Here is a 57,671-nt window from a genome sequence, read left to right as displayed (position 1 = left end):
GGCGACGGACGCCTGCGCCAGATTGGCCTGGAGGATGGAGTTGAGCAGCTCGTCGAAGCCGAGGACCTGCTCCTGGACGCGGGCCAGGTGGTCGGCGACGTCCCGGAAGTACTTCTGGATGTCGGGGTCGACCAGCCGCATCGGCCGCTCGCTCAGCAGCTGCATGGGCCGCAGCAGCGGTGACACGGCCCGCTTGAACTCCAGCACCTCGCGCTTGAGTTGGTAGATCCGGCCGGCGTCCGAACCGCGCGGCGAGCCCTTGCGCCCCGGGGAGAACACCTCGGTCTCCACCTCGTCGATGTCGTCCTGCACCGCGTCGGCGACGGCGATGTACCCGTCGACGACGTGGTCCGCGATGGCGTGCAGCACGGCCGACGGGCCTTTGGCGAGCAGCTCGGGGTCGTCCTGGAGGCGGTGCCGCAGAGCCCGCAGGGAGCCCTGACCGCCGTGCCGGACGGTGATGAAGAAGTCCCGTCCGGTGAAGCACATGACCTCGCCGGACTCGACGACCTCGCTGTTGGCGTCGAGCTGGTCGTGCTCGACGTAGTGGATGGTCTTGAACACCGTGAACAGGGAGTCGTCGTAGCGCTCCAGCTTGGGCCGCTGGTGCGCCTGGACGGCGTCCTCCACGGCCAGCGGGTGCAGCCCGAACTCACCGGCGATACCGGAGAATTCGGCCTCGGTCGGCTCGTGCAGGCCGATCCACACGAAACCACCGTCGCGGCGCGCCAGGCGCACCGCCTCGTGCGGGGTCAGGGCGGCCTCGGTCTCGACGCGGCGGCCGTCCCGGTAGACGGCGCAGTCGACGACGGCCGTGGCCGCGGCGGGGCTGCGGGTGGCGTCGTAGGTCCCGCTCTCCTTGCGCAGCGACACACGGGAGGGACGGACAACGGCGCGCAGGTCGCGGATCATCGACATGGCGGGCTCCTTCGCGGGCGGGCGACGAACGGCGCCGGCGACGGGTGGAACTACCCGGAATGAGGACGTTGTGACGACGGATGTTTCGCACGTCCACAAAGCGGGGAGCACCGCATCGTCGCGGTGGCCGGTTTCGTCACTGATTCAGCTACTGAGGCAGATCAGGCAAAGCGAAACGAAGCGCTCTTCCGCGGTGAAGCGAGTGCGAGAGGTGGCAGCCAGAGACAGAAGCGGCTACATCGGCGGCGCGAAGAGCGTGGTGCTACTGCACGGTCGACTTCGATCCATTGCAGCCCCACCTCCTCCGGCCGGTCCCTCGTAAGGGAGTTCCTTCGGCGTCGGGGCTTGATCGCGACGCTTCTGCGTGCTGCCCCGAACCACCGGGCAAGAGTAGCAGCCGACACAACTGTCAAGGTGCTGCTTTGCCCGCTACTGACGAGTTCTATGCTCGCCGCATGGCAGATGTTCTCCCTCTGGTCGAAGCCCGGTTGCGCAGCGCGCTGGGTGAACCGGACGCGCGCGCGGCGGTCACCTTCCTCGGCACGGACCGCATCGAGGTGCTCCGCTTCCAGGAGGGCGGCATCGTCCGCTACGCCTCGCTCGGCATGTCCGCGCACCCCATGACGGACCCCACGGCGGTGGTCGCCGACCCGGTCAAGGGGCCGCGTGCCGAGCTGGTCCTGTCGGTCCGTGCCGGTCTGGCCGACACTGACAAGGTGCTCCGGCCGCTCGCCGTGCTCGCCGCGTCTCCGCAGGTGGAGGGCCTGGTCGTGGCCCCCGGAGCGTCCCTCGACGTCGGTGAGCCGCTGTGGCCGGGCGCCCCCTTCACCTCGGTCCTGGTCGCCGAGCCGGGCGGTCTGGTCGAGGACCTGGAGCTCGACGAGCCCCTCGACCCCGTGCGGTTCCTGCCGCTGCTGCCGATGACCCCGAACGAGGCCGCCTGGAAGCGCGTGCACGGCGCGCAGGCACTCCAGGAGAGGTGGCTGAACCAGGGGACGGACCTCCGGGATCCGTCCCGGAAGTCCGTCCCGCTGGAGTGAGGAAGCTCACCAAACTCCGGCTGCGTGGCCTCAGTTGGCGAAGACGGCGACGCCGTCCTCGGTCGCGTGCCGCGGCTCCAGCTCCTCGGCCTCGGCTGTGAGGGCCTTGCGCCGTACGACGACCACCGCCGCGCCCACGACCGCGGTGACCGCCGCGACCACGAAGGGGATGTGGACGTCGGTCCACTCCTCGATCTTCGGCGCGAAGTAGGGGGCAGCGGCCGCCGCGAACCAGCGCACGAAGTTGTAGCCCGCGCTCGCCACCGGCCGGGGCGCGTCCGAGACGCCGAGGGCCAGTTCGGTGTAGACGGTGTTGTTCACGCCGATGAAGGCGCCGGACAGGATCGTGCAGACGACCGCGGTGGTGTGCGAGCCGTAGCCGAGCACGAGGACGTCGGCCGCGAGCAGCACCAGCGAACCGCCGAGCACCTTCAGTGAGCCGAACCGCTTCTGGAGTCGCGGGGCGACGATCACCGAGAAGACGGCGAGCAGCACGCCCCAGGCGAAGAACACCGCCCCGGACCGGTAGGGGCTCATGTTCAGCACGAACGGCGTGAAGGCCAGCACGGTGAAGAACGTGTAGTTGTAGAAGAACGCCGAGGCCGCCGCGGAGGCGAGACCGCCGTGGCCGAGGGCCTTGAGCGGGTCCAGCGGCGAGGTCTTGCGGGCCGGCTTGGGCTGTTCCTTCAGGAACACCGTGATGCACAGGAAGCCGACGGCCATCAGGAACGCGGTGCCGAAGAACGGGTAGCGCCAGCTGGCGTCACCGAGCAGGGCGCCCAGCAGGGGGCCGCAGGCCATGCCGAGGCCGAGGGCCGATTCGTAGAGCAGGATGGCCGCGCCGCTGCCGCCGGCCGCCGCGCCGACGATGACGGCGAGGGCCGTGGAGACGAACAGCGCGTTGCCGAGGCCCCATCCGGCCCGGAAGCCCACCAGCTCGCCCACGGATCCGGAGGTGCCGGCGAGCCCGGCGAACACCACGACGAACGCGAGGCCGAGCAGCAGGGTCTTCTTCCCGCCGATCCGGCTGGAGACGAATCCGGTCACCAGCATCGCGACGGCGGTGATGAGGAAGTACGAGGTGAAGAGCAGGGAGACCTGGCCGGCCGTGGCGTCGAGACCCTGGGCGATGGACGGCAGGATCGGGTCGACGAGCCCGATGCCCATGAAGGCGACGACCGAGGCCCCGGCGGTCGCCCACACGGACTTGGGCTGCTTCAGGAGGCCGCGCGCTCCGGCGTCGAAGGGGTCCATTGCTTGCTCCCTTTCCCGAGACGGGGTAGTTGGTATATACACACACTAAGTTAGCCAAGCTAATTAATGCAAGTTACATCTAGTGTGGGTGGTGAAGGCTTCCGTCCGGATGGGTGATCGTCCTTGACGCGGCGGGGCGCGGGTAGGACCGTGGGGCCCTATGAGGGGCGAACCCAGTTGCCCGAAGTGCGGTGGCCGGGTCAGGGCTCCCGGCCTCTTCTCCGACTCGTGGCAGTGCGATGTGCACGGCACCGTTCACCCGGTGCAGCCCGTGATACCGCCCAGCGTCGACGCCCTCAACGTCGTGGTGCACCGCACCCGGGTGCCGCTGTGGATGCCCTGGCCGCTGCCGGTGGGGTGGCTGTTCACGGGGGTGGCCTGCGCGGGGGACGACCGCACCGGCGGCCGCGCGACCGCCGTGGCCTGCACGGGCCCCGGGCCGCTCGGCGGCATGGGCGAGCTGATCCTGGTGGCCGAGGAGCTCGGCGTCGGCCTCGGGGCGCGCTACGCGGGTATGGACGGTCCCGACCCGGGGCCGCACATGGACGTCGGGAAGCCGCCGCAGGCCAAGGTGCTGGCAGCCGGGCGCCCCACACCGCTCTGGCATGTGGCCGGGGCGCCGGGCGACCGGGCGGTGTTCGCGGGCGAGGCCCTCGGGATGTGGCTGTGGGCCGTGGTCTGGCCCGAGCAGTCCGGTCTGCTGATGTACGACGAACTGGTGTTGGCGGATCTCCGGGAGGCGGGGGCCGAGGTGGAGCTGGTGCCGTGCGGGGCGTTGTCACCGCGCTTGCTTCAGCCGTAGCGCCTGGGGGGGGGCGTTGGCGGCTGCCGGCTGGCTGTGGCTGGTCGCGCAGTTCCCCGCGCCCCTTCGGGGTGCGTTCATGTAGGGGGTGCTTGGCGGGTTCAGGTGTGACACCGGGTGTTGAAAATGCGGTTATCCTTGAGCAGCCCCGTTCGTGTCGCTGTGTCTGGAGTCCGTGTCGTGCGTATCGATCTGCACACCCACTCCACCGCTTCCGACGGCACGGACTCGCCCGCCGAGCTGGTGCGGAAAGCCGCTGTGGCCGGGCTCGACATCGTCGCGCTCACCGATCACGACACCACGCGCGGGCACGCCGAGGCCATCGCCGCGCTGCCCGAGGGCCTCACGCTGGTGACCGGGGCCGAGCTCTCCTGCCGGATCGACGGCATCAGCATGCACATGCTGGCCTACCTCTTCGATGCCGAGGAGCCGGCGCTGCTCGCCGAGCGGGAGCTGGTCCGGGACGACCGGGTACCGCGTGCCCGGGGCATGATCGCCAAGCTTCAGGAGCTGGGCGTGCCGGTGACCTGGGAGCAGGTGGCACGGATCGCCGGCGACGGGTCCGTCGGGCGCCCGCACGTGGCGAGCGCGCTCGTAGAGCTCGGTGTCGTGCCGACCGTGAACGACGCCTTCACGCAGGACTGGCTGGCCGACGGCGGCCGGGTCTACGTGGAGAAGCACGAGACCGACCCCTTCGAGGCCATCCGCCTGATCAAGGGCGCGGGCGGGGTCGCGGTCTTCGCGCACCCCGGGGCGAGCAAGCGGGGGCGCACGGTGCCGGAGGCCGCCATCGCCGAGATGGCCGCGGCCGGGCTGGACGGCGTCGAGGTCGACCACATGGACCACGACGCGGACACGAGGGCACGGCTGCGCGGTCTGGCCAAGGAGCTCGGGCTGCTGGTGACCGGGTCCTCGGACTATCACGGCAGCCGTAAGACCTGCGTGCTCGGGGAGTACACGACGGATCCCGAGGTGTACGGGGAGATCACACGGCGGGCCTTCGGGGCGTTTCCCGTGCCGGGGGCCGGCGGGGCCGTCTGAGATTCCCCTCCCGTAAGCCGGTTTCCTTCTCCCCGTCTTCTTCTCTCACCCGGCGCTGCCCGCTGCGCCCAGGCGTTCCGCCCTGCGCACCGCCTGCCCGCGGCGGCAGCCCCCTGCGCAAGGCTCACTCATGTTCGACCTCGCCGTCTTCGGCTCCCTGTTCCTGACCCTCTTCGTCATCATGGATCCCCCGGGGATCACACCGATCTTCCTCGCCCTCACCGCGGGCCGGCCCGGCAAGGTGCAGAAGCGGATGGCCTTCCAGGCCGTCTGCGTCGCCGCCGGCGTGATCACCGTGTTCGGGCTGCTCGGCCACCAGATCCTCGACTACCTGCACGTGTCCGTGCCCGCGCTGATGATCGCGGGCGGCCTGCTGCTCCTCCTGATCGCGCTGGACCTGCTCACCGGCAAGACGGACGAGCCCAAGCAGACCAAGGACGTCAACGTCGCCCTGGTGCCGCTCGGCATGCCGCTGCTGGCCGGACCCGGGGCGATCGTGTCGGTCATCCTCGCCGTGCAGAAGGCCCACAGCGTCGCCACGCAGGTGTCCGTGTGGGCGGCGATCCTCGCCATCCACGTCGTGCTGTGGCTGGTGATGCGCTACTCGCTGGTGATCATCCGGATCATCAAGGACGGCGGTGTGGTCCTGGTGACCCGCCTGGCCGGCATGATGCTCTCCGCGATCGCCGTGCAGCAGATCATCAACGGCGTCACGCAGGTCATCCAGGGGAGCTGAGGCCCGCTTCCGGGCTACTGGGGCAGTACGCTGCGGATCTCCCGGGCGGGGCCGGGGTGGCCGAGGTACTCCTCGATCTTGTGCGCACGCTCGCGGCCGTTGGGGACGGCCAGTTGGTCGAGCTTTCCCCACCGTTCGTCCTCCAGGGGGCAGCCGATGGCCACCGCGTCGGTGGGGCACCAGACGTTCACCCAGTTGCGCACCCTGGGCGGCTGGTGCGGGCCGCGGGTGAGGAGCCGTTCGTTGACGCCGTCCAGACCGAGCGGGCTTCCCGCGGTGACCAGCAGCACGGGGTCCAGGCTCTCGGGGATCCGGGTCAGCAGGTCCATGCCCACGACCGTGCCCAGGCTGTGTGTGACCAGCACCAGCTCGCCGCTGGTCGGCATCGTCTCCATCACGCTGTCCAGCACCGCCTGCCGCACGGCGCTGTCGCCGAGGTACAGGTCGACGTCCCGCAGGAACGTGGCGATCGTCCACTCGTCCAGGTCCGACCGGGCGGCGAGCCAGCTCAGCGGCCGGTGCAGTGCCCCCGCCAGGCCCGCACCGAAGCCCTCGGTGGTCGCCGGACCGTTCTGCGGCATGCCGGCCCGGGCGGCCGCCTCGTGGAGCAGCCGCTCGTAGGAGCCCGTGGGGGATTCCGCGGCGAAGACCTCGGCGGCAGCGGCGGCGCTCACCCGGTCGAGACCGATGGGCTCGGCCGTGCTCTCCCGGCCGCTCACGAGGTCGTGCAGTCTCGTGCCGTAGAACGGGAACCACACGTCCTGCGGGTCGAGCGTGGGCATGGACGCGAGGGTGAGACCGCGGTTCAGGCCGGCCGTCCAGGACAGGCGGAGTTCGTCGGGGTACTTCTCGTGCTGGTCCCGGCCGTGCAGGAAGACCAGGTGCCGACTGCCGCCGAAGGCGCTGCTGCGGGCCCGGAGCCCGACCCTGGGCCGCTCGGTCCCGGTCTCGCTCTCGGTCATGGGGACCGTCGCCGGACGGCCGGGGACCGGCGGGGTCGTGACGCCCGGTACCGCGGTCGCCCTCTCGGGCGGTGCCGCCGGGGCCGCTGCGGAGAGGGCCGATGCCGTGGTCAAGGTCTGGTCCAGGCCGGCGTCCGGGCCCATCTCGGCCAGCAGGGCGCGCCGCCCCGGGCCGAGGTCCAGCCCGGCCAGGTGCCTGAGGATCGAACTGATCCGGACGCCTTCGTTGGCGATCCACTCGATGGCGTCGTCGCCGTCGCCCTGCTGCCAGGGCCGGCCGTCCTTGCGCAGGACCCGGCCCTGGTCGTCCTTCTTCGGGACGCCGCTGTGGTGCAGCGCCACGACCTCCCACTGGTCGTTGAAGACGGGGGAGCCGGAGTTCCCCGGTTCGGTGTCGGTCGTGTAGTGCACGAAGTCGTCGAGGCGGACCAGCACCGCGTTGTCGCGCAGCGCGATCTCCTTCAGCCGCCCCGAGGGGTGGCCGATGATGTTCACCTTCTCGCCGAGCACCAGCTTGCCGGTCTGCACGCTCAGCCGGTTCCAGCCGAAGACCTCGCCCGGCGCGGGGCCGTCCGCGGTGGGCGCCAGCGCCACGAGGGCGAAGTCGAGCCGCCGGTCCGCGGCGAAGAAGGTCTGCGGGTCGAGCTCCATCCGGACGACGGTGTCGGGCAGGTTGTCCGCCGTGACCTGGGCGTTGAACTCCGCGAAGCAGGTCCGCGCGAAGCTCTCGTCGGGCAGGACGTGGTGGTTGGTCATCAGCAGCCGCGGCGAGACCAGGAAGCCGGTGCCGTGCGGCAGCTCGCGGCCGTCGCGCCGCCGGGTGATCCGGGCGACCGTGGCCCCGGCCCGTACCCCGCGCGGCAGGAAGCTCCAGGCCTGGAGCTCGTTGGACAGGTCGATGATCCGCTCGTTGGCGTCGGGCAGGTCCATGGCCTCGCGGTGGATGTCGGCCACCACCGCCGAGGGTGACAGGCCGCCCCGGTCGAGGATCCGGTCCGCGCGGACTGCCAGTGCGTCGGGGGAGTCCGGGTAGCGCACCCCGGCCGCCATCCGGCCCTCGACCCGCTCGCGCTCCGCGGTGGAGTCCTCGTAGCGCCGCGCCGCCTCGGCGGCGGCCTGCTGGTGCAGTTCCCTGTGCGCCCGGTCCGTCACCGACATGTCCCACCGTCCTGTTCTGGTTCGCACTGTCCTCTCAGCCAGTACGCCCCCGACCAGGGATGTCCGCAACAGCGGAGCCCCCGCCCGGCCGATGCCGGGCGGGGGCTCCGCTGTGCGGGAGAGCCGCGCGCGTTATGAGGCCGTGGTCTCGGCCGGGCGGATCCACAGGCGCTGCCCGATGGCGGCGGCCTGCTGAACGATGCGGTTGACGGAGGCGGCGTCCACAACGGTCGAGTCCACAGGCGTGCCGTCGACGTCGTCGAGTCGCATGATTTCGAAGCGCAAGGGCTTCTCCCTTCGTCTGGTCATCCTCCTGAGGAGAACTACTCGGTGTTCCGTATGAGTCAACGGGGATGCGTGGGTGAAACATTCCCTACGCTAAGGAAATTTTTCGAACGACTAATTACTGAGTCGTAAGAGTGTTGTTACGGGACCGACCGGGACCGGTTGTGTTCGCAGCGTGACCGCCGGGACAATGGAGGTGATGAACGACGACCTCGCGGCCCTCAGCGCCCGCATCGACCGCACCAACGAGCTGCTCCAGCGCATGCTCGCCGAGGTGGCGAAGACGCCCTCGACCCACGCGATCTTCGTCGATGCCGGGTATCTGTACGCCGCCGCCGGCCGCCTCGTCGCCGGGACGGAGGACCGCCGTGCCTTCGACGTGGACGCCGAGGGCCTGATCGACGCGCTCATCGACAAGGCCCGCACGATCTTCGCGGACAGCAGGCTGCTGCGGGTCTACTGGTACGACGGCGCCCGGCGCCGCATCCACACGGCCGAACAGCAGACCATCGCGGAACTGCCGGACGTCAAGGTGCGGCTCGGCAACCTCAACGCCAACAACCAGCAGAAGGGCGTCGACTCGCTCATCCGCTCCGACCTGGAGTCCCTCGCCCGGCACCGGGCGATCAGCGACGCGGCCCTGCTCGGCGGCGACGAGGACCTGGTCTCGGCCGTCGAGGCGGCCCAGGGGTACGGTGCCCGGGTCCACCTCTGGGGCATCGAGGCGCCGGAGGGCCGCAACCAGGCCGAGCCGCTGCTGTGGGAGGTCGACAGCCAGCGCACCCTCGACCTCGACTTCTTCAAGCCCTACGTCTCCCGCCGCACGGCCGCCGCCCAGGAGACGACGGGGGAGCGGCCCACCCGCGAGAACGTGCGGTTCGTGGGCGCGCAGATCGCGGCGAAGTGGCTGGCGGCACGCGGCCGGGACGCGCTGGTCGAGCTGCTGCCCGGGCACCCCTACCTGCCGGGCTCGGTCGACCAGGACCTGCTCGTGGAGGCGGAGGGCCTCCTGCAGTACTCGCTGCGCGGCCAGGCGGATCTGCGACGGGCGCTGCGGGACGGGTTCTGGGAGCACCTGCGGTCGCAGTACTAGGCCGTCCCGGGATCTGCCCGGAACCCGCCCTGTCCGAGGCCGTCCCAGAAGTCCGCGAGAGCGTGGGCCGTCGGCAGCGGCCGGTCGGCGTTGGGGGAGTGCTCGGCTCCCGTGATGACCGTGCGGTGTGCGTCCAGCCGAAGGGCCATGTCGTCGAGGATCGCCACCGGCCAGGTGTCGTCGTGCGCCCCCGACAGCACGTGGAACGGCAGGGGAACCGCGGCGAGTTCGGCCACGCGGTCCGGCTCGGTGCACAACTGACGCCCCGTCGCGAGCAGTTGGGCCGGGCTGTGGCCCAGCCAGCGGCGGCGCAACTGGTCCTGGTCACCGAGGCCCCGGGCAGGCCCGCCGACCTCCTCCGGCGGCCCCATCGCCTGGATGGCCTCCCACACCTCCGCCATCGACATGACGGCGAGCGCGTCCCGCAGCAGCTTCACGCGCTGCTGCTGGGAGACGGAGATCTCCGCCGGACCGGACGAGACCAGGGTGAACGAGACGAAGGGCGAGTGGTCGAGCAGCACGGCCGCACGGGCGATCTGCCCGCCGAGCGAGTGGCCCACGAGGTGCACGGGGCCGCCCAGCGCCTCGGCCTGTGCGAGCACGTCCCGCGCCAGTTCCCGCTGGGCGTAGGCCGACTCGTCGTCCAGGGGCCCCTCCGACTCGTGCTGCCCCCGCCCGTCCACGGCGACGAGCCGGTACCCGCGCTCCGCGAGCGGCTCGTGGAGCAGCCTGAAGTCCTCCTTGCTCCCGGTGAATCCGGGCAGCATCAGGACGACTCCCCTGACCTGTGCACCCGGCTTCGGCGAGGAGTCGACGACGGCGAACTCGCCGCGTGAGGTGCGCAGGGGGTAGGCGCGGGCGCCCGGGGGCGGGGGAAAGGCGGGGTGGTGGCTGGTCACGGGGCGAGGGTAGCGGGTGCGGCCGGCCGTGTGACCCGGCTGCGACACCTCGTCATGGGCTCCGGGTGGCGGTGGCTTCGGGGGCGGGGCCGGACGCGCCACCAGGTCGAACGCCGACGGCCCGGTTGTCTGCCGGGTCCGGCCGGGGGTGGCCGACATGACCTCGGGGAACCGTGCCGCGAGGGCCGGGCGCACGGCCGTCATGGAGAGGTGTGTCAGGTCTTCGCGGGGCGGGGGGTGGCGGTGGCTTCGGGCATGGGCCGGACGTGTCGCCTGGCCGAACGCCGACGGCCCGGCTCCCTGTTCGGGAGCCGGGCCGTCTGGGAGGAGCGGGTCAGCCCTCCGTGGGTTCCGCGGCGGCGGTGGCCTTGCGGGTGCGGCGCGCCCTGGGCTTCGGCTCCGTCGCGTCCTCGGCAGCGGCAGCCGGGGCCGCTGCTGCCGTCTTGCGCGTGCGGCGCGGCTTGGCCGCGGCGGCCTCCGGCTCCTGATCCGCCTGCGCGGGGATCTCGGCCGGTTCGGCGGCCTTGCGGGTGCGGCGGCGCGGCTTGGCCTCCGTGCCCTCGGCCGTGTCGACGGCGGCCTCGGCCGCCGCTGCCGTCTTCCGGGTCCGGCGCGGCTTGACCTCGGCGGTCTCCGCCTCGGGGGCTGCGGCAGCCGTCTTGCGCGTCCGGCGCGGCTTCGCCTCGGCGGTCTCCGTCTCCGCCTCCGCGACGGCAGCGGCGGTCTTGCGCGTGCGGCGCGGCTTGGCCTCGGCGGCCTCCGGCTCCTGGGCCGCCTGGGCCGGGATCCCCGCTACGGCCGGGGCCGGTTCGGCGGCCTTACGGGTCCGGCGGCGCGGCTTGGCCTCCGCGCCCTCGGCCGTGTCGACGGCTTCCTCCGCCGGAGCGGCGGCCTTGCGGGTGCGGCGCGGCTTGGTCTCCGCGCCCTCGGCAGACTCGGCCGTGGCCGTGGCCGCGCTCTCGGCGGTCTTGCGGGTGCGGCGGCGCGGCTTGGCCTCGGCGGCCTCCGCCGTGTCGACGGCGGTCTCGGCCGCAGCCGCCGCCTTGCGCGTACGCCTGGGCTTGGCCTCGGCCGCCTCGACGGCGTCCTCCGCGCCCGGCGCCGCCGTGGCCGTCTTGCGGGTGCGGCGCGGCTTGGTCGCGGCCGGTTCCGGGGCGGACTCGGTGGTCCCTTCGGCCGTGTCGACGCTCGCTTCGGCCTTCGTGGCCGCCTTGCGGGTGCGGCGCGGCTTGGTCTCCGCCGGCTCCGACGCGGGCTCGGCGGTCCCGGCGGCCGTGTCGAGCGCCGACTCGGCCGCGGACGCCGTCGTGGCCTTGCGGGTGCGACGGCGCGGCTTGGCAGCGGTCTCGGCCTGTGCGGTGTCCGCGGCCGGAGTCTCGGCGACGACCGCCGACTCCGCGGCCGACGGCGTCAGCGCGGCCTCGGTCTCCGCCACAGTCGTCTCCGAACGGCGCGTACGGCGCCGTCGCGGCTTCGCGGCCGTCTCGGAGGCCTCCGTGGCCGTGCCCTCCGCCGTCGCGACGGCGCTCTCCGCCTGCTCGGACGCGGCGGACTCGACCGCCGCGGCCGGAGCCGGCTGGGACTGGGCCCCGCCGCGGGTGCGGCGACGGCGGCGCGGAGTGCGCGGAGCCGTCACGGCGTCCGCCTCGGCGGCGTCGTCGGCGGCCGTCGTGCCCGGCGCGGTGGTGCCGGTGGACGCGGGAGCCCCGTCCACCGCGGCTCCGCCGCGGGTACGACGGCGGCGACGCGGCGTACGCGACGAGCCCTCACGGTCGGCCGAACGGGACTCCTCCCGCTCGCCCCGGCCACCCCGGCCGCCGCGCCCGCGCGGCCCGCGGCCGCCCGGCTCGCCCAGGTCCTCGAGCTCCTCCGCGTCCAGCCCGGCGCGCGTGCGCTCCGAGCGCGGCAGGATGCCCTTCGTGCCCTCGGGGATGCCGAGGTCGGAGAAGAGGTGCGGAGAGGTGGAGTACGTCTCCGGCGGGTCGTTGAAGTCGAGCTCCAGCGCCTTGTTGATCAGCTGCCAGCGCGGGATGTCGTCCCAGTCGACCAGCGTGATCGCCGTACCCTTCGCACCCGCGCGGCCCGTCCGGCCGATGCGGTGCAGGTACGTCTTCTCCTCTTCCGGCGACTGGTAGTTGATGACGTGCGTGACGCCTTCGACGTCGATGCCGCGGGCGGCGACGTCGGTGCAGACGAGCACGTCCACCTTGCCGTTGCGGAACGCGCGCAGCGCCTGCTCACGGGCGCCCTGGCCGAGGTCGCCGTGGACCGCGCCGGAGGCGAAGCCGCGCTGCTTCAGCTGGTCGGCGAGGTCGGCCGCGGTGCGCTTGGTGCGGCAGAAGACCATGGCGAGACCGCGGCCTTCGGCCTGGAGGATGCGCGCGACCATCTCGGGCTTGTCCATGTTGTGCGCGCGGTAGATGTACTGCTTGGTGTTCGCGACCGTCGCGCCCGCGTCGTCCGGCGTCGTGGCGCGGATGTGCGTGGGCTGCGACATGTAGCGGCGGGCGAGGCCGATGACCGCGCCCGGCATGGTGGCCGAGAACAGCATCGTCTGGCGCCGCACCGGCAGCATGTTGATGATCTTCTCGACGTCGGGCAGGAAGCCCAGGTCGAGCATCTCGTCGGCCTCGTCGAGGACCAGGCACTTGACGTGCTTCAGGTTGAGCTTCTTCTGACCGGCGAGGTCGAGCAGCCGGCCCGGGGTGCCGACGACCACGTCGACGCCCTTCTTCAGGGCCTCGACCTGCGGCTCGTAGGCCCGGCCGCCGTAGATGGCGAGGACGCGGACGTTGCGCACCTTGCCCGCGGTCAGCAGGTCGTTGGTGACCTGCTGACACAGCTCGCGCGTGGGGACCACGACGAGCGCCTGCGGGGCCTCGGTGAGGGCTTCGGGCGCGGCGCGTCCGGCCTCGACGTCGGCGGGGACGGTGACGCGCTCGAGGAGCGGGAGGCCGAAGCCCAGCGTCTTGCCGGTGCCGGTCTTGGCCTGGCCGATGACGTCCGTGCCCGACAGGGCCACGGGGAGCGTCATCTCCTGGATGGGGAAGGGAGTGGTGATGCCGACGGCCTCAAGGGCTTCGGCGGTCTCGGGGAGGATTCCGAGCTCTCGGAACGTAGTCAGGGTGCTGCCTCTTCTGTGTGGGCGGCGCGAGGCGAGCGCGGGGTCGTGTCAGACCGTGCCGGGGACGTCGGCTGCCTACGGGCGGACCGTAGAGCACGGGACCGCGCCGACGCTCTAGCGCTCGTGCCGCTGAGGGTGTCCCCCTCCGGGTCTCGTACGCACTGTGGCGGACGGCCGGGGAGGGCTGTCGGGTCGGAGCCGATCGGGCCACCGACCGGGCATCCTCATACGTGCGGCCTGTCGAGGTACGTCGACGTACCAGCAGGCGCATTACCACCATACCCCGGAATCGCGCACATGCGATGGCCGATTCGGTCACGTAGTCGTCGTCACAGTGATTGACCAGGGACTTACGGCCCCCGGCAAGCGGGTTATTGTGCGCTTCATGACGAGCTCTGACAAGCCTGACAACGCCTCGGACACCGCCGCCGCCGAACCCGCCTCCGTCGCCGCCCGGGACTGGGCGACGGCCTCCGCCGACCCGCAGTACCGCGCCGCGGTCGTGGATCTGCTCGGTGCGCTCGCCTACGGGGAACTCGCGGCGTTCGAGCGGCTCGCGGAGGACGCCAAACTGGCGCCGACACTGGCGGACAAGGCGGAGCTGGCGAAGATGGCGTCGGCGGAGTTCCACCACTTCGAGAGGCTGCGCGACCGGCTCGCCGAGATCGGGGAGGAGCCGACGCGGGCGATGGAGCCGTTCGTCGCCGCCTACGACGGCTTCCACAAGCAGACGGCCCCCTCGGACTGGCTGGAGGGCCTCGTGAAGGCCTATGTCGGCGACTCCATCGCCAGCGACTTCTACCGGGAGGTCGCCGCCCGGCTGGACTCCGACTCCCGTGATCTGGTGCTGGCCGTGCTCGACGACACGGGGCACGGCGGCTTCGCCGTGGAGAAGGTGCGGGCCGCGATCGACGCCGACCCGCGTGTGGGCGGGCGTCTCGCGCTGTGGGCGCGGCGGCTGATGGGTGAGGCCCTGTCGCAGTCCCAGCGGGTGGTCGCCGACCGGGACGCGCTGTCGACCATGCTGGTGGGTGGCGTCGCGGACGGCTTCGACCTCGCCGAGGTCGGCAAGATGTTCTCCCGGATCACCGAGGCCCACACCAAGCGGATGGCCGCACTGGGGCTGGCCGCCTAGAAACGGCCTACTCGCCGTCGTCTGCCAGGGGCGGGCGGTCGGACGTGGTGCCTTCAGTGCCTTCGGCCGGACCGGTCCCCGCGACGCCGGGACGATCCGGCCGGACGGGGCCCGGCCGTCCTTCGGCCGGCCCGCGTCCTCGCAAGCGCCACCACCGGCGACCCGTCACGCGGTCGCCGACCGGCGGCGCATTCTTCCCGCGGGGCGCAGCAGCAGCGACAGCGAGGCCACCGAGACGATCGCCGCGCCGAGCAGGACGAGCAGGACATGTCCCGCTTCCAGCGCGCTGTGCATGACGAAGGCCCCGAAGAGCGCGCCGGCGACGCCGGTCGACAGCACCATGGAGCGGGCCGGGAGACGGTGCGGCAGGCGGTGTGCGGCCGCCCACGCCAGAGCCAGGCCGAGGATCGCGGAGCTCAGCGCTTCCAGGAGCATGTCGGGGTCCCTCCCACACGGCCGGCCTGCCCAAATCGGTCGTAGCCCGTCTTACCCCTGACCTGCGAAATCCAATCCACCCTTGTGGGCGACCTGTGCTCCATCCGTGGAGGAACCGGTGCGGTGCAAGGGGAAGCCGAGGGCCACATGGGAGGGGTGTCCGAGAGAGCGTGACGCAAACGGGCCAAAACGTCGGCGAAGGGTCGGAGATAGCGTCGGCAACGCGAGCGGGGCGGGACGGCCGCAGCCGTCCCGCCCCGCTCCACGCGTGCCCTACAGCGCGCCGAAGCCCACCTTGCGCGGGGCCGGCTCGCCGATCTCGACGTAGGCGAGACGGTCGGCCGGGACGAGGAGCTTGCGGCCGTGCTCGTCCACGAGGCTGAGCAGCTGCGACTTCCCGGCCAGCGCCTCGGCGACCACGCGCTCGACCTCCTCGGCAGTCTGACCGCTCTCCAGAACGATCTCGCGGGGCGCGTGCTGCACGCCGATCTTGACCTCCACGGCTATGTCCCTCCGACGGTCAGTGATGTGCGCGACCTTCCGCGCCGTACGCAGCACACATTAGCCCGGTGAGGGGACGTACATGCTCCGCCCGAGAACGCCACGAGCGAACATCGGGCGGGAACAAAGACGCCTGTCAGTGCTGCGGCTGGTCCATGCCGTGCAGCGGGAAGCCCGCGATACCGCGCCATGCCAGCGAGGTGAGCAGCTGCACGGCCTGGTCGCGCGGCACGCTGCGGTCGCTGTGCAGCCAGGACCGCGCCACCACCTGGGCGAGGCCGCCCAGGCCCGAGGCGAGCAGCATCGACTCCGCGCGCGACAGGCCGGTGTCCTCGGCGATGACGTCGCAGATCGCCTCCGCGCACTCGTTCGTGACCTTGTCGACGCGCTCGCGCACGGCGGGCTCGTTCGTCAGGTCCGACTCGAAGACCAGGCGGAAGGCACCGCCGTCGTCCTCGACGTAGGCGAAGTAGGCGTCCATCGTCGCCCGCACGCGCTGCTTGTTGTCGGTCGTCGACGCCAGCGCGTTGCGGACGGACTGGATGAGCGACTCGCAATGCTGGTCCAGCAGCGCGAGGTAGAGGTCGAGCTTGCCCGGGAAGTGCTGGTAGAGCACCGGCTTGCTGACGCCGGCACGTTCCGCGATGTCGTCCATCGCGGCCGCGTGGTAGCCCTGGGCCACGAAGACCTCCTGGGCGGCACCCAGGAGCTGGTTCCGTCGGGCACGGCGTGGCAGGCGTGTGCCCCGCGGGCGAACCGCCTCTGTCTGCTCGATGGCTGTCACGCCGCCTCCCATGATCGTCCACGTGCGGATCTGGCCGCGTCGCCATCGTACTTTTCGGTAACCGTGGTGTGCGCGGTGAGAGCGCAGAATTTCACGGACCGGACGGATGCGAAAGCGGTTGCGAAGGTTTTAAACAGGGTCAGAGCGGGCAAAAGGCTGCCTCTTTCCTGTTCTGTGGAGCGGTCCGTCGCCCGTCGGCGGCGATCGTCACCGGTAGTCGTCCTCGTCGAGCGAGACGATCCGGGCCTGCTCCACCAGATCCGCCTCGTTCGCGCGGTCCGGGTCGACAGCGGTCAGCGGGTCGTCGCGGTCCGGCGCGATGTCCGCCTGCTGCTCGGCCGCGTCGACCTCGGGCGCCTCGACGTCGAACTCCTGCGCCTCCGGCGCGTCCTCGGCCTCGAACGTCTCCGGGTCGGTGGGGTCTACGGCCATGCTGGGCTCCCTTCCTACGAACGTCCCTGGGAATGCAGGGGCCACACGCGGGTGCCCTCTGTACGAGCCTAGGAGACACCCGATCCGGACGCTATGCGATCCGCGTCCGGGACGTGACGCGGTGCTGCCGCCGCCGACTGCCGCCCCTCCGTGACCGGGTGCCTGTTCTTCCGCGTCTCCAACGGCCGATTCCTGTGACGGCGAACACAGGCGAACACATGAGTCACTGCGTGATCGTCTCGTAACATTGCCGCATGTCTTCGACCGAGCTGCCGTTCGTGCCGCCCGCCAATGTGCTGCCCAAGGTGGGGACCGTCCGGGTCGCGGAGGGCGAGCGGTTGAGGTCGGTCGAGCTGCCCGGCGTCACGCTCACGATGCGGGCGAGGCCTCCGGCGCGCGAGGGGCTGCCTCCGGCCCTGTTCGTGCACGGGCTCGGCGGTTCCTCGCAGAACTGGTCCGCGCTGATGGCCCTGCTGGACGACTCCGTCGACGGCGAGGCCCTGGACCTGCCCGGTTTCGGCGACTCCCCGCCGCCGGACGACGGCAACTACTCCGTCACGGGGCACGCCCGCGCGGTCATCCGTTACCTCGACGCCGCCGGACGCGGCCCCGTGCACCTGTTCGGGAACTCGCTCGGCGGCGCCATCGCCACCCGTGTCGCCGCGGTTCGACCCGATCTGGTCCGTACGCTGACGCTCGTGTCGCCCGCTCTGCCGGAAATCCGAGTGCAGCGCACCGCCGTGCCCACCGGGCTGCTGGCGGTGCCCGGTGTCGCCCTCCTCTTCACCCGGCTCACCCGGGAGTGGACGGCGGAGCAGCGGGTCCGCGGCGTGATGGCGCTGTGTTACGGGGACCCCGGGCGGGTGACGCCGGAAGGATTCCGCAACGCCGTGCAGGAGATGGAGCGGCGCCTGCGGCTGCCGTACTTCTGGGACGCGATGGCGCGCTCCGCGCGCGGGATCGTCAACGCCTACACACTGGGGGGCGAGCAGGGGCTGTGGCGCCAGGCGGAACGAGTCCTCGCGCCGACCCTCCTCGTCTACGGCGGCCGTGACCAGCTCGTCGGCTTCCGCATGGCTCAGAAGGCGGCCCGTGCCTTCCGGGGCTCCCGGATGGTGACGTTGCCCGACGCGGGCCATGTGGCGATGATGGAGTACCCGGAGACCGTGGCCCTGGCTTTTCGTGAACTGCTCGAAGACGCAGAAGCGTTGGGAGCACGGCGGGCCGGGCAGGCCGACCGGCCGGCTGACGGGGGCACCGCAGGCGGACCAGGCACCGACGACAGCATGGGGGGCTGAGGCGCGACGTGGGACGCCACAGCCGCCGCGGACCGGTCGTCAAGGACGACGGCGCGGACACGACCGCAGCACGGGACGGCCGGACCGGCGCCGCACAGAGCCAGCGGCCGGGCCAGACGCCTGACGCCGGCCGGGGAGCCAGGACCGCACCGCCCGGCACACCGCAGGGCGGTGCGCCGTCGCAGGGCGCGCGCAGGGTGCCGGGGCCGAGGCCCGCACCCGCGGACGGAACGCCGCGCGGCATGCCGCGCCTGCCCGACGGCTGGCACCCCGACAGCACACCGGCCCAGGGCGTGCCGCGCCTGCCCGACGGCACGCCGGTACGGGGAGTGCCCCGCCTCGCCGAGGATGCCGGCTCGCGTGGCGTTCCGCGGCGGACTGACGGGCACCCCGCGCACGGCGTTCCCCGGTCGCCGGACGGAACTCCGGCGAGGGGTGTTCCGAGGATGGCCGACGGAACTCCGGCGAGGGGTGTTCCCCGGTTGCCGGACGGCACCCCCGCGCGCGGCTTCCCGCAAGCCCGCGGAGGGCATCCCGAGCAGCGGGAAGCCGGGGGCGGCTGGGGCGAGCCGAGGGCGAGCGGCGGGGGGACCGCCGGTGTCGGCGTACCCATACCGCGGCAGCGCCGGGCACCCGTGCCCGGGCCGCGGCAGGACTACATCGATGCCTTCGTCAACGAGGAGGACGACGTTTTCGCGCCCCGTACGCCCGCCTCCGCGCACGCCGCGGACGCCTACGCCTCCGTGGCGGACTGGAGTGTCGGCAGCCCTGCCGGCTCCGGGTCCGGCCACGACGACGCGGGGCCCACCGGCGCGCCCGCGCCGGGCCGGGGCGGCAAGGGCCGTACGTTCACCGGAATCGCGGCCGCGGCCGTCACCACGGTGCTGGCCGTGGTGGTCGCGGGGCAGGTCGCCGACGACCACGGCGCCGCCGGGGTGCAGTCGCAGTCCGCCGGTGACCAGGCCCGTGACGTCCGGGACTCCGCGTCCCGTGCGGACGGCCGGGCACCCGCTCCCGAGGCCAAGCTGCTGACGTACGACGAGAAGATGGGCAGGACGTATCCGCTCGGCGCCGGCCTCAAGGGCTCGGGGAAGTTCGACGCCGTCCCCGGCATCGCCAAGGCGCCGGGCTCCGGGCAGAAGTTCACCTACCGCGTCGACGTGGAGCAGGGCCTCGGACTCGACGGCGCGCTCTTCGCGGAGGCTGTGCAGAAAACCCTCAACGACCAGCGCAGCTGGGCCCACAACGGCGCGCGCACCTTCGAGCGGATCTACTCCGGCAAGCCCGACTTCGTGATCACCCTCGCCAGCCCCGGCACCACCGCCGACTGGTGCGCCAAGTCGGGCCTGGACACCACCCAGGACAACGTCTCCTGCGACTCGGCGGCGACCGAGCGCGTGATGATCAACGCCTACCGGTGGGCGCAGGGCTCGGAGACCTACGGCGACAGCCAGATCCACGCCTACCGGCAGATGCTCATCAACCACGAGGTCGGCCATCGTCTCGGCTTCAATCACGTCACCTGCGACAAGGACGGCGACCTGGCCCCGGTCATGCAGCAGCAGACCAAGTTCCTCGACCACGACGGCATCCACTGCCGCCCCAACGCCTGGGCGTATCCGGAGAGTTGACCGGTACGCCGCGGGATGTGGCGCGGCTCGCGTTGACACGCGCGGAATGATCGTTCATATTTCTGGGCATGTCGCCCCGTCACGCCTCCGTTCGCGCCGCCATCGAGCTGGCGCTCATCGGCGTGACCCCGCTCTGCGTGGCCGACATCCACTGTTGCTGACGCCCGCCCCCGGCGCGCGTCGCTCACTCTCCCCGTGACTCGGTCACGGCTTTCCGACGACTCGGCGCCGGGCAGACGTCTGTCTTCTTCCGTCTCACCCTTCGTCTTTTCGTCTCGCGATCCGAGAAATCTTGGTCCGGGACGCCTTCCGAGAGGTCGTCATTCCGATGCGCCAACCGTCCGTCACAGCGCGCCGCGTGGCCGCGGCATCCGTCAGCCTGGTCCTGGCAGCGGGCGCCGCCGCCTGCGGGCCGAAGGACAACGATGCCAAGGCCGCCGGCGGCGACTCCACGCCTCACAAGGGCGGCACGCTCACCGTGCTGAACGCCCAGCCCCAGCAGGACTTCGACCCGGCCCGCCTCTACACCTCCGGCGGCGGCAACGTCCCGTCCCTGGTCTTCCGCACGCTCACCACCCGCAACCGTGAGAACGGCGCCGCCGGCGCGAAGGTCGTCCCCGACCTCGCCACCGACACCGGGCGTCCCGGCAAGGACGCGACCGTGTGGACGTACACGCTGAAGAAAGGCCTGAAGTACGAGGACGGCACCCCGATCACCTCGGCCGACATCAAGTACGGCATCGAGCGTTCCTTCGCCCCCGAGCTCTCCGGCGGCGCCCCTTACCTGCGGGACTGGCTGGTCGGGGCGGCCGACTACCAGGGCCCGTACAAGGACAAGAAGGGCCTCGACGCGATCGAGACGCCCGACGAGCGGACCATCGTCTTCCATCTGAACAAGCCCGAGGGCGAGTTCCCGTACCTCGCCACGCAGACGCAGTTCGCCCCCGTCCCGAAGAGCAAGGACACGGGCACCAAGTACGAGGAGCACCCGGTCTCCTCCGGGCCGTACAAGGTCGTGCGGAACGACAACGACGGCGAGCGGCTGACGCTGGAGCGCAATACGCACTGGTCCGCCGCGACCGACGCGGAACGCAAGGCCTACCCGGACAAGATCGACGTGCGGTCCGGGCTCGACTCGTCCGTCATCAACCAGCGGCTGTCCGCGTCCCAGGGAGCGGACGCCGCCGCGGTCACCACGGACACCAACCTAGGCCCGGCCGAACTGGCCAAGGTCACCGGCGACAAGGACCTCGCCTCCCGCGTCGGCACCGGGCACTTCGGCTACACCAACTACATAGCGTTCAACCCGACCGTCAAGCCGTTCGACGATCCCAAGGTGCGGCAGGCCATCTCGTACGCCATCGACCGGTCGTCCGTGGTGAACGCCGCGGGCGGGTCCGCGCTGGCCGAGCCCGCCACCACCTTCCTGCCGGACCAGAAGTCCTTCGGCTACACGCCCTACGACCTCTTCCCGGCGGGCAAGACCGGTGACCCGGCCAAGGCCAAGGCGCTGCTCAAGGAGGCCGGGCACGCCAAGGGCCTCACCGTCACGCTGACGCATTCCAACGCCAGGGACTTCGAGACCAGCCCCGAGATCGCGACCGCCGTCCAGGACGCGCTCAAGAAGGCCGGCATCACGGTCAAGCTGCAGGGTCTGGAGGAGAACGACTACTCCGACAAGATCCACAACGTGAAGTCCGAGCCCGGCTTCTTCCTCGCCCACTGGGGTGCCGACTGGCCCTCCGGCGGGCCCTTCCTCGCCCCGATCTTCGACGGCCGCCAGATCGTCAAGGACGGCGCCAACTTCAACACCGGCCTGCTGAACGACACGTCGGTCAACGCCGAGATCGACGCCATCAACAAGCTGACCGACCTTGACCAGGCCGCCAAGAGGTGGGGTGCGCTGGACAAGAAGATCGGCGAGCAGGCCCTGACCGTGCCGCTGTTCCACCCCGTCTACAAGCGGCTGGTCGGCAAGGACGTCAAGAACGTCGTGATCAGCGACTGGACCGGCGTGCTGGACATCTCCCAGGTCGCGGTGAAGTGACACCGTGAGTGAGGCACTTCTCGCCGCCGAGGCGGCCGGGACGGACACGACCGTCCCGGCCGCCTCGGGGGCCCGTCAGTTCTGGCGGCGGCTGCGCACGCAGCGCGCCGCCCTCGTCGCGGCCGGAGTCGTCGCGCTGCTCGTCCTGGTCGCGCTCGCCGCGCCGCTGCTCACCGCGCTGGAAGGCCAGGACCCGACCACCTACCACCCCTCCCTGGTGGACTCCGCGCGCGGCGGCGTGCCCATCGGGTCCCTCGGCGGAGCGAGCGCCGACCACTGGTTCGGCGTCGAACCGCAGACCGGCCGGGACCTCTTCGCGCGGCTGGTGTACGGCGCCCGCGTGTCCCTGGGCGTCGCCCTGGCCGCGACCGTCGTGCAGGTCGCTCTCGGGATCACCGTGGGCGTCGCGGCCGCACTCGGGAAGCGGTGGGTCGACCAGCTGCTGAGCCGGTTCACGGACGTCTTCGTCGCCATGCCGCTCATGATCATGTCGTTGGCCCTGCTCGCGATCGTCCCGGCGAGCTTCCCGCGGCCCGTGCTCGTCGCGCTCGTCATAGGCCTGATCAGCTGGGGCAACATCGCCCGGATCGTGCGGGCGCAGACGCTCACCCTCAAGGAACTCGACCACGTCGCCGCGGCCCGGCTCAGCGGCTGGGGCACGTGGAGCATCGCCCGCCGCGAGCTCCTCCCCGGGATCGCCGCCCCCGTCATCACGTACGCCGCGCTGCTCGTCCCGATGAACATCACCGTCGAGGCCGCCCTGTCCTTCCTCGGCGTCGGTGTGAAGCCGCCGACGCCCTCCTGGGGGCAGATGCTCACCAGCGCCGACGTCTGGTACCAGGCCGCCCCGCAGTACCTGCTGCTGCCCGCGGGCGCCCTGTTCGTCACGGTGCTCGCCCTCACGGTCCTCGGCGACGGCGTCCGCACCGCCCTCGACCCGCGCGCGGCCTCCCGGCTGCGCGTCGGGACGGGCCGCAGGCGGGAGTCGAAGGCGGACCAGGGAGGCACGGCATGAGCGGCCTCACCGGCTTCGTCCTGCGCCGCGCCGTCGGCGCCGTCCTCACCCTGTTCGTCATCTCGGTGATCGTCTACGTCGTCTTCTACGCCACGCCCGGCAACGTCGCCCAGATCACCTGCGGCCCGCGCTGCTCACCGGAACAGGTGCACCAGGTGGCCCGGCAACTGAACCTCGACGACCCGCTGTTCGTGCGGTACGGGCACTTCCTGCAGGGCCTCGTCGCCGGCCAGGACTACTCGACCGGTACGTCGGTCCAGCACTGCTCCGCTCCCTGCCTCGGCCTGTCGTACCAGAGCGACCGGCAGGTCACTCAGCTGATCCTGGCCAAGCTCCCGGTCAGTCTGTCCCTGGTGGCCGGTGCGATGGTCATCTGGCTGGTCCTCGGCGTCGGCACCGGCGTGCTCTCCGCCTGGCGGCGCGGCCGGTTCTCCGAGCGGGTGCTGACCGCCATCACCCTCGCCGGCACGGCCACCCCGGTCTTCGTCATCGGCCTGGTCCTGATGATCGTCGTCTGCGGGGAACTGCAACTGCTGCCCTTCCCGCAGTACGTGGCGCTCGGCGACGACCCCGAACAGTGGGCGTGGAACCTGCTGCTGCCCTGGTTGTCGCTGGCCCTGATCGAGGCCGCTTCGTTCGCCCGGCTGACCCGGGCCTCGATGCTGGAGACGCTGGCCGAGGACCACATCCGCACCTTCCGCGCGTACGGCGTCGGCGAACGGTCGATCGTCGGGCGGCACGCACTGCGCGGCGCGTTCGCCCCGGTCATCGCGCTGAACGCCAACAACGTCGGGTCGGCGATCGGCGGCGCGGTGCTCACCGAGACGCTGTTCGGCCTGCCCGGCATCGGACAGGAACTCGTCCATGCCGTCAACGTCGTCGACCTGCCGGTCGTGGTCGGCATGGTCCTGGTCATCGGATTCTTCGTGGTCCTCGCCAACGCCGTCGCGGACGTCCTGTACGCGGTGGCCGACCGACGGGTGGTGCTGACATGAGCCTGGTCGACGTGACCGGCCTCCGCGTCGACTTCGGCGCGACGCGTGCCGTCGACGGACTCTCCTTCCGCCTGGAGGAGGGCGCCGCCCTGGCCCTGGTCGGTGAGTCCGGCTCCGGCAAGTCGACGGTGGCGTCCGCGTTGCTCGGTCTCCACCGCGGCACCGGCGCGCGGGTCGAGGGCACGGTCGAGGTGGCCGGCACCGACGTGCGGCGCGCCTCCGACGAGGAGCTGCGGCGGCTGCGCGGCGGGCGGGCCGCCATGGTGTTCCAGGATCCGCTGTCCTCCCTGGACCCGTACTACGCGATCGGCGACCAGATCGCCGAGGTGTACCGCGTGCACGCGCGTGTGTCCCGGCGGGCGGCACGCGCGCGTGCCGTGGAGGTTCTCCACCGGGTGGGCATCCCGGACGCGGCACGGCGGTCCCGGTCCCGGCCTCACGAGTTCAGTGGCGGCATGCGCCAGCGCGCCCTGATCGCCATGGCGCTCGCGTGCGAACCCAGGCTGCTGATCGCCGACGAGCCGACGACCGCCCTCGACGTGACGGTCCAGGCCCAGGTCCTCGACCTGCTGCACACGCTGCGCGAGGAGACCGGCATGGGCCTGCTGCTCGTCACGCACGACGTCGGCGTCGCCGCCGAGAGTGTCGACGAGGTGCTGGTGATGCGGCACGGCAGGGCGGTCGAACACGGCCCGGTCGCCGACGTGCTGGGCGCACCGGCCCAGCCGTACACCCGGGAACTGCTGGCCGCGGTCCCCCGGCTGGACGCACCGCGGAAGGCCCCGGCGGCCCCCGAGCAGGTCGTCGAGGAGGTCGTCCTGGAGGCGACCGGCCTCAGGCGCGAGTTCGGGCGCGGAAAGCGGGCCTTCACGGCCGTGGACGACGTGTCGCTGGTCCTGCGGCGCGGCGAGACCCTCGGGATCGTCGGCGAGAGCGGCAGCGGCAAGACGACCCTCGGGCGCATGCTCGTCGGGCTGCTGGAGCCGACGGCGGGATCGCTGACCTTCGAGGACCGCCCGCACAAGGGGGTGAACCCGGCCGTGCAGATGGTCTTCCAGGACCCGGTCTCCTCCCTCAACCCACGACGCAGCGTGGGCGAGTCCATCGCCGACCCGCTGCGCGCACGGGGCGAGCGGGAGGAGGGGCGCATCCGCGAGCGCGTGGGCGAACTGCTGGAGCGCGTGGGGCTCGAAGCAGCGCATCACGACCGGTACCCCCATGAGTTCAGCGGCGGGCAGCGCCAGCGGGTCGGCATCGCCCGGGCGCTCGCGGCCGACCCCCGGGTCATCGTCTGCGACGAGCCGGTCTCCGCCCTCGACGTCACCACCCAGGCCCATGTGGTCGGCTTGCTCGGGGAGTTGCAGCGTGAACTCGGGCTCGCGCTGGTCTTCGTGGCGCACGACCTGGCCGTCGTGCGCCAGGTCAGTGACCGGGTCGCGGTGATGCGTCGCGGCAGGATCGTCGAGGAAGGGCCCGCCGCGGGGGTGTACGAGTCGCCGCGCGACCCCTACACCAGGCAGTTGCTGGCCGCCGTACCGGCGCTCGATCCGCAGGTCGCCGCGCGACGCAGGGCGGAGCGACGGGAGTTGGCCGCGGCATGACACCGGGCGGGCGACTCGGGTGGGTCGCGGCCCGACACCGGGCCGGGCCACTCGGGTCGACCGCGGCATGACGATCCGTGTCCGGTTGATCTCCTAGCGCGACAAAACGCGACCCGCACGGGAAAGTTACGACCGTTCACCCCTTTTGGTGGTGCGACGGACAACCGTCCATCGCACCACCGCCTTGTCCGCATACGTTCGTCCCGCTGCGAGCCGCCGGGCAACGGCGGCTCTCCATAGGGGAGATCGGGGGTGCACACGTGCGCATCGGACTGCTTACGGAAGGTGGCTATCCGTATGTGAGCGGTGACGCCAGGCTCTGGTGCGACCGGCTGGTGCGCGGGCTCGCCCAGCACGAGTTCGACGTCTACGCGCTCAGTCGCAGCGAGCGTCAGGAGGACGACGGCTGGGTCCCGCTGTCACCGAACGTCCGCCGGGTGCGCACCGCGCCCCTGTGGATGGCCGAGGACGACGAGGCGGTGCTCGGGCGCCGCGCACGCCGGCGGTTCACGGAATGCTTCGGGGAACTGGCCGCGGTGTTGTGCGAGGGGCCAGGGGCCGGGGGTGTCGCGGGCGTCGCCGGGGGACCCTCCGAGGGCGCGCTCACCTCTGAGGCGGACCGTTTCGCCAACGCTCTGTACGGGCTCGCCGAACTCGCCCGCGAGGAGGGCGGCCTGGCCGGAACGCTCCGGTCGGAGGCCACCGTTCGCACCCTGGAACGCGCCTGTCGTGCGCCCGGCGCCCATCGTGCCGCACGTGAGGCACGCGTACCCGATCTGCTCGCCGTAGCGGCCCATCTCGCACGGGCCCTGCGCCCCCTCTCCCTCGACTGGTACGAGGAGGACGGGCTCGGCGCGGTCGACCTCTGCCACGCCTCGTCCGGCGGTACGGCCGTCCTGCCCGGCCTGCTGGCCCGGCACTTCACCGGCGTACCCCTGATGGTGACCGAGTACGGCGTGAGCCTGCGGGCGCACTACCTCACCGCCCCGGACGCCCCACCCGCCGTACGGTCCCTGCTGGCGGCCTTCCAGGGCCGGCTCGCGGCCGAGGCCTACGGGCGGGCGGAGGTCGTCACCGCCGGCAACACCCACACCCGCCGCTGGCAGGAGCGCTGCGGTGCCGACCGGCACAAGCTCCGCACGGTCCACCCCGGCATGGAGGCCCGGCCTTTCGCCGAGGTGGGAGAGACCCCGGACTGCGCGGACCCGGACACGCTGGTCTGGGTCGGCCGCGTCGAGCCCGCCAAGGACCTGGTCTCGCTCCTGCACGCCTTCGCGGAGGTGCGCAAGCAGGAGCCGGGGACGCGGCTGCGCATCGTGGGTGCCCCCGCCGGTCCGGAGGGGGTCGCCTACCTCGGTCACTGCAGGACGCTCGCCGCCCAGCTCTTCCCCGACGAGGCCGAGGGCCCGCACACCGCCGGCGACAATCCGGTGTCCTTCGAGGAGATCGGCGGCCCGGAAATCCCGTCCGTCGCCGACGCCCACGCCTCGGGTGCCGTGACCGTCCTGTCCAGCGTGGTCGAGGGGTTCCCCGGCGGCCTCGTCGAGGCCATGCTCTGCGGGCGCGCGACGGTGTCGACGGACGTCGGCGCGGTCGTGGAGGTCATCGGCGGCACGGGCCTCGTCGTACCGCCGCGCAATCCGCGGGCGCTCGCCGACGCGTGCGTGGCGCTGCTGCGCGACCCCCAGCGCCGTGCGCGCCTGGGCGCCGCGGCTCGCGCCCGTGCCCTCGAACTGTTCACGGTCGAGCAGAACATCGAGGCGTTCCACCGCCTGTACCTGGAGATCGTCTCGCGCGCGCCCGTCCGCCCTGGCCTCCTCGACGGTGCGGGAGCGCCCCTGCCGTTCGCGGTGCCCGCCGAGGCCCATGTGCCCGTCCGCTGGAGTGCCGCCTCACCCCGCCTTGCCGCCGCCCGCAGCGGCCCCGGCCGGGCGGCGGGCGGACCCGTGCGGGCGACCACTCCCGTGCCCGCCCGGGAGGGTGCGTGATGAGCGACCTGAACGAACTGGCCTCGGGAGCCCCGGAAGCCCAGAAAATCGCGGCAATCCCTGTCGCGGAGGCAACCGCGGAGGCAACCGCGGAGGCGCTCGCGGAACCCACGGCCGAGAGCCGAGAGCCCGCAGCCGAGCGCGCGGTGCCCGGCGTGGGGGAGTTCAGTGCGGCCCAGAAGGCTTCCGCCCCGCGACGGGGTGCTGCCGATCCGGTCAAGGCGCTGATGCACCGGCACCGTGAACTCTGTGAGCGCGCGGTCGACCCTTTGGAGATCGCCGCGGGACTGGAGGCGCACGGCATCACCGACCGGACCGCCGCCCGCTTCCGCCACCGCGACGTCTTCTCCCTCGCCGAGGAGATGTACGCCCGCGTCGCGCGGGACGGGGACACACCCCCACCCGTCCCGCCTGCCCCTCCCCGGGTGCGCGCCGACTGGGCGTTCCTGACACTCCTGCCCGGTGCGCTGTGCGCCGCAGCCCTGGCCGCCGTGCACCTCACTCATGGGCAGCCGCGCCTGTTCGCGGTCGCGGCGGGCGCCCTCGCGGTGGCCCTGGGGCTCCGTGCGGCCCTGCGCCGAGGGCCCCTGAGCAGGACCGGCACGGACCGGCCCGGGCCGCGACCGGGCGCAGCCGGCGGCAGAACCACCCCGTGGACCCTGTGGCTCGTCCTCTACGCCCTCCTGGGCGACGGGCTGCTCCGCAACGCCCTCGCCGGAGGCCCCGACGCCCTGCCCACCGGCGCGCCCGACGGCCCCTGGCCCCTCACCGCCGCCCCGGTCCTGGCTCTCACCCTGGCCTGCGCGCCCGCCGCCTGGATCACACACGTCCTCACCGTGCGCGCCCGCCGCAGACTCGCCTCCAGCCGCGGCCTGGAGGACTTCGCCGCCGCCGTACGGCCCCTCCTGCTCGGCACGTTCGCCCTGTTCCTGGGTGCCTTGGCGGCCCTGCTCGCCCTCTGCGGGGAAGTCCTCGGCGAGTCCGGTGCCTCCGCTCAGGCCCTGGCCCTGGGAGCGCTGCTGTTCCTGGCCCGCCTCCTCACCGTGCACGGCTTCACCTACGCCCCCGCCGTGGTGCTCACCGCGACGGCCACGGCAGAGGCGGTCGCCCTCGCCACGGTCTTCGCCTCCCGGCTCCCCGGTCTCGCCATCATGGCCACTCCCGTCCACACCCTCGCCACCACCTGGGGTGCCGGCAGCGTCCCCACCCTCGCCTGCGGAGCGGCGGCCCTGGCCCTGCTGTTCCACGCGACCCGCAAGCTCACCCGGGCCTCGGCCCACGCACGGTCGGAGCCCACGCGGTGACCGCAGCCGACACCGGCCCCGCCGCCGACAAGGGCCCAAAGCCGACACCGGCCCCGCAGCCGCGGGCGGCTCCCGCCCCGTTTCGTCCCTTCCTGCTGTCTGTCCCTCTTTCCCCTTCCTTTCCGCCTCGAGGAGAACCCGCATGATCGCCCACCCAGGAACCCCGGCGACCCGGGGAGCCACGCGATGAGAGTCCTGCTGATCGGAGCCAACGGCTACCTCGGGCGCTTCGTCGCCGACCGTCTTCTCGCCGACCCGGCCGTGCAGCTCACCGCCCTCGGCCGCGGCGACGACGCCGACGTCCGCTTCGACCTCGCCTCCGGCAGCCCCGGTGCCCTCACCCGCTTCCTCGACGCCGTCCACCCGGGTGTCGTCGTCAACTGCGCGGGCGCCACCCGCGGCGGGGCCCGCGAGCTCACCCGCCACAACACCGTCGCCGTCGCCACCGTCTGCGAGGCCCTGCGCCGCAGCGGCTGCGGCGCCCGGCTGGTGCAGATCGGCTGCAGTGCGGAGTACGGTCCGAGCCAGCCCGGCTCCTCCACCGCCGAGGACGCGGTGCCCCGGCCCGGCGGCCCGTACGGCGTCAGCAAACTCGCCGCCACCGAACTGGTCCTCGGCTCCGGTCTGGACGCCGTCGTCCTGCGCGTCTTCTCTCCGGCGGGGCCCGGCACCCCTGCCGGCTCCCCGCTGGGCCGTCTCGCCGAGGCCATGCGCCGCGCCATGCAGTCCGGCGACGGCGAGCTGAAACTCGGCGGGCTCGGCGCCCAGCGCGACTTCGTCGACGTCCGCGACGTGGCCCGCGCCGTCCACGCCGCCTCGCTCTCCGCCGCGCAGGGTGTCATCAACATCGGCTCCGGCCGCGCCGTGCGCCTGCGCGACGCCGCCGCGGTCCTCGCCCGCGTCGCCGGATACGGCGGCGCCCTCCACGAACTCGACGGTCCGCCCGGCGCCCTGCGCTCGGCCATCGGCCATCCCCGCCCCGACCCGGACCACGCGCCCCCCGTCGCGTACCCGTATCCGGACGGCTGCGGCAGCTGGCAGCAGGCCGACGTGCGCACCGCGCGCGACCGTCTCGGCTGGCGTCCACGGATCGGCCTGGAGGAGTCACTCGCCGACATCTGGATGGAGGCGGCATGCCGCATCTGACCAGATCCCTGCGGCGCACCTCGGACACGGAACTCCGCCCCGGCGTCGGGGTGCCCGGCTACGCACACCCCCTCCTCGCCCCCACCGAATGGGGCGAGCTGACCCGCCCCGGCACCCCACTGCACTGGGTGGTCCTCAACGTGGCCGACGGTCCCGGCGCACGCCCCGACCCGCACTGCCTGGCGGCGGCCGGCCGCCTGCGCAACGCGGGCATCCGCGTCCTCGGCCACCTCGACACCCGGTATGGCACCCGCAACTTCGGCGAGCTGATCTCGGAGGCCCACCGGTTCGTCGACTGGTACCAGGTCGACGGCTTCCTCCTTGAGCGCTGCCCGGCCGACCACGCCGGGCTGCCCGAGGTCCGCCGCACGGTCGCCACGCTGCGGGTGATCCGTGACGCTGCCCACATCGTCCTCGGTCACGGCATCCACCCGCACCCCGGCTACATCGAGCTCGCCGACCAACTGGTCACCTTCTCCGGGCCCTGGAGCGACTACCGCTGGTCGCAGGTGGCCGAGTGGACCGCTGACCACGCCCCCGAGCGCTTCTGCCACTTCGTCCACGGCGTGCCCCGCCCGCACCTGGGCGAGGCACTGCGCATCGCCCGGTGGCAGGGCGCCGCGACGGTCTGGATCACCGACCACACGGACGGGGGCGGTCACACCGACCCCTGGGAGGCCATGCCCGGTTACTGGGACGAATTCGTCTCGCGTGTCGGAACAGGTGTCTCGGAATGAAAAAGCGCGTGGCACTGTTACGGGGAGAACAACCGTAGTGATTGACCGACCAACGGAGTCCCCGTGTCGCTGCCACCCCTGGTCGAGCCGGCTTCCGAGCTCACCGTAGACGAGGTCCGCAGGTACTCCCGCCACCTGATCATCCCCGACGTGGGCATGGACGGGCAGAAGCGGCTGAAGAACGCCAAGGTGCTCTGTGTGGGCGCCGGCGGCCTGGGCTCGCCGGCGCTGATGTACCTGGCCGCCGCGGGCGTCGGTACCCTCGGCATCGTGGAGTTCGACGAGGTCGACGAGTCGAACCTGCAGCGCCAGATCATTCACAGCCAGGCCGACATCGGCCGCCCCAAGGCGGAGTCCGCCCGCGACAGCGTCAAGGGCATCAACCCGTACGTGAACGTGATCCTTCACGAGGAGCGGCTCGAGGCCGACAACGTGATGGACATCTTCAGCCAGTACGACCTGATCGTCGACGGCACGGACAACTTCGCGACCCGCTACCTGGTCAACGACGCCTGCGTGCTGCTGAACAAGCCGTACGTCTGGGGCTCGATCTACCGCTTCGACGGCCAGGCGTCGGTCTTCTGGTCCGAGCACGGCCCCTGCTACCGCTGCCTGTACCCGGAGCCCCCGCCGCCCGGCATGGTCCCCTCCTGCGCCGAGGGCGGCGTCCTGGGCGTGCTGTGCGCGTCCATCGGCTCCATCCAGGTCAACGAGGCCATCAAGCTGCTCGCCGGCATCGGTGACCCGCTGGTCGGCCGACTGATGATCTACGACGCCCTGGAGATGCAGTACCGCCAGGTCAAGGTCCGCAAGGACCCGAACTGCGCGGTCTGCGGCGAGAACCCTACCGTCACCGAGCTCATCGACTACGAGGCCTTCTGCGGTGTCGTGTCCGAGGAGGCCCAGGCGGCGGCCGCCGATTCCACGATCACTCCCAAGCAGCTCAAGGAGTGGATCGACGACGGCGAGAGCATCGACATCATCGACGTCCGCGAGCCGAACGAGTACGAGATCGTCTCCATCCCGGGCGCCCGGCTGATCCCGAAGAACGAGTTCCTCATGGGCACCGCCCTGGAGAGCCTCCCGCAGGACAAGAAGATCGTCCTGCATTGCAAGACGGGTGTCCGCAGTGCGGAAGTCCTCGCGGTGCTGAAGTCCGCGGGCTTCTCGGACGCGGTGCACGTCGGCGGTGGCGTGATCGGCTGGGTCAACCAGATCGAGCCGTCCAAGCCGGTGTACTGAGCCGTATCCGGCCTCCCTTCCCGAACGGCGGGGGCTTCGGGCACCACGGGTGTCCGGGGCCCCCGCCGTCGTCATGAGCAGACCTTGCCGTCCTTCGGCACCGAACCGTCCAGCAGGTAGGCGTTGACCGTTGAGTCGACGCAGTCGCTCCCGCTGCCGTACGCGCCATGCCCCTCGCCCCGCCAGGTGAGCAGCACTCCGACGCCCTTGCCCAGTTCGTCGGCCATCCTGCGCGCGCCCTCGTACGGGGTGGCCGGGTCGCCGGTGTTGCCGACCACCAGGACGGGTGCCGCGCCCGGCGCGCTCACTTCCGGGGTGTCGTGCTGTCCGGGCACCGGCCAGTCGTGGCACCAGCCGGCCGTGTCCCAGCCGAGGAACGTCCCGAAGACCGGGGAGATCTTCTCGAACCGGGGCAGCAGCCGCTTCGTCTCGGCCACCGTCGGCCGCTGCCGGTCGTCCAGGCACGATATGACCCGTTGGGAGTGGCTCGTCGTGCCGTAGCGCCCCGACAGGTCACGTTCGTTGTAGCGGTCTGCGAGGGTCAGCAGCTCCGAGCCGTCACCCCGTTCGGCCGCGTCGAGGGCGCTGGTCAGCGTCGGCCAGCTGTCCTTGCTGTACAGCGGCTGAATGATGCCGGTCACCGCGAGGCTCTGGGTCAGCTTGCGCCCGGGCACGCCGGCCGGGAGGGGCCGGGCGTCGATCCGCCGCAACAGGGCCGCGATCTTCCGCGAGCCCTTTTGAGGGTCCTGGCCGGTGGACTCGAGGTAATCGTTCAATGCGCGCTGGAATCCCAGAGCCTGGTTCTCGGCGTGGCCCACGGTGTCCGCGCCGGGGTCGACGACCGCGTCCAACGTCATGCGTCCCACCTTCCTCGGGAACAGATGGGCGTAGGTGCCGCCCAGTTCGGTGCCGTAGGAGATGCCGAAGTAGTTCATCCTCTTGTCGCCGAGGACTTCACGGATGCGGTCCATGTCACGGGCCGAGTCGGCGGTCGAGACGTGGGACATGAGCTCCCCGGCGTCCTTCTGGCAGCCCTTGCCGAAGTCGGTGGCGTCCTCCAGGTACGCCTTCTCCTCGGCGGGGGTGTCCGGGGTGAGGTCCACCGACTCGGCTGCCTGCATCTCCCTGTCGCCCCGGCAGCGGACCCCCTCGCTCGCACCCACCCCGCGGGGGTCCCAGCTCACCAGGTCGTACCGCTCGCGCAGTGAGGAGACGGCCGGGGCGTACGACGGCATCATGGACACACCCGAGGCGCCCGGGCCGCCGAAGTTGAACAGCAGCGAGCCGACACGGTCGCCGCCGCGTGCCTTGGCGCGGATCAGACCCAGGCCGATCGTCTCGCCGTCCGGCTTCGACCAGTCCAGCGGCACCTTCAGCGTCGCGCACTGCCAGTCGCTGCTCGGCGCGGGGCCGCCGGACGTGGCTTTGCAACGCCCCCAGGACAGCCCGCTCTTGTCGTCGGACGGACCGCCTCCGCAGCCCGCGGCCAGCAGGGCCGATGCGGCCGCCAGAGCGGTCCACCGAACAAAGTGTGCCATTGCCCATCCCCCCTCGCAGGCCGTCCGCTTCGTGCAGCGGAAGGCGGTCCGGCCATGGTAGGCACATCCCGCATCGACCGTCTCAGCCTGTGGATAACCCTGTGACCTGCGAGTTTGTCCGGAGCGCTGGCGGTGTCAGGCGCAGACGGTCCCGGCCGGCGGCACCTTCCCGTCCAGCAGATAGCCGTTCACCGCGCCCTGCACACACGGGTTCTTGCTGTCGTAGGCGCCGTGGCCCTGACCCCGGTAGGTGAGCTCGACTCCGACGCCCTTGCCCAGCGCGTTCACCATCGCTCTCGCACCCTCGTACGGTGTGGCCGGGTCACCCGTGTTGCCGACGACCAGAATGGGCGCCGCGCCCGGAGCGCTGACGTCGGGGTGGTCGGCCGCGCCCGGCACGGCCCAGTCGGTGCAGCCGATCATGCCCCAGGCCCAGGATTCTCCGAACAGCGGGGACGCGGCTCGGAACTCGGGCAGCTTCCGCTCCACGTAGGAGGTGTCGTAGCGCGGTTTGGTGTCCGCACAGCTGATTGCGGTGTTGGCAGCGGTCGAGTTGTCATACTCGCCGTTCTCACTGCGCCCGTTCAATGAGTCGGACAGCAGCATCAGGATGCTCCCGTCACCGTCGTAGGCCTGCTTCAAGCCCTCGGTGAGGGTCTCCCACAAGTCCTTTGAGTAAAGCGCCTGCACGATGCCGTTCGTTGCCGCGCTCTGGGTCAGTTCGCGCGGGAAGACGCCTTGGATCGGCTTGCGTTCGAGGTCTTTCAGCAGCGCGGCGATACGATCCGTCACGTTCTGGGCGCTGTCGCCGAGGGAGCACTCCTCCGTCTTCGACACACAATCCTCGGCGAAGTTCTCGAGCGCGAGCTGGAAGCCCTTGACCTGCGCGAGCGAGCTCTGTTCGGGTTTCAGGGTGGGGTTTACGACGGCGTCGAACACAGCGCGGCCGACCCGCTTGGGGAACAGATGGGCGTAGACACCGCCGAGTTCGGTGCCGTAGGAGAACCCGAAGTAGTGCAGCTTGTCGTCGCCGAGGACTTGGCGCATCAGGTCCAGGTCGCGGGCCGCGTCGGTGGTCCGCACGTGCGGAAGGATCTTCTCCGACTTCTGCTCGCAGGCGTCGTTGAAATCCTTGGTGTTGTCCACGAGCCGACTGCGTTCGGCGGCGTCGTCGGGCGTGGTGTCCTGCTGGAAGTACGCGTCGAGCTGCTGGTCGTTCTCGCAGAGGACGGGGTCGCTGCGGCCGACTCCGCGGGGGTCGAAGCTGACCAGGTCGTAGCGGGTGCGCAGGGTGTTGAAGCCGTCTGCGAAGCCGGGCAGGGTGGTGACGCCCGAGGCGCCGGGACCACCGAAGTTGAAGATGAGCGAGCCGATGCGTTCGCTGTCGTCGCCGGTGGTCCTGGCCCGGATCAGCTCAAGGCCGATCGTGTCGCCGTCGGGATCGCCCCAGTCGAGCGGGACCTTCATGGTGGCGCACTGCCACTCGCCGCCGTCCGGCAGAGGAGAGGGCGAGGCGCCCCCACCCTGTGCCTCGTCCGGTGCCGGACAGGCCTTCCAGCTCAGTTCCTGCCGCGTCACGTCCTCGCCCCGGCGTCGTCGCCGCAGCCCGCCAGCACAGTGGACAGCAGCACGGCGGAGGCGGTCAGGGCGGCGGCGCGCAGCCGGAGGACGGAGGGCATGGTTCCATCCTGCGGCGGTCCCGGACGGGGCGCGCGGGACGCGTGCCGTACGAGGTAGGAGGGTTCCCTGAGACCACAGAGCCTGCCTGCCGGGCCCACTGTACGGAACGGCGCGCCGGCGTCCCGGTCGTCTCAGAGGGCCTGCTTGCGTGAGAGGTGGTTGAAGGCCAGCCAGCCCGGCAGGACGGGCAGCCACAGCGTCAGAAGGCGGAACAGCAGGACCGCCGGGGCCGCCACCTCCTTCGGGAGCCCGACGGCGATCAGCCCGACCGTCAGGGTCGCCTCGACCGCGCCCACACCGCCCGGCGTCGGAGCCGCGGACCCGAGGGCGTTGCCCGCGAGGAAGACGACGGCGACGCTGGCGATGCTGATCGAGGTGGACTCGTCGCCGAACGCCCTGATCGACGCGTCCAGGCACATCACGAAGCAGGCCGTCAGCAGCAGCATGCCGCCGATGCCCGTGACCAGCTTCTGCGGCCGCTGCAGCACGTCCAGCATGCGCGGCACGACACCGGCGAACAGCGACCGCACGCGGGTGACGACGAACTTCCGCAGGAACGGCACCGAGGTCACCACGAGCACGAGCACCGCCACCGTCAGCAGGCCGGCGATGACCGTCCGGGACGGCGACAGCGAGGGCGTCTTCTCGGTGCCGGTCAGATAGCCGAAGGACAGCAGCATCAGGATGTGGCAGCCGAGCCCGAACAACTGCGACGCGCCGACACTCGCCACCGCGAGCCCCGGCCGCACTCCGGCGCGCTGCAGGAAGCGCGTGTTCAGTGCGACACCGCCGACGGCCGCCGGGGCGACGATCTTCACGAACGACCCGGCGACCTGCGCCGCCACGGTCCGCAGGAACGGCACCCGCTCGGGTACGAAGCCCAGCAGGGCCATGGCCGCGGCGACGTAGCTGCCCATCGAGAACAGCACGGCCGCGGCGACCCAGCCCCACTCGGCGTTCGCGATGAGCGGCCCGAACTCGATGTGTGTGAGCTGCGTCAGCAGGAAGTACGCGCCGATCGCGCCGGCGATGAAACTGATCAGCGTGCGCGGACGCACCCGCTCCAGCCGGGCCGGCTCGACGGGTGCCTGCGGCCTGATCCGCAGCACCGCGTGCCGGATCTGCGTGAGCAGGTCCTCCTCGCGCGCCTCCTCCAGGGCTTCGTCGATCGCCCGCTTCTCCGCGCGCTGCTCCGCCCGTACGGCCTTCTTGTCGGGTTTCTCCTGGACGGGCCCGGGTTGTTCGTCCGCGTGCTCCTCCAGACGGGCCTGCTTGGCCAGCCGGGAAGCCTCCAGGACCGCTTCGCGCTCGCGCTGTGCCCGCTCCCGGGCCAGTCTGCGCAGCGTCGCGCGCGTGGAGCGGCTGAGCGCGATCGGCTGGAGCATCGGCAGACAGTCCGCCACGGCGTCAGGACCGAGCACGCCCACCGCGGAGGCCACCGCCCGCTCGGCGCCCACCCGGAGGCCGAGCGTCACCAGCAGCTGGGAGGTGTCCATGCGCAGCAGCAGGTCACCGGCCGCGATCTCGCCGACGCGCAGGTCGGTGAGGATCACCGTGCCGGAACGATCCACCAGGATCGCGTCGCCCACCAGCCTGCGATGCGCGATGCGCCGTGACTGCAGCGCCTTCACCTGGTGCCAGGTGTCGCGCAGCAGGTCGTCGGTGATCTCCTTGTCCGGCAGCGAGTCGAGGGTGCGGGCGCCGCTGTGCTCGTAGACGAGCATCACCGCGTCGGGGCCGAGCTCGGAGGTGGCGATCAGCTTGGGTGCGTTGGCGCCGGCCGCGATGGCCGCGTACGCCAGCAGCGCCTCCTGCTCCAGGGCCTGCCGCAGCGACTGAAGGCTGCTGCGGGTGGCGAAGCCGCGCAGAGTGAGGTTGCGCCACGCACGGTAGAAGAAGCCCTGAGCCTGCTGCTCCCGGTCGACCACCGTCACGTCCAGGGGCGGCCCGTCCTCAAGGGTGACGAAGTAGCGCCGCCCCCGGTCCCCGGTGTCCGGATTGTCCGTGGTGTCCTCGCGGGACGCGCTGACCGGGCGGAAGCCGACGGTCCGCAGGCCGGCCATCAGGGTCTGCCCCGTGGGCCGGACGTTCGGCGAGCCGACGGCGTACAGCGTGCCGTAGGCCACGGTCCAGCCGATCAGCACGGTCAGGATGATCGAGAACGGGGTCGTGTAGCCGGTGACGAGCATCGAGAAGGCGTCGAGGAGCAGCACGACCCACAGCACCGCGCGCCATCTCGGTCTGCGGGACATGCCGACGGCCGTCATATAGGCGATGACCGGGGCCAGGTATCCGTGCACGGGGTCGGTCAGCGCGTGGACGTCTCCGGGGGAGGGCTGGGTGAGCGCCTCCTGGATGGAGTCGGGTGCGGCCCGGGCGACCCACAGGTCCGTGGCGAGGGTCACGCCGTGTGCGAGGACCGCCGCGAGGACGCCGTCGGCGATGCGGAGCCCGTCCCGTTTGATCAGCCGCTCGATGGCGAAGGCGACCGGCACCAGCAGGATGGCGATGCTGGAGGCCAGCCCCGCGATCTTGATGAGCAGATCGGGTGCCTGCCCGGTGCCCTTGTTGATGTCCTGTTCGAGGCCCGAGGTGGTGCCGTGCGCGAACGCGGCGATCCCGATCAGGACCGCGACGGCGAGCACGCCCACCAGCAGACGCATCAGGTCGGACGGGCGGTGCACGCGCGCGGGGAGCAGCGGTTCGTCGCCCTCCACCTCGTCGATGTGCGCGAAGTCCGGCTCCTCGGCGGCCGCGCGGGTCTTCTTCGCCGCCCTCTTCGGGCCCTCGTCCGGAGTGCCAGGGCGCGACGAAGCGTCAGAGATGCCCTCCGTGTCCTCGGGGTGCGCACCCTGCTGCTTCATCGTCTCTTCTTGGTCTCGTATCACCGGTCACCGCCCGCATGATGGTGGCATGCCGCACCGGCACATGGGGCAATCAGGGTGCACATGCGGGGGCGGACAGTCTGCCCGATGCGTCCCCGCCTCGTGCGGGAAACGCTCCGGAGCGCGCCCGGCCGCTGTCGGTGGGGTGGGGCAGGATGGGTCGGATGAGTGAGCAGAGGAGCCCTGCGGGGGGCCGGTACGAGGACGAGCTCGCGCAGGCGCTGCCCGAGTATGCCGAGCGGGTCCTCGACGTCGCCGATCTGATCCCGCCGGGACGCGTCATGACCTACGGGGACGTCGCCGAGTGGCTGGAGCAGGGCGGCCCGCGCCAGGTCGGCCGTGTGATGGCGCTCTACGGCGGAGCCGCTCCGTGGTGGCGTGTCGTCCGCGCGGACGGCGTCCTGCTGCCGGGGCACGAACAACGGGCGCTCGGCCACTACCGGGCGGAGGGCACACCCCTGAAGGAGGCGAGCCGCGCCGCCGAGGGCCACCTGCCGCGCATCGACATGAGACGGGCGCGGTGGGACGGCGGTGATCGCGCGGAGGGCCACACCTGACAGCTTCCGCCATCGGACAGCCGCCCGTGTGACCTGTGATCCGTACGGGGGAATCGGGGCACAGTGCGGGCATGACGTACGTTCGTGAGAGGAGGGGCACGAGCGCCGCGAGTGCCGCGCGGGGGCGGCGGGAAAAAGGGGAAGCCCTGCTTCCGGCCGACCCGTCGGCGTAGCGTCGGCTGCGCGTACCCCCGTCACCCCGCGGTCACCGCCCGCCACGCGCGGTGGCCCGCCACCCAGCACTTCCACCAGAACCGGCGAACCACGTGAGCTCCTCTTCCTCCGCCAGCGGCCTGTCGCACCCCCGGGTGCGTCGGGGGAGTCGTGGCGTTTACCGACTGGTGCGTACCCCTCCTGCCCGCATGGATCCCCCTCTCCTGGACGCCTCGCAGCGTGCCGTGGTTGATCACACATCCGGTCCGCTGCTCGTCCTCGCGGGTCCGGGCACCGGCAAGACCACCACCCTGGTCGAGTCCGTGGCCGAGCGCGTCGCCCGGGGAGGGGACCCCGAGCGCGTCCTGGTGCTGACGTTCAGCCGCCGGGCGGCCGTCGAACTGCGCGACCGCATGGCCCTGCGAACCGGCGCAGCCCGCGCCCCCCGGGCGACCACCTTCCACTCGTTCTGCTACGCCCTGGTCCGTGCCCAGCAAGACAGCGACCTCTTCGTCGAGCCGCTGCGCCTGCTGTCCGGCCCCGAGCAGGACGTCTCCGTGCGGGAGCTGCTCGCGGGCCAGGCCGGTCTGGAACGGCTCGGGCTCGCGCACGTGCGCTGGCCGGACGAGCTGCGCGCCTGCCTGACCACCCGCGGTTTCGCCGACGAGGTCCGCGCGGTCCTCGCCCGCAGCCGTGAGCTGGGCCTCGGCCCCGACGCCCTGGACGCCTTCGCCCGCCGCACGGGACGGCCCGACTGGCGCGCCGCGGCCGCCTTCCTCGCCGAGTACCTCGACGTGCTCGACCTGCAAGGCGTGATCGACTACGCGGAACTCGTCCACCGTGCGGTGCTCCTCGCCCGCCGCCCCGAAGCCGCCGAGTGGCTCGCCGCCCGGTACGACGCCGTCTACGTCGACGAGTACCAGGACACGGATCCCGCCCAGGTGCGGCTGCTGGACGCCCTCGCCGGCGGCGGCCGCACGCTCGTGGCCTTCGGCGACCCCGACCAGTCGATCTACGCGTTCCGCGGCGCCGACGTGAACGGCATCCTGGACTTCCCGCACGCCTTCCCGCGCGCGGACGGCCGTCCGGCCCCCGTCTCGGTGCTGCGGACGTCCCGCCGCTCCGGTGCCGGCCTGCTGGCCGCCACCCGGCTCCTCACCCAGCGCATGCCCCTGACCCGCCTGCCCGCCGAGAAGGTCCGCGCCCATCGCGAACTCGCCCCGGTACGCGACGGCGGCCGCGTCGAGGTGTACACCTACCCGACATCCGGGACGGAGCTGGACAACATCGCCGACATCCTCCGCAGGGCACACCTGGAGGACGGCGTCCCGTGGCGGGACATGGCCGTCCTGGTGCGCGCCGGTTCCCGCACCATCCCGACGCTCCGCCGAGCCCTCTCGGCGGCGGGCGTTCCCGTGGACGTCGACGGCGACGATCTGCCCCTGCGGCACGAACCGGCGGTGGCACCGCTGCTGACGGCACTGCGGGCGGTGGCCACGGCGGAAGCCGCCGGGGCCGCTGAGAGGGACACGGCGTCCGACGGCGCTGCCGAGGCGGAGCCGGCGGAAGCCACCGAGCTGGACGGGTACAGGGCACCCGAGGGCGCCCCCGACGCGGAGGCGGCGAAAGCCGCCGGGGCCCCCGACAGGGAAACGGCGGCCCAGGGCGCCCCCGACGCGGGGCCGACCGCCTGCTGGCTCGACACCGAAACCGCCCTCACCCTCCTGACCTCCCCCCTCGCGAGCATGGACGCCGCCGACCTGCGTCGCCTCGGCCGCGCCCTGCGCGACGAGGAGCGCGCCGCCGGCAATCCGCTGCCTCCGCCCTCCGACGCGCTGCTCGCACGGGCCCTCGCCGAGCCGGAGCGACTCGCCGTGCACGACCCCACGTACGCGCGCGGCGCCCAGCGCCTCGGCGCGCTGCTGCGCAAGGCCCGCGAGCGTCTGGCCGGCGGCGGCACGGCCGAGGAGGCGCTGTGGGACCTGTGGGACGGCACACCGTGGCCCGCCCGGCTGGAACGGGCCGCCCGCCGGGGCGGCGCCGCCGGACGCAACGCCGACCGCGACCTGGACGCCGTGTGTGCCCTGTTCGCGACCGCCGCCCGCGCCGAGGAGCGCACCGGCGGCCGGGGCGCCCTGAACTTCCTGGCGGAGATCGACGCCGAGGACATCGCCGCCGACACCCTCGCGCGGCGTGCCGTACGCCCCGACGCCGTGCGCCTGATGACCGCGCACCGCTCCAAAGGCCTCCAGTGGCCTCTCGTGGTCGTAGCGGGCGTCCAGGAGGGCCTGTGGCCCGACCTTCGCCGCCGCGGCTCCCTCCTGGAAGCCGACCGCATCGGCCGCGACGGCCTCGCCGAACCCCTCACCCCCGGCGCCCTGCTGGCCGAGGAGCGCCGCCTGTTCTACGTGGCCGCCACGCGCGCGCGGGAGCGCCTCGTCGTCACCGCGGTCAAGGCCCCCGCCGACGACGGCGACCAGCCCTCCCGCTTTCTGACCGAACTCGGCGTCGAACCCAAGGACGTCTCGGGCCGCCCCCGTCGCCCGCTGTCCGTCGCCGCACTCGTCGCCGAACTGCGCGCCACCACGGTCGACCCGCGCGTCTCCGACGCACTCCGGGAGGCCGCCGCCCACCGCCTGGCCCGGCTGGCCGCCCTCGCCGACGAGGACGGCCGCCCCCTGGTGCCGTCCGCGCACCCCTACCGCTGGTGGGGCATGTTCGAGCAGACCCGGTCCAAGGTGCCGCTGCGCGACCGCGACCAGCCCGTCGTGCTCTCCGGCAGCGCGCTCGACCAGCTGGCCAACACCTGCGCCCTGCAGTGGTTCCTGGGCCGCGAGGTGAAAGCCGACGCCCCCGCGACGGCCGCACAGGGCTTCGGCAACGTGGTGCACGTCCTCGCCGACGAGGTCGCCTCCGGGCACACCCCGGCCGATCTCGGCGTCCTGATGGAACGTCTCGACTCCGTGTGGAACGCGCTGGCCTTCGACGCGCCCTGGAAGTCGGCCCAGGAGAAGGACAACGCGCGCGTGGCGCTCGAACGGTTCCTGCAGTGGCACGTCATGAACCGCACCGGCCGCACCCCCGTGGCCAGCGAACACGACTTCGACGTCACCCTCGAAGCGGGCGACTACCAGGTGCGCATCCGGGGCCAGATGGACCGGGTCGAGGCGGACGGCGACGGCCGCGCCTATGTGGTCGACTTCAAGACCGGCAAGCAGGCGCCCAGTTCCAAGGAGGTGGAACGCCACCCGCAGCTCGCCGTCTACCAGCTGGCCGTCCGCGAGGGTGCCCTCGACGAGGCCTTCGACGGCGTGCGTCCCGAACCGGGCGGCGCCGAACTCGTCCACCTCCGGCAGGGGGCGGCCAAACGCGACGGCGGCGAGAGCCTGCCCAAGGTGCAGGCCCAGGAGCCGCTGGAGGGGGAGTGGGTCGGCGATCTGCTCGCCACCGCCGCCGGCAAGGTCCTCGACGAACGCTTCACGCCGACCGCCGGGCAGCACTGCACCCACTGCGCGTTCCGGGCCTCGTGCACCGCGCGCCAGGAGGGGCGTCACGTCGTCGAGTGAGGTATCGCACCACCTGCGGTGACCTGCGCTTCTTCCTTTCCCGGGGGCCAGTGCGGCCGACGCTGTCAGTGGCCGCCGCTAGCCTTTCGATGTGCCCGCCCGTATCACCGATCCCGAACAGCTCAAAGAGCTCCTCGGTATCCCGTTCACCCCGGAGCAGACGGCCTGCATCACCGCGCCGCCCGCCCCGCAGGTGATCGTGGCCGGAGCCGGCTCGGGCAAGACGACGGTGATGGCGGCACGCGTGGTGTGGCTGGTCGGCACCGGCCAGGTCGCCCCCGAACAGGTGCTCGGCCTCACCTTCACCAACAAGGCCGCCGCCGAACTCGCCGAGCGCGTCCGCAAGGCGCTGGTGAAGGCCGGCGTGACCGACCCGGACGCCATCGACCCGGACAACCCGCCGGGCGAGCCGGTGATCTCCACGTACCACTCCTTCGCGGGCCGGCTGCTGACCGACCACGGCCTGCGCATCGGTCTGGAGCCCACGTCACGGCTCCTGGCCGACGCCACCCGTTTCCAGCTTGCCGCGCGTGTCCTGCGCGAGGCCCCCGGGCCCTACCCGGCCCTGACCCGCTCCTTTCCCGACCTGGTGGGCGACCTCCTCGCCCTCGACGCCGAACTCGCCGAGCACCTCGTACGCCCGGAGGCCCTGCGCGCGTACGACGCCGAACTCCTGCTGACCCTGCGGGGCGCCAAGCTCAGCAACGCCGACCTGCGCAAGGTCCCCGAGGCGGCCGCCGCCCGGCGCGAACTCGCCGAGCTGGTCACCCGCTACCGGGCCGCCAAACGCGAGCGGGACCTGCTCGACTTCGGTGACCAGATCGCCCTGTCGGCCCGGCTCGCCGGGGTCCCCGAGGTCGGCCGCCTCCTGCGCGACGAGTTCCGGGTGGTCCTGCTCGACGAGTACCAGGACACCTCGGTCGCCCAACGCGTCCTCCTGGCAGGCCTCTTCGGCGAGGGCACCGGCCACCCGGTCACCGCGGTCGGCGACCCCTGCCAGGCGATCTACGGCTGGCGCGGCGCCTCCGTCGCCAATCTCGACGACTTCCCCGAGCACTTCGCCCACGCCAACGGCCGCCCCGCGACCCGCCAGGCGCTCAGCGAGAACCGCCGCAGCGGCGGCCGCCTCCTCGACCTCGCCAACGGCCTCGCGGAACCCCTGCGCGCAATGCACGCGGGCGTGGAGGCCCTCCGCCCCGCCCCCGGCGCCGAACGCGACGGCACGGTCCGCTGCGCCCTGCTGCGCACCCACTCCGAGGAGATCGACTGGGCCGCCGACTCCGTCGCCCACCTCGTCCGGACCGGGACGGCACCCGGCGAGATCGCCGTGCTGTGCCGCACGGCGACCGACTTCGCCGAGATCCAGGGCGCCCTGGTCGCCCGGGACATCCCGGTCGAGGTCGTCGGCCTGTCGGGGCTGCTGCACCTGCCCGAGATCGCCGACCTCGTCGCCGTCTGCGAGGTCCTCCAGGACCCCGGAGCCAACGCCTCCCTGGTACGCCTGCTCACCGGCCCCCGCTGGCGCATCGGCCCGCGCGACCTCGCCCTCCTGGGCCGGCGTGCCCGGCTCCTCGTGGCCCACGCGCGCGTGGCGGACGACGACGACCAGGACCGACGCCTCGCCGAGGCCGTCGAAGGGGTCGACCCGTCCGAGGTGATCTCCCTCGCGGACGCCCTCGACACATTCCTCGAGACTCCGCTGGACGGCCGCGGGGACGACGACGGACTGCCGTTCTCGCCCGACGCGCGCGTGCGCTTCGCCCGGCTCGCCACCGAACTGCGCGAGCTGCGCCGCTCCCTGGCCGACCCGCTGATGGACGTCCTGCACCGCGTCCTCGCCGTCACCGGCCTGGAGGTGGAGCTGTCGGCGTCCCCGCACGCCCTGGCCGCCCGCCGCCGCGAGACCCTGTCCAACTTCCTGGACGTCGCCGCCTCCTTCGCCGCCGGCGACAACGAGGCCACGCTGCTCGCCTTCCTCGGCTTCCTGCGCACCGCCGCCCAGTACGAGAAGGGGCTCGACAACGCCCTCCCGGGCGGCGACAACACCGTGAAGGTGCTCACCGCCCACAAGTCCAAGGGCCTGGAGTGGGACGTCGTGGTCGTCCCCGGCCTGGTCACCGGCACCTTCCCCAGCAGCCAGGGCCGCGAGAAGTGGACCTCCCAGGGCAGGGTCCTGCCGCACGGGCTGCGCGGCGACGCCGAAACCCTGCCCGACGTGCCGTCCTGGGACGCCAAGGGCCTGAAGGCCTTCCACGAGGCCATGAAGGACCACCAGCACACCGAGGAACTCCGCCTCGGCTACGTCACCTTCACCCGGCCCCGCTCCCTCCTCCTGGGCTCCGGCCACTGGTGGGGCCCGACCCAGAAGAAGCGCCGCGGACCGTCCGCCTTCCTCCAGGCCCTCTACGAGCACTGCGAGGCCGGGTACGGCGAGATCGAGGCCTGGGCCGACGAACCCGCCGAGGACGAGGAGAACCCCGCGCTGCACCAGGCGACGGCTGACCAGGCCTGGCCCCTGCCCCTGGACGAGACGGCCCTGGCCCGCCGCCGCGCGGCCGCCGAGACCGTCCTCGCCCACCTGGAGGACCTCGCCTCCCGTGTGGACGGGCATCCCACGGTCACGCACGACCCGGACGACCTCGCCGATCCGGAGTGGCCACCGCCCCCGGAGGACGACGCGCCTCCCCACGAAGGGCCTCCGCACGAGGAACCGGACCCGTTCGACGAGGACCCCTTTACGGAGGACCCCTTTACGGAGGATCCCTTCACTGAGGACCCGTTCGGCGATGACCCCTTCGGTGAGGGGCCCGTCGCAGGTGAGCGTTCCGCCGAAGAGGCCCCTTACGAAAGCGCCTCCGGGAAAGACCCGGCGGCCGGTGACGCCCGGGCCGCAGTCCGCCCCACCGTCCCCCACCAGGCCGGGCCACCGGAGCGCCAGGCGGTCCACCCCTACCCGGGGGCCCCCGAGCCCCCGGACCCCCGCCGACCGGAACACCCCCACCTCACCCCGGAGGAAGCCCGCACCATCGCCTCCTGGGACCGCGACCTCGACGCCCTCACCGGCGAACTCCTGCGCGCCCGTGACAGCGTCACCGACGTCCCCCTGCCCGCCTCGCTCTCCGCCTCCCAGCTGCTGCTCCTGGCCGCCGACCCGGACGGCCTGGCCCAGGAGCTGGCCCGCCCCATGCCCCGCCCGCCCCGGCCCGCGGCACGCCGAGGCACCCGCTTCCACGCCTGGGTCGAAGCCCGCTTCGAAGCGCTCACGCTGCCCATGCTGGAACCGGAGGAACTGCCCGGCAGCGAGGCCGAGATCGCCGACGAACAGGACCTGGAGGCCCTCAAGGACGCCTTCGAGCGCACACCGTACGCGCACCGCACGCCCTACCGGGTGGAGGCTCCCGTCCAGCTCGAGATCGCCGGCCGGATCGTCCGGGGCCGCATCGACGCCGTCTACAAGCAGGGCACGGAGGACGAGGCGACGTACGAGATCGTCGACTGGAAGACCAGCCGTACCCGGACCGCCGACCCGCTCCAGCTCGCCGTCTACCGCCTGGCCTGGGCCGAGCAGCGGGGCGTGCCGCCGGAGTCGGTCACGGCCGCGTTCCTGTACGTGCGCAGCGGAGAGGTCGTGCGCCCGGAGCTGCCGGACCGCGCGGCCCTGGAGCGGCTGCTGCTGGAGGACCCGGCCGACGAGGAGACGGAAGCCCGGACGAGCGCGCGGACGGGGGCGGCGGCCGGTGAGGAACCGCACTCCGAGGACGTCAGTGCGGGCCGATAGGCTCGTGACCATGAGCCAGACCCCGGACAGCGTCGTCCGTACGTACATCCAGCAGCACCGCGCCGCCTTCCTCGACGACCTCGCCGAGTGGCTGCGCATCCCGTCGGTGTCCGCCCAGCCGGACCACGCACCCGACGTACGACGCAGCGCCGACTGGCTCGCCGCCAAGCTGAAGGAGACCGGCTTCCCGGCAGCCGAGGTCTGGCCGACCCCGGGCGCCCCCGCGGTCTTCGCCGAGTGGCCCTGTGACGATCCCCAGGCGCCCACGGTGCTGGTCTACGGCCACCACGACGTGCAGCCCGCCGCCCGGGAGGACGGCTGGGACAGCGAGCCCTTCGATCCGGTCGTGCGCGGCAACCGCCTCCACGCGCGCGGGGCGGCCGACGACAAGGGCCAGGTGTTCTTCCACACCCTGGGTGTCCGCGCCCACCTCGCCGCCACCGGCCGCACCACCCCGGCAGTGCACCTGAAGCTGCTGATCGAGGGCGAGGAGGAGTCCGGGTCCCCGCACTTCCGGGACCTGGTCGAGCAGCACGCCGAGCGGCTCGCCGCCGACGCCGTGATCGTCTCCGACACCGGCATGTGGTCCGAGGACACCCCCACGGTGTGCACCGGCATGCGTGGCCTCGCCGAGTGCGAGATACGCCTGTACGGCCCCGACCAGGACATCCACTCCGGTTCCTTCGGCGGCGCGGTGCCCAACCCCGCGACGGCCGTGGCCCGCCTGGTCGGCGCCCTGCACGACGAGCACGCGCGCGTGGCGATCCCCGGTTTCTACGACGGCGTGGCGGAACTCACCGACCGCGAACGCGAACTCTTCGCGCAACTGCCCTTCGACGAGCAGCAGTGGTTGCGCACGGCCAAGTCGACGGCCGCCCGGGGGGAAGACGGCTACACCACCCTGGAGCGGATCTGGGCCCGGCCCACCGCGGAGGTCAACGGCATCGGCGGCGGCTATCAGGGCCACGGCAGCAAGACGATCATCCCCGCCTCGGCCATGGTGAAGCTCTCCTTCCGCCTGGTGGCGGGCCAGGACCCCGGCCACGTGGAGAAGGCCGTCCGCGCCTGGGCCGAGCAGCAGGTGCCGCCCGGGCTCCGCTGCGACATCACCTTCAGCGGCGCCACGCGCCCCTGCCTGACGCCGCTGGACCACCCCGCCCTCCAGTCGGTCACCCGCGCCATGGGCCGTGCCTTCGAGCAGCCCGTTCGCTTCACACGCGAGGGTGGCTCCGGCCCGGCCGCCGACCTCCAGGACGTCCTCGGCGCCCCCGTGCTGTTCCTGGGCATCTCCGTCCCCTCGGACGGCTGGCACGCCCCGAACGAGAAAGTAGAACTCGACCTGCTCCTCAAAGGCGTCGAGACCACCGCGTACCTGTGGGGTGACCTCGCCGAGAACTGGCGCCATGAGCCCTGAGCGTCCCGTTCCGTCCGGGCCGGCCACGCGCGCGGGGCACACTGGAAGCACCGCCCCGCACCGCCCGAGCCCGCCGGACCAGGTCGCCCCCCGCCGTAGTCCCGCTGAACCGCCCGCCGAACCCGACCGTTCCACCGGGGAGTTGGAAGCACCCGTGACCACCTGGACCGACCACAACGCCGACCGCCCCATCTCGCTCACCGCCCCGAGCGGCATCGACCGGGCCGCCCACCACCGGCTCGACGAGGCCTGGCTAGCGGCGGCGTGGAGCCACCCCACGACGCGCTGCTTCGTGGTCTCCGGCGGGCAGGTCCTCATCGACGAGACGGCGGACGGGCGCACCGAACTCGTCATGACCCCCTCCTTCGAAGCTCCCCTGACCGAGGCGCACCGCTACTTCCTCGGTATCGACGAGGACGGCGTCAGCTACTTCGCCCTCCAGAAGGACGCCCTGCCCGGACGGATCGACCAGTCCGCGCGCCCGGCCGGCCTGCGCGAGGCGGGCGCCCTGCTGTCGGCCCGCGACGTGGGCCTGATGGTGCACGCGGTGGGACTGGAGAACTGGCAGCGCACCCACCGCTTCTGCTCGCGCTGCGGTGAGCGCACCGTCATCGCCGCCGCCGGACACATCCGCCGCTGCCAGGCCTGCGGCGCGGAGCACTACCCGCGCACCGACCCCGCCGTGATCATGGCCGTCACCGACGAGGACGACCGCATCCTGCTCGGCCGCCAGGTCCACTGGCCCGAGGGCCGCTTCTCGACGCTGGCCGGCTTCGTCGAGCCCGGCGAGGCCATCGAGCAGTCGGTGCGCCGCGAGGTCCACGAGGAGGTCGGCATCAGCGTCGGCCAGGTCGAGTACGTCGCCAGCCAGCCCTGGCCCTTCCCGTCCAGCCTCATGCTGGGGTTCATGGCCCGGGCCACCTCGACCGAGATCGAGGTCGACGGCGACGAGATCCACGAGGCCCGCTGGTTCTCCCGGGAGGAACTGCACGCCGCCTTCGAGTCCGGCGAGGTGCTCCCGCCCTACGGCATCTCGATCGCGGCACGACTGATCGAACTCTGGTACGGCAAGCCACTCCCGACGCGGAGCGTCGTCTGACGGGCGTGCGGGGGCCCGACCCGTACTGGAACCACAATGTCCATCACCATCCGGTGATCCTGGCCGCCGTACCGGACGGCTGCCGCACGGCCCTGGACATCGGCTGCGGCGACGGGTTGCTCGCCCGCAAGCTCGCGGCACGGTCGGCGTCCACGACGGGCGTCGACCGCTCGCCGGAGATGATCGAGCTCGCCCGCCGGTACCCGCGCGGCCCGGGCAACGTCACCTACGTGGAAGCGGACTTCCTCACCGCCGGTGACCTGCCGGAGAGCGGATACGACTTCGTCAGCGCGGTGGCTGTGGTGCACCACGCGCCGTTCGAGGAGGCGGTCACCCGCCTGGCCCGGCTCACCGCGCCCGGCGGGCGCCTCGTGATCGTCGGCATGGCCGCCAACCGAACGCTCCTGGACTGGATCATCAGTGCCTGCGGCGTGCCGGTGAGCCTGCTCCTCGCCCGCCGGAACGGCGGCAAGCGCTGCCCCGACGGCATGCCCATGGAAGACGTGCACATGTCCTGGGCGGAGGTCCGGCGGATGCTCCATCGCCTCCTGCCCGGCTGCACCGTCCGCCGCACGCTGTTGTGGCGCTACGTCGCGGTGTGGGAGCGCCCACGAGAAGGCGGCCCCTGAGCCGCCTCAGGAGCCGCCTTCCGGGCAGAAGCGCACGACCGACTAGGCGCCGATCTTCTGCTTCACCTGAGCGAGCGAGGGGTTCGTGAGCGTCGAGCCGTCCGGGAACAGGACCGTGGGCACCGTCTGGTTTCCGCCATTGGCCTTCTCCACGAAGGCGGCGGACTCCGGGTCCTGCTCGATGTTGATCTCGGTGTACGCGATGCCCTCGCGGTCCATCTGGCTCTTCAGCCGGCGGCAGTAGCCGCACCACGTGGTGCTGTACATCGTCACAGTGCCCAGCATGTCTCTTGTGCTCCTCAGGTGGCTCGGGGCGGGTGGTCGCAGTGACAGAACGTATGTGAAACGTCCACCATTCCCGGGGCCGCGGCCGGGCAGACGTGACGCCTGCCGCATTCGTACGACTATCAGTGCCTGCCTGTGGACAACCGGCGCAGCCGTCTCGCGCGACCTGGCAGCATGGCGGTGTGACAGCAGCAACGCACTCCACCCTGTTCCCACAGGTACCGGACTCCGCCGACGCCGTGCTCGAAGGGCTCGACCCCGAGCAGCGCGAGGTGGCCACGGCCCTGCACGGTCCGGTGTGCGTCCTGGCGGGCGCGGGCACGGGCAAGACCCGGGCGATCACCCACCGCATCGCCTACGGAGTGCGCGCGGGCATCCTGCACCCCTCCAGCGTCCTCGCCGTCACCTTCACCAATCGCGCCGCCGGGGAGATGCGCGGCCGGCTGCGCCAGCTCGGCGCCGCCGGCGTCCAGGCCCGTACGTTCCACTCGGCCGCCCTGCGCCAGCTCCAGTACTTCTGGCCGAAAGCGGTCGGTGGCTCCATGCCCCGGCTCGTCGACCGCAAGATACAGCTCGTCGCCGACGCGGCGGCCGCCTGCCGCATCCGGCTCGACCGCGGAGAGCTGCGGGACGTCACCGCCGAGATCGAATGGTCCAAGGTCACCCAGACCGTCCCGGCCGACTACGCGCCCGCCGCCGCCAAGGCGGGCCGTGAGTCCCCCCGCGACCCCGCCGAGATCGCCCAGCTCTACGCGGCCTACGAGGACGTCAAGCGTGAGCGGTCCGTCATCGACTTCGAGGACGTGCTGCTGCTGACCGTGGCCGTCCTGCAGGACCGGCACGACATCGCGGAGCAGATCCGCGCCCAGTACCAGCACTTCGTGGTCGACGAGTACCAGGACGTCAGCCCGCTCCAGCAGCGCCTGCTCGAACTGTGGCTGGGCGACCGGGACAGCCTGTGTGTGGTCGGAGACGCCAGCCAGACGATCTACTCCTTCACCGGCGCCACCCCCGACCACCTGCTCGACTTCCGCACCCGCCACCCCGGTGCCACCGTCGTCAAGCTGGTCCGCGACTACCGCTCCACCCCCCAGGTCGTCCACCTCGCCAACGGCCTGCTCGCCCAGGCCCGCGGCCGGGCCGCCGACCACCGCCTGGAGCTCGTCTCCCAGCGCGCCGGGGGGCCCGAGCCGGTCTACTGCGAATACACCGACGAGCCCGCCGAAGCGGAAGGCGCGGCCCGCCGGATCCGGGAGCTCATCGACTCGGGCGTCCCGGCATCCGAAATCGCGATCCTCTTCCGGACCAACGCGCAGTCCGAGACCTACGAGCAGGCCCTCGCCGACGCCGCGGTGCCCTACCAGCTGCGCGGCGCCGAGCGGTTCTTCGACCGCCCGGAGGTGCGCAAGGCGGGCATCGCCCTGCGCGGCGCGGCGCGCTTCGGCGGCAACGACTCCCTTCTCGACGACGCCGTCGACCTCCCTTCCCAGGTGCGTGCCGTCCTGTCGGGAGAGGGCTGGACGTCCCGGCCGCCTGCCGGCTCCGGGGCGGTGAGAGAGCGCTGGGAGTCCCTGGCCGCCCTGGTGAACCTGGCCCAGGACTTCGCCGCCGCCAAACCGGGCGCCACCCTGTCGGACCTCGTCGCCGAACTCGACGAACGGGCGAACGCCCAGCACGCCCCCACCGTGCAGGGCGTCACCCTCGCCTCGCTGCACTCGGCCAAGGGCCTGGAATGGGACGTCGTCTTCCTCGTGGGTGTGGCCGAGGGCATGATGCCGATCACCTACGCGAAGACCGACGAACAGATCGAGGAGGAGCGCCGGCTCCTCTATGTCGGGGTCACCCGCGCACGCGAACGCCTCCATGTCTCCTGGGCGCTCTCCCGCTCGCCCGGAGGCCGCCCCAGCCGCCGTCCCAGCCGTTTCCTCGACGGACTGCGCCCGGGCTCGACGGCCACCACGGGCCGTGCCGCTTCCGGCGGGGCGGGCGGAATCGAGCGCGGACTGTCCGGAACCAGGGATTCCGCCCCGAGGCGGACCTCACGCGTTCCCGCCCGCTGCCGCGTCTGCGGCCGCACGCTCACCGACCCGGGCGAAATGAAGTTGATGCGCTGCGACGATTGCCCCTCCGACATGAACGAGGGCCTGTACGAGCGGCTGCGCGAGTGGCGGGCCGACAAGGCGCGCAGCAGTGGTCAGCCCGCCTTTTGCGTGTTCACGGACAGGACGCTGATGGCGATCGCCGAGTCCGCCCCCGACGACGAACGCGAGCTCGCCCGCATCCCGGGCGTCGGCATGCGCAAGCTCACCCGCTACGGGGCCGACGTACTGGCCATCTGCGCAGGCCAGTCAGGCGCGGAGAGCACGGATGAGGACTGACACGAACTCGTCGAAAAAATAGTTTGCGCATGCCCCAGCGATCCCCATAGGTTCTTAGGCACGAGAGCAGCGGCCTTCTCGGAGGCCCTGACCCCGTGGTGTACTTGCATATCCGTCGGACTGGTTCACCCAGTCCCCTTAGACGCCGAGAGGAGGCGAGTCCAGTGATCAGCATCAACACCAGCTCCGTCAGCATCGTGAAAATGACCGATCGCTCGGCCGTCTCCGCGTGCATGCTCGGCGTTTCGAACCTGGGCACCGGTCTGTCCGGCATTCGTGCCGTCCTCCCGGCGTCCTCCTCCGTTGCTCCCGCGGGCCTTCCCGTCCGTGAGCGCAATGAGCGACCGACCAAGGCACTGGAAGCGGCAGTAACGGCACAGGCACAGGCCTATGCCTTTACGGCGACCGGTGCCGGATTCCGGAAGCAGACGACGCAGCACCACCAGATGTGGGCCTTCCGTGGGCCAGAACCCTGGAGTGATCCAGCCTGATCGCCGATCAGGCCGGCGCCTTCAGGGCCGCGGAACCCCATCCGGGATCCGCGGCCCTTCTGTTTGTCCCTGACCAGGGACGACGGACCGAAGGAGCCTCGGGACAAGAAAAGAACCCGGTACCACCACCCCCCGGCCAACAGGCCGGACGACCTGACGAGGAAGACGAACCGTGCAACTCGAAGCGCACGCCCCGTCCGTACCGCCTTCCGACACGATCCCCAAGCCCGGCTCCACGGAGGACCCCGCCTTGACCCCGCTCACCGCGCTCACCGCGCTCGACGACGCCATCGAGAACCTCGGCGTACCCGTCCCGTGCCGTTCCTACGACCCGGAGGTCTTCTTCGCCGAGTCGCCCGCGGACGTCGAGTACGCCAAGTCCCTCTGCCGTACCTGCCCGCTCGTCGAGGCCTGCCTCGCCGGTGCCAAGGAGCGGCGTGAGCCCTGGGGCGTCTGGGGTGGCGAGCTGTTCGTCCAGGGTGTCGTCGTCGCCCGGAAGCGGCCGCGTGGCCGCCCGCGCAAGAACCCGGTCACAGCATGAACACCGCAGGAACGATCGACCGTCCCTTCACGCACGACCCCCAGAAGCAGGCCCCGATGAAGCCGTCCACTGACGAGCCCGCCGGCTCGGCGACCCAAGACTTCCCCACCAGCGGCGCGAAGGACTCGCGTCAGAACAGGACCCGAGAGATGCAACTCATCCCCGAAGCCATGGCTCGTGCGCATATGCGCGAGCGACTGCAAGAGGCGGAGCGGGATCGCCTGGCCGTGCGCCTGGCGTCCGCCCGCCGGATGCAGCGCAGGGCGGAGCGCGCGTCGCTGCGTGCCCGCCGGGCGCTCGCCATGGCGGTCATGCAGTAATCCGCTCCACCTGAGGCGGGGCTCTCCGGGACAGGAGACCGGACTGCCGTCGCCGACCTCTCACCGCGGGGGCCGATCCGTACCGAACGGACCGGCCCCCGCGGCGCGTTGTCCTGGACGTACTCCCTGGAGGACGGCGCCCCTCGCCACTACTGCGAAGCCTGCTCCCGGGAGAACCTCAGATCCATCGAGGGGCGCCTGGACCCGGACCGGTGGTGAAGCCCGAGGCCGGCACTCAGGCCTGCGCCACCGCCTCCTCGCCGTCCGCCGGATCCTCCGGGACGAACCCCGGCAGCCACTCCTCCAACTCCTCGCGCAGCCGCACCGTCGCCCCCAGCTGGCACAGCACGCCGATCGTGCTCAGCGTCACCCGGTGGATCAGCAGGTAGGCCGGGGGCAGGTTGAGCTGCTTACCGAGCTGGTAGGCCGGGGAACGCGGGTCGGCGACCCGTGCCGCCTGGCTGCGCATCCAGCCCCGGGTGAAGGTGAACTCCTCGACCTTGGCCGGCTCGATGATCGGCAGCAGGTAGTCCATGACGGCGTCCGGGTCCAGCTCTATGGTCTCCTTCACGAACCCCTCCGCGCAGAGCAGCTCGTAGACCGCCTCGGCCTCGCCGTCGAGGGTCATCCGCAGGGACTCGCCGATGGTGGCCGGCAGGCCCCCCGGGAGCCGGTCGACCGTGCCGAAGTCCAGCACGCCCAGGCGCCAGTCGTCCTCGCCTTCCGGACCGCCGGGCAGAAGCCGGAAGTTGCCCGGGTGGGGGTCGGCGTGCAGCAGGCCCGTGCGGGCGGGCCCGGAGAACAGGAAGCGGGCCAGAAGCTGACCGGCACGGTCGCGCTGCTCCTGGGTGCCGTCCGAGATGATCTCCGACAGCGGGACGCCGTCCATCCACTCGGTGACCAGGACCTGGTCGGACTGGTGCACCACCTGCGGCACGACCACGTCCGGGTCGTCCGTGAACTCCTCCGCGTGGGCCTGCTGGGCCTGGGCTTCCAGGCCGTAGTCCAGCTCCTCCGAGACGCGGTCCTTCAGCTCCGTGATCAGCGGCTTGATGTCCATGCCGGGAATCAGCGGGCCGAGCAGGCGGGAGAAGCGGCTCAGCTGATTCAGATCCGACAGCAGGGCCTCGCCGGCACCCGGGTACTGCACCTTGACGGCCACCTCGCGGCCGTCGTGCCACACCCCTCGGTGGACCTGGCCGATCGAGGCCGCCGCGGCGGGCTTGTCCTCGAACTCCAGGAACAGCTCCTGCCAGCCCTCGCCGAGCCGCTCCTCGAGCACCGCGTGCACGGCCCGGGTCGGCATGGGCGGCGCCGCCTCCTGGAGCTTGGTCAGCGCGGCCCGGTAGGGGCCGGCCACCTCCTCCGGCAGCGCGGACTCGAAGACGGACAGGGCCTGGCCGAACTTCATCGCGCCGCCCTTGAGCTCACCCAGCACCTTGAACAGCTGGTCGGCCGTGCGCTGTTGGAGTTCGCGGCCGACGAGCTCGGCGGATTCACCGACGATCCGCTTGCCGAATCCCCAGGTCGCCCGCCCGGCGATGCCGAGCGGGAGCGCGGCGAGCTTGGCGGTCCGGGTAACCGCCTTCCGGGGAAGATCAGACATGCGCCCTCCAAGTCCCAGCCGGCCGCTCCGCCTCTGCCTCACGGCACTGCTCCGACGGCCGTTGCACAGCCATTGTCTCGTGCGACTCCGCGTCCTCCGAGGGGTGCTCCCCTTTTCCTCTCTTCGCCGCAGCGCACGGGCATGCCGGATGTGCCCGGACCGGCCGCGCACACCAGTGGAGAGCAGGGACGGAGCACTCCCAGCGTGCCCCGGAGCTGGAGGGGGCCCGGCCGTCGAGGAAAGCGAGTGCGTGGGCGGCCGCGAGTCCGGCCACGGCCGTGGCCAGTGACAGGTCGCAGGGCGGCACCTGCCGCTGCTTGCCCGAGCGCCACTGGGCGACCAGACGCGGCCAGGTGGGGTCCCGGTCGACGCGGTCCTCGTGCAGGCATCCCGCGCATCCCGTCTCGCCGGGCAGGACGAGAGGACCGACCACGCCGGTGCCCTCCACGACACCGGCGTACAGATGGGGTGTCCCGGACGCCATCAGCGGCTCAGCCGCGGCCGGGTCGGGCGCGTGCACGGCGACGTCGTCCCTCGGGGCGAGGATCACGAGCGAGAATCCGGGGTCGCCGTCCCCCGGGGGCGGGTGCGCCGTCGCGCCGCGCGGCGGCCGGTCGGGTGCCGCCCGGCGCACGGCACGGCGGGCCGACTCGTCCCTGCGGTCGCCGACGGCATCCGGGGGGAGCCCGCCCGGCGCGACGTCCCACGGCTCCACACGGCCGCCGTCCATCACGTCCACCTTGCCCACACCGGCTCCGGCCAGGAGCGAGGCCAGCACGGCACCCACCCGGCCCGCGCCTCGCACCTGCACGTGCTGCGAGCGCCGCGCGGCCAGCTGCCCGATCGCGTCGCCGGGTGCCGATGTCGTCAGGGAAAGGGAGGCCAGGTCGGGGCGCAGCCGGTCGAGGACCTCCTTCTTCTTCCGCAGCGCGTCTGCGGCCGGCCCGCCGCCGCGGGCGTCGTCCAGCAGGCCGGCCAGGGCCAGCCCCCGCAGCAGCTTGTCGACATGACCGTCGGGCAGGTCCATGCGGCGTCCCTCCTCGCGGAGCAGCTCCAGCCCTCGGGTGCCGTTCAGCAGGTCGAGGAAGCTGCCCGTGGCCAGGTCCATCGGGCCGAGCGTCATCGCGTGCGCCGGTGTCATCCCGAACTGCACGGTGTTGAGGTCGCGCCAGCCGCGCCTGAGCGCGGGTTTCACCATCGGATGCATGCCAGGCCCCCGTATGCCGTAGATCGTCCCCGTACGCCGACGGCCCCCGGCGCGGGCACGGCCCCTGGTCCCGGACCGGCCTCGCCATGGCTTCGCCGACGAGACCCAGCATGCCCAACCCGGCCGCGGCCTGCTGAAAGTTGTCCACAGGCGTGGGAATTAGTCGTACTGTCCGACGGACGGTGCGTGTGACTCGGCGATCAGTTCATGTGATCCGGTGGCCGTGCCGTGCCGTGCCGTGCTGTGCCATGCCGGGCGACCTGCGACCTGCGACCTGCGATCTGCGATCTGCGATCTGCGGCCGTGCCGGCCACACCGCAACCGTGTCCTGCCGACCGGACCGGCGACCGAGCCTTACAAACCCGGCGCCCGTGTCATACGAACCCGGCGACCGGATCGTACAAATCCGACGGCCTGTGGCAGCGGCGGCACCGAAGCGTCCCGGAGTCGGGACTTCCCCGTGTGCAGCGGGTAACGTCGGGGCGTGCCCGCCGACCCACTGCACCGCGCCGGAACCGCACAGCGCAGCACGACGAGCCAGCCGCCGAGCGGCTCAAGGGCGAGCGCGATCGAGGTACGCAGGAGCGCCCGCCGACGCCGAACGGTCTCCGCGTACCGCGAGGGCGATCGCACCGTGGTCCTCATCCCCGCCCGGATGTCCGAGGCGGAGGAACAGCGCTGGGTGACCGTCATGCTCGACAAGCTCGCCGCCCAGGAGAGCAAGCGGGCCCTCGGCGACGCAGAGCTGGCCGAGCGGGCCCGGCGTCTTTCGGACCAGTACTTCGACGGCCGGGCCCGGCCCGCGTCGGTGCGCTGGGTGACCAATCAGAACACTCGCTGGGGTTCCTGCACGCCCGCCGAGGGCAGCATCCGCCTCTCGCACCGCCTCCAGGGCATGCCCGAGTACGTCGTCGACTACGTCCTCCTTCACGAGCTCGCGCATCTGCTCGTTCCCGGGCACGGGCCACGCTTCTGGGAACTCCTGGAGGCCTATCCGCGCACGGAACGGGCCCGGGGATATCTCGAAGGAGTGGTCGCCGCCGAGCGGTTGCCCCATGGGCCCGGCACCAGGGACGACGACCCCGCGGGGTGATCGGCCGCTTTCCGCGAGCGAACAGCCGATACGGCTGAGTGGGCGTTGTGTACCGGCTCTGTACCGACCTCGTCGGATGTCCGAGTTTGCCGTTAGCCTGGCGCGACGCACTTACGTTCTGGATGGGGGACGGTCGTTACGCATGGCCAGGGAATTCCAACGCGGCCACAAGGCCAGGATCAGTGACCTCACCGCGGGTACGGATCTGTACGTAGGTGTACAGATCGCCGGCCCCGGACTGAGCTTCGACATCAGCTGCTTCGGCCTGGACGCCGACGAACGGCTCTCGGACGACCGGTACTTCGTCTTCTTCAACCAGCCGAAGTCCCCCGAGGAGTCCATTCAGCTCCTGGGCGCGCAGGCGGGCGACACCGAGTCCTTCCGGGTGACGCTCGACCGGATCCCGTCGCAGATCCAGAAGCTGTCCTTCACAGCGACGATCGACGGCGCCGGCCAGATGTCGCAGATCGCCTCCGGCTACATCCGTATCGTCGCGGGCGGCGAGGAGGTGGCGCGCTACTCCTTCAACGGCTCGGAGTTCTCCACCGAACGGGCCGTGATGCTCGGCGACTTCTACCTGAAGGACGTCTGGCGGTTCGCCGCCGTCGGTCAGGGCTTCGACGGAGGTCTGGAGGCGCTGCTGAAGAACTTCGGTGGCGAGGTCGCCGAGGAGGAGGCGCCCGCACCGGCCCCGCAGCAGCCGCAGACCGGCACCGCACCCGGCTTCGCCCCGCCGGCGTTCGGGGTTCCCGGCACTCCGGAGCCCGCGCCCGCCCCCACCCCTGCGCCCCCGGCCCCCGCACCCCAGCCCGCCGCGCAGGGCTTCGCGCCCCCGCCCGGCCACACCC

General features: G+C 72.1%; 45 protein-coding genes and 1 pseudogene (1 of these 46 running past the window's edge). 30 read left to right on the top strand and 16 right to left on the bottom strand.

Annotated elements, in window-relative coordinates; genetic code table 11:
- Positions 1 to 918, bottom strand: the 5' portion of a protein-coding gene (locus ADK65_RS19920; RefSeq protein WP_053671664.1) for a magnesium and cobalt transport protein CorA. 198 nt of this gene lie to the left of the window's left edge; only the first 918 of its 1,116 coding nucleotides appear in the window; its start codon is at positions 916 to 918; its stop codon lies beyond the left edge, outside the window.
- Between the two features lie 455 nt (positions 919 to 1,373).
- Here ADK65_RS19920 and ADK65_RS19915 point away from each other — a divergent pair, with 455 nt between their 5' ends.
- On the top strand, positions 1,374 to 1,958 hold the full coding sequence (locus ADK65_RS19915; protein WP_063788037.1) for a suppressor of fused domain protein: 585 nt from the start codon (positions 1,374 to 1,376) through the stop codon (positions 1,956 to 1,958).
- Positions 1,959 to 1,988: 30 nt separating this feature from the next.
- Here ADK65_RS19915 and ADK65_RS19910 read toward each other — a convergent pair whose 3' ends face one another.
- A complete protein-coding gene (locus tag ADK65_RS19910) occupies positions 1,989 to 3,212 on the bottom strand; it encodes an MFS transporter (RefSeq protein ID WP_053671662.1) in 1,224 nt (407 codons plus the stop codon).
- 160 nt (positions 3,213 to 3,372) lie between these two features.
- On the opposite strand from ADK65_RS19910, the gene ADK65_RS19905 reads away from it, so the two are divergent.
- The 3 genes from ADK65_RS19905 to ADK65_RS19895 all read left to right on the top strand — a co-directional run bounded on the left by ADK65_RS19905 (position 3,373) and on the right by ADK65_RS19895 (position 5,791).
- Positions 3,373 to 4,014: a DUF6758 family protein gene (locus ADK65_RS19905; RefSeq protein ID WP_053671661.1), complete on the top strand. Its 642-nt coding sequence runs from the start codon at positions 3,373 to 3,375 to the stop codon at positions 4,012 to 4,014.
- A 180-nt stretch (positions 4,015 to 4,194) separates the two neighbouring features.
- Positions 4,195 to 5,055 carry a PHP domain-containing protein gene (locus ADK65_RS19900; protein ID WP_053671660.1) on the top strand — a complete coding sequence of 287 codons (861 nt, stop codon included), beginning with the start codon at positions 4,195 to 4,197 and terminating at the stop codon, positions 5,053 to 5,055.
- 130 nt (positions 5,056 to 5,185) lie between these two features.
- The gene (locus tag ADK65_RS19895; RefSeq protein ID WP_053671659.1) at positions 5,186 to 5,791 is read left to right on the top strand and encodes a MarC family protein; all 606 of its coding nucleotides are present in this window, start codon (positions 5,186 to 5,188) and stop codon (positions 5,789 to 5,791) included.
- Between the two features lie 14 nt (positions 5,792 to 5,805).
- Here ADK65_RS19895 and ADK65_RS19890 read toward each other — a convergent pair whose 3' ends face one another.
- A complete protein-coding gene (locus ADK65_RS19890; RefSeq protein ID WP_053671658.1) occupies positions 5,806 to 7,911 on the bottom strand; it encodes a trypsin-like serine peptidase in 2,106 nt (701 codons plus the stop codon).
- A 132-nt stretch (positions 7,912 to 8,043) separates the two neighbouring features.
- A complete protein-coding gene (locus ADK65_RS38105; protein ID WP_003992775.1) occupies positions 8,044 to 8,196 on the bottom strand; it encodes a hypothetical protein in 153 nt (50 codons plus the stop codon).
- A gap of 199 nt (positions 8,197 to 8,395) precedes the next feature.
- Between ADK65_RS38105 and ADK65_RS19885 the strand changes: the two genes are divergently transcribed.
- Positions 8,396 to 9,289 carry an NYN domain-containing protein gene (locus ADK65_RS19885; protein ID WP_053671710.1) on the top strand — a complete coding sequence of 298 codons (894 nt, stop codon included), beginning with the start codon at positions 8,396 to 8,398 and terminating at the stop codon, positions 9,287 to 9,289.
- Here ADK65_RS19885 and ADK65_RS19880 read toward each other — a convergent pair.
- A complete protein-coding gene (locus ADK65_RS19880; protein ID WP_053671709.1) occupies positions 9,286 to 10,188 on the bottom strand; it encodes an alpha/beta fold hydrolase in 903 nt (300 codons plus the stop codon). The two genes, ADK65_RS19885 and ADK65_RS19880, sit on opposite strands and share 4 nt — an antisense overlap.
- 334 nt (positions 10,189 to 10,522) lie before the next feature.
- Positions 10,523 to 13,222: a DEAD/DEAH box helicase gene (locus ADK65_RS19875; RefSeq protein WP_053671657.1), complete on the bottom strand. Its 2,700-nt coding sequence runs from the start codon at positions 13,220 to 13,222 to the stop codon at positions 10,523 to 10,525.
- Positions 13,223 to 13,697: 475 nt separating this feature from the next.
- Between ADK65_RS19875 and ADK65_RS19870 the strand changes: the two genes are divergently transcribed.
- Positions 13,698 to 14,447: a ferritin-like domain-containing protein gene (locus ADK65_RS19870; RefSeq protein WP_053671656.1), complete on the top strand. Its 750-nt coding sequence runs from the start codon at positions 13,698 to 13,700 to the stop codon at positions 14,445 to 14,447.
- 165 nt (positions 14,448 to 14,612) lie between these two features.
- Here ADK65_RS19870 and ADK65_RS19865 read toward each other — a convergent pair whose 3' ends face one another.
- From ADK65_RS19865 to ADK65_RS19850, 4 genes are all read right to left on the bottom strand, one after another.
- On the bottom strand, positions 14,613 to 14,882 hold the full coding sequence (locus ADK65_RS19865; RefSeq protein ID WP_053671655.1) for a hypothetical protein: 270 nt from the start codon (positions 14,880 to 14,882) through the stop codon (positions 14,613 to 14,615).
- Positions 14,883 to 15,155: 273 nt separating this feature from the next.
- Entirely contained in the window at positions 15,156 to 15,383 is a 228-nt protein-coding gene (locus ADK65_RS19860) for a DUF3107 domain-containing protein (RefSeq protein ID WP_030854792.1), read from the bottom strand.
- Between the two features lie 136 nt (positions 15,384 to 15,519).
- The gene (locus ADK65_RS19855; RefSeq protein WP_053671654.1) at positions 15,520 to 16,167 is read right to left on the bottom strand and encodes a TetR/AcrR family transcriptional regulator; all 648 of its coding nucleotides are present in this window, start codon (positions 16,165 to 16,167) and stop codon (positions 15,520 to 15,522) included.
- 207 nt (positions 16,168 to 16,374) lie between these two features.
- The gene (locus ADK65_RS19850; RefSeq protein WP_053671653.1) at positions 16,375 to 16,599 is read right to left on the bottom strand and encodes a hypothetical protein; all 225 of its coding nucleotides are present in this window, start codon (positions 16,597 to 16,599) and stop codon (positions 16,375 to 16,377) included.
- A 254-nt stretch (positions 16,600 to 16,853) separates the two neighbouring features.
- Here ADK65_RS19850 and ADK65_RS19845 point away from each other — a divergent pair, with 254 nt between their 5' ends.
- The 12 genes from ADK65_RS19845 to moeZ all read left to right on the top strand — a co-directional run bounded on the left by ADK65_RS19845 (position 16,854) and on the right by moeZ (position 31,603).
- Positions 16,854 to 17,897 (top strand): alpha/beta fold hydrolase, encoded by a 1,044-nt coding sequence (locus tag ADK65_RS19845; RefSeq protein ID WP_053671652.1) that lies wholly within the window; start codon positions 16,854 to 16,856, stop codon positions 17,895 to 17,897.
- 8 nt (positions 17,898 to 17,905) lie between these two features.
- Positions 17,906 to 19,528 carry a DUF3152 domain-containing protein gene (locus tag ADK65_RS19840; protein ID WP_053671651.1) on the top strand — a complete coding sequence of 541 codons (1,623 nt, stop codon included), beginning with the start codon at positions 17,906 to 17,908 and terminating at the stop codon, positions 19,526 to 19,528.
- Positions 19,529 to 19,596: 68 nt separating this feature from the next.
- Positions 19,597 to 19,689, top strand: a complete 93-nt coding sequence (locus ADK65_RS39795; RefSeq protein WP_324614289.1) for an Ms4533A family Cys-rich leader peptide — start codon at positions 19,597 to 19,599, stop codon at positions 19,687 to 19,689.
- 167 nt (positions 19,690 to 19,856) lie between these two features.
- Positions 19,857 to 21,575: an ABC transporter substrate-binding protein gene (locus ADK65_RS19835; RefSeq protein ID WP_053671708.1), complete on the top strand. Its 1,719-nt coding sequence runs from the start codon at positions 19,857 to 19,859 to the stop codon at positions 21,573 to 21,575.
- A gap of 4 nt (positions 21,576 to 21,579) precedes the next feature.
- Positions 21,580 to 22,590 carry an ABC transporter permease gene (locus ADK65_RS19830; protein WP_053671650.1) on the top strand — a complete coding sequence of 337 codons (1,011 nt, stop codon included), beginning with the start codon at positions 21,580 to 21,582 and terminating at the stop codon, positions 22,588 to 22,590.
- Positions 22,587 to 23,585: an ABC transporter permease gene (locus tag ADK65_RS19825; RefSeq protein WP_053671649.1), complete on the top strand. Its 999-nt coding sequence runs from the start codon at positions 22,587 to 22,589 to the stop codon at positions 23,583 to 23,585. Before ADK65_RS19830 ends, ADK65_RS19825 begins: the two co-directional genes overlap by 4 nt.
- The gene (locus ADK65_RS19820) at positions 23,582 to 25,186 is read left to right on the top strand and encodes a dipeptide ABC transporter ATP-binding protein (RefSeq protein WP_053671648.1); all 1,605 of its coding nucleotides are present in this window, start codon (positions 23,582 to 23,584) and stop codon (positions 25,184 to 25,186) included. Before ADK65_RS19825 ends, ADK65_RS19820 begins: the two co-directional genes overlap by 4 nt.
- 260 nt (positions 25,187 to 25,446) lie before the next feature.
- A complete protein-coding gene (locus ADK65_RS19815) occupies positions 25,447 to 27,174 on the top strand; it encodes a DUF3492 domain-containing protein (RefSeq protein WP_053671647.1) in 1,728 nt (575 codons plus the stop codon).
- Positions 27,174 to 28,478 (top strand): hypothetical protein, encoded by a 1,305-nt coding sequence (locus ADK65_RS19810; RefSeq protein WP_234352916.1) that lies wholly within the window; start codon positions 27,174 to 27,176, stop codon positions 28,476 to 28,478. The genes ADK65_RS19815 and ADK65_RS19810 overlap by 1 nt, the downstream gene beginning before the upstream one ends.
- Before the next feature lie 186 nt (positions 28,479 to 28,664).
- A complete protein-coding gene (locus tag ADK65_RS19805) occupies positions 28,665 to 29,624 on the top strand; it encodes an NAD-dependent epimerase/dehydratase family protein (protein WP_053671646.1) in 960 nt (319 codons plus the stop codon).
- On the top strand, positions 29,612 to 30,361 hold the full coding sequence (locus tag ADK65_RS19800; protein ID WP_053671645.1) for a spherulation-specific family 4 protein: 750 nt from the start codon (positions 29,612 to 29,614) through the stop codon (positions 30,359 to 30,361). The genes ADK65_RS19805 and ADK65_RS19800 overlap by 13 nt, the downstream gene beginning before the upstream one ends.
- Before the next feature lie 63 nt (positions 30,362 to 30,424).
- On the top strand, positions 30,425 to 31,603 hold the full coding sequence (gene moeZ / locus ADK65_RS19795) for an adenylyltransferase/sulfurtransferase MoeZ (RefSeq protein ID WP_031112256.1): 1,179 nt from the start codon (positions 30,425 to 30,427) through the stop codon (positions 31,601 to 31,603).
- 71 nt (positions 31,604 to 31,674) lie between these two features.
- Here the strand turns inward: moeZ and ADK65_RS19790 are convergent, their stop codons facing one another.
- From ADK65_RS19790 to ADK65_RS19780, 3 genes and pseudogenes are all read right to left on the bottom strand, one after another.
- Positions 31,675 to 33,141 (bottom strand): alpha/beta hydrolase, encoded by a 1,467-nt coding sequence (locus ADK65_RS19790; RefSeq protein ID WP_053671644.1) that lies wholly within the window; start codon positions 33,139 to 33,141, stop codon positions 31,675 to 31,677.
- A gap of 135 nt (positions 33,142 to 33,276) precedes the next feature.
- Positions 33,277 to 34,820, bottom strand: a pseudogene (locus tag ADK65_RS19785) (alpha/beta hydrolase).
- A gap of 132 nt (positions 34,821 to 34,952) precedes the next feature.
- The gene (locus tag ADK65_RS19780; protein WP_053671643.1) at positions 34,953 to 37,685 is read right to left on the bottom strand and encodes a lysylphosphatidylglycerol synthase domain-containing protein; all 2,733 of its coding nucleotides are present in this window, start codon (positions 37,683 to 37,685) and stop codon (positions 34,953 to 34,955) included.
- A gap of 176 nt (positions 37,686 to 37,861) precedes the next feature.
- Between ADK65_RS19780 and ADK65_RS19775 the strand changes: the two genes are divergently transcribed.
- From ADK65_RS19775 to ADK65_RS19750, 6 genes are all read left to right on the top strand, one after another.
- Positions 37,862 to 38,263, top strand: coding sequence for an MGMT family protein (locus ADK65_RS19775; RefSeq protein ID WP_420709054.1), 402 nt, complete (start codon positions 37,862 to 37,864; stop codon positions 38,261 to 38,263).
- 266 nt (positions 38,264 to 38,529) lie between these two features.
- Complete coding sequence (locus tag ADK65_RS19770) at positions 38,530 to 41,982, top strand: ATP-dependent helicase (RefSeq protein ID WP_078956059.1); 3,453 nt, start codon at positions 38,530 to 38,532, stop codon at positions 41,980 to 41,982.
- Between the two features lie 91 nt (positions 41,983 to 42,073).
- A complete protein-coding gene (locus ADK65_RS19765) occupies positions 42,074 to 45,760 on the top strand; it encodes an ATP-dependent DNA helicase (RefSeq protein ID WP_053671640.1) in 3,687 nt (1,228 codons plus the stop codon).
- A 10-nt stretch (positions 45,761 to 45,770) separates the two neighbouring features.
- A complete protein-coding gene (locus tag ADK65_RS19760; protein WP_053671639.1) occupies positions 45,771 to 47,174 on the top strand; it encodes a dipeptidase in 1,404 nt (467 codons plus the stop codon).
- A gap of 154 nt (positions 47,175 to 47,328) precedes the next feature.
- Positions 47,329 to 48,273 (top strand): NAD(+) diphosphatase, encoded by a 945-nt coding sequence (gene nudC / locus ADK65_RS19755; protein WP_053671638.1) that lies wholly within the window; start codon positions 47,329 to 47,331, stop codon positions 48,271 to 48,273.
- 5 nt (positions 48,274 to 48,278) lie between these two features.
- A complete protein-coding gene (locus tag ADK65_RS19750) occupies positions 48,279 to 48,902 on the top strand; it encodes a class I SAM-dependent methyltransferase (RefSeq protein ID WP_053671637.1) in 624 nt (207 codons plus the stop codon).
- A 42-nt stretch (positions 48,903 to 48,944) separates the two neighbouring features.
- On the opposite strand, the gene ADK65_RS19745 is transcribed toward ADK65_RS19750, so the two are convergent.
- Complete coding sequence (locus tag ADK65_RS19745) at positions 48,945 to 49,187, bottom strand: mycoredoxin (protein ID WP_003992805.1); 243 nt, start codon at positions 49,185 to 49,187, stop codon at positions 48,945 to 48,947.
- Between the two features lie 182 nt (positions 49,188 to 49,369).
- On the opposite strand from ADK65_RS19745, the gene ADK65_RS19740 reads away from it, so the two are divergent.
- The 4 genes from ADK65_RS19740 to ADK65_RS19730 all read left to right on the top strand — a co-directional run bounded on the left by ADK65_RS19740 (position 49,370) and on the right by ADK65_RS19730 (position 52,917).
- A complete protein-coding gene (locus ADK65_RS19740) occupies positions 49,370 to 51,565 on the top strand; it encodes an ATP-dependent DNA helicase UvrD2 (RefSeq protein WP_199825668.1) in 2,196 nt (731 codons plus the stop codon).
- A gap of 164 nt (positions 51,566 to 51,729) precedes the next feature.
- Entirely contained in the window at positions 51,730 to 52,056 is a 327-nt protein-coding gene (locus tag ADK65_RS37260; RefSeq protein ID WP_078956057.1) for a hypothetical protein, read from the top strand.
- 172 nt (positions 52,057 to 52,228) lie between these two features.
- On the top strand, positions 52,229 to 52,597 hold the full coding sequence (locus tag ADK65_RS19735; protein WP_033313877.1) for a WhiB family transcriptional regulator: 369 nt from the start codon (positions 52,229 to 52,231) through the stop codon (positions 52,595 to 52,597).
- Positions 52,594 to 52,917 carry a hypothetical protein gene (locus ADK65_RS19730; RefSeq protein WP_053671635.1) on the top strand — a complete coding sequence of 108 codons (324 nt, stop codon included), beginning with the start codon at positions 52,594 to 52,596 and terminating at the stop codon, positions 52,915 to 52,917. Before ADK65_RS19735 ends, ADK65_RS19730 begins: the two co-directional genes overlap by 4 nt.
- A gap of 235 nt (positions 52,918 to 53,152) precedes the next feature.
- Here ADK65_RS19730 and ADK65_RS19725 read toward each other — a convergent pair whose 3' ends face one another.
- Positions 53,153 to 54,523 carry an ABC1 kinase family protein gene (locus ADK65_RS19725; RefSeq protein WP_053671634.1) on the bottom strand — a complete coding sequence of 457 codons (1,371 nt, stop codon included), beginning with the start codon at positions 54,521 to 54,523 and terminating at the stop codon, positions 53,153 to 53,155.
- Positions 54,516 to 55,730 carry a ThiF family adenylyltransferase gene (locus ADK65_RS19720; protein ID WP_053671633.1) on the bottom strand — a complete coding sequence of 405 codons (1,215 nt, stop codon included), beginning with the start codon at positions 55,728 to 55,730 and terminating at the stop codon, positions 54,516 to 54,518. The genes ADK65_RS19725 and ADK65_RS19720 overlap by 8 nt, the downstream gene beginning before the upstream one ends.
- A gap of 484 nt (positions 55,731 to 56,214) precedes the next feature.
- On the opposite strand from ADK65_RS19720, the gene ADK65_RS19715 reads away from it, so the two are divergent.
- Together ADK65_RS19715 and ADK65_RS19710 are read left to right on the top strand one after the other, a co-directional pair.
- Positions 56,215 to 56,823 carry a M48 family metallopeptidase gene (locus ADK65_RS19715; RefSeq protein ID WP_053671632.1) on the top strand — a complete coding sequence of 203 codons (609 nt, stop codon included), beginning with the start codon at positions 56,215 to 56,217 and terminating at the stop codon, positions 56,821 to 56,823.
- A 142-nt stretch (positions 56,824 to 56,965) separates the two neighbouring features.
- Positions 56,966 to 57,671: TerD family protein (locus ADK65_RS19710; RefSeq protein WP_199825667.1), on the top strand; the 706-nt coding region annotated here is incomplete at its 3' end.

This window comes from Streptomyces sp. NRRL B-1140 (genome assembly GCF_001280065.1).
GTDB lineage: Bacteria > Actinomycetota > Actinomycetes > Streptomycetales > Streptomycetaceae > Streptomyces.
The sequence above is the reverse complement of the archived record's forward strand: the minus strand, read 5'-3'. Positions and strand labels throughout refer to the sequence as shown.

Excerpts from the sequence above, each read along its gene's own strand:
- ADK65_RS19915 (WP_063788037.1), top strand. The coding sequence starts at position 1,374 with ATGGCAGATGTTCTCCCTCTGGTCGAAGCCCGGTTGCGCAGCGCGCTG.
- ADK65_RS19910 (WP_053671662.1), bottom strand. The coding sequence starts at position 3,212 with ATGGACCCCTTCGACGCCGGAGCGCGCGGCCTCCTGAAGCAGCCCAAG.
- ADK65_RS19905 (WP_053671661.1), top strand. The coding sequence starts at position 3,373 with ATGAGGGGCGAACCCAGTTGCCCGAAGTGCGGTGGCCGGGTCAGGGCT.
- ADK65_RS19895 (WP_053671659.1), top strand. The coding sequence starts at position 5,186 with ATGTTCGACCTCGCCGTCTTCGGCTCCCTGTTCCTGACCCTCTTCGTC.
- ADK65_RS19890 (WP_053671658.1), bottom strand. The coding sequence starts at position 7,911 with ATGTCGGTGACGGACCGGGCGCACAGGGAACTGCACCAGCAGGCCGCC.
- ADK65_RS19885 (WP_053671710.1), top strand. The coding sequence starts at position 8,396 with ATGAACGACGACCTCGCGGCCCTCAGCGCCCGCATCGACCGCACCAAC.
- ADK65_RS19875 (WP_053671657.1), bottom strand. The coding sequence starts at position 13,222 with ATGACGCTCCCCGTGGCCCTGTCGGGCACGGACGTCATCGGCCAGGCC.
- ADK65_RS19870 (WP_053671656.1), top strand. The coding sequence starts at position 13,698 with ATGACGAGCTCTGACAAGCCTGACAACGCCTCGGACACCGCCGCCGCC.
- ADK65_RS19865 (WP_053671655.1), bottom strand. The coding sequence starts at position 14,882 with ATGCTCCTGGAAGCGCTGAGCTCCGCGATCCTCGGCCTGGCTCTGGCG.
- ADK65_RS19850 (WP_053671653.1), bottom strand. The coding sequence starts at position 16,599 with ATGGCCGTAGACCCCACCGACCCGGAGACGTTCGAGGCCGAGGACGCG.
- ADK65_RS19845 (WP_053671652.1), top strand. The coding sequence starts at position 16,854 with ATGTCTTCGACCGAGCTGCCGTTCGTGCCGCCCGCCAATGTGCTGCCC.
- ADK65_RS39795 (WP_324614289.1), top strand. The coding sequence starts at position 19,597 with ATGTCGCCCCGTCACGCCTCCGTTCGCGCCGCCATCGAGCTGGCGCTC.
- ADK65_RS19835 (WP_053671708.1), top strand. The coding sequence starts at position 19,857 with ATGCGCCAACCGTCCGTCACAGCGCGCCGCGTGGCCGCGGCATCCGTC.
- ADK65_RS19825 (WP_053671649.1), top strand. The coding sequence starts at position 22,587 with ATGAGCGGCCTCACCGGCTTCGTCCTGCGCCGCGCCGTCGGCGCCGTC.
- ADK65_RS19820 (WP_053671648.1), top strand. The coding sequence starts at position 23,582 with ATGAGCCTGGTCGACGTGACCGGCCTCCGCGTCGACTTCGGCGCGACG.
- ADK65_RS19810 (WP_234352916.1), top strand. The coding sequence starts at position 27,174 with ATGAGCGACCTGAACGAACTGGCCTCGGGAGCCCCGGAAGCCCAGAAA.
- ADK65_RS19805 (WP_053671646.1), top strand. The coding sequence starts at position 28,665 with ATGAGAGTCCTGCTGATCGGAGCCAACGGCTACCTCGGGCGCTTCGTC.
- ADK65_RS19800 (WP_053671645.1), top strand. The coding sequence starts at position 29,612 with ATGCCGCATCTGACCAGATCCCTGCGGCGCACCTCGGACACGGAACTC.
- ADK65_RS19790 (WP_053671644.1), bottom strand. The coding sequence starts at position 33,141 with ATGGCACACTTTGTTCGGTGGACCGCTCTGGCGGCCGCATCGGCCCTG.
- ADK65_RS19780 (WP_053671643.1), bottom strand. The coding sequence starts at position 37,685 with ATGAAGCAGCAGGGTGCGCACCCCGAGGACACGGAGGGCATCTCTGAC.
- ADK65_RS19775 (WP_420709054.1), top strand. The coding sequence starts at position 37,862 with ATGGGTCGGATGAGTGAGCAGAGGAGCCCTGCGGGGGGCCGGTACGAG.
- ADK65_RS19760 (WP_053671639.1), top strand. The coding sequence starts at position 45,771 with ATGAGCCAGACCCCGGACAGCGTCGTCCGTACGTACATCCAGCAGCAC.
- ADK65_RS19745 (WP_003992805.1), bottom strand. The coding sequence starts at position 49,187 with ATGCTGGGCACTGTGACGATGTACAGCACCACGTGGTGCGGCTACTGC.
- ADK65_RS19730 (WP_053671635.1), top strand. The coding sequence starts at position 52,594 with ATGAACACCGCAGGAACGATCGACCGTCCCTTCACGCACGACCCCCAG.
- ADK65_RS19725 (WP_053671634.1), bottom strand. The coding sequence starts at position 54,523 with ATGTCTGATCTTCCCCGGAAGGCGGTTACCCGGACCGCCAAGCTCGCC.
- ADK65_RS19720 (WP_053671633.1), bottom strand. The coding sequence starts at position 55,730 with ATGCATCCGATGGTGAAACCCGCGCTCAGGCGCGGCTGGCGCGACCTC.